The organism is Archangium sp. Cb G35 (assembly GCF_001896145.1).
Lineage (GTDB): Bacteria > Myxococcota > Myxococcia > Myxococcales > Myxococcaceae > Archangium > Archangium violaceum.
The window spans coordinates 287964-343294 of the sequence record NZ_MPOI01000002.1 but is presented as its reverse complement, the minus strand read 5'-3'; the positions used below and the strand labels follow the sequence as shown (position 1 = coordinate 343294).

Here is a 55331-nt window from a genome sequence, read left to right as displayed (position 1 = left end):
TGGGAGAAGGACAAGGGCGGCCGGGCGGTGGTGCTGGGCTCGGGGCCGGTGGGCCTGCTGGGCGCCATGGCGCTGATGCGCGCGGGCTTCCAGACGACGATGTACTCGCGCTCACCCAAGCCCAACCCGAAGGCGGAAGTGTCCGAGTCGCTGGGAGTGCCCTACGTGTCCTCCAAGCAGCACCGGGTGGAGGAATTGGTGAAGCAGCGGGGGCAGGCGGACATGGTGTACGAGGCGGCGGGCGTGGCCAGCGCGGGCTTCGAGCTGATGGATGCCCTGGCTCCCAACGGCGTGTATGTCTTCACCGGTGTGCCCGGCAGCGAGGAGGGCGAGCTGGACCAGGGCGAGCTGATGAAGCAATGGGTGATGAACAACCAGGTGGTGCTCGGCACGGTGAACGCGGCGCCGGAGGACTTCGAGGCGGCGGTGGCGGACCTCGGGCGCTTCCGGACGAAGTGGCCCGGAGGCCTGGAGCGCCTCATCACCGCCCGGCACCCTCCCGAGGACTACGCCGAGGTGGTGGCGGGTCGTAAGGCAAGCCACATCAAGGACATCATCGTCTTTTCCCGGGGGTGAGAAACGGGTGACACTGCGTGGGTCCCCTCTCCCCCTGGGAGAGGGTTAGGGTGAGGGTCTTTCAACCCCAGAGGACACCGGAGTCCCAAGGAGGAGAAGCACATGGAGGGAGCCTGGCTGGACATCTCGGTGCCATTCGGTGAGGAGCCATCGCAGGAGGGCGCGGCCGAGGCCTCGAGGGTGGCGCTTCCGGAGAGCTCGGCGGAGCAGGCCGAGTGGCTCAAGCGCGCGGCGTGGATGGGGACGTACGTGACGGCGCCGCCGAGCCTGGAGCTGGACCTGGAGGACACGGAGCGTTTGCCGCTGACGGCCACGGTGGGCAAGGCGCGGGTGCTGCTGCTGGACGACGTGGACTGCATCCGCGCCGACTCGCTGGCGGAGTACGAGCCGAGGGCGGGGGAGCGGTTGCTGTTGCGCACGCGCAACTCGCAGCGCGAGTGGTGGAAGCGGCCGCACGGGGAAGACTTCGTGCGCCTGTCGGAGGCGGCGGCGCGGCTGCTCATCGAGCGTCAGGTGGCGTGCGTGGGCGTGGATTACGTGTCGCGCTCGGGCTTCCACTCGGACGGCGTGGCCGTGCACCAGACGTTGCGCGATGCCGGGGTGTGGATCATCGAGGGGCTGGATTTGAGCGACGTGAAGGTGGGGGTGCACGAGCTGGTGTGCCTGCCGCTCAACGTGAAGGCGGAGTGGGGCTCGCCCGCCCGGGCGCTGCTGCGCGCCCTGCGTGACCCGGCCGCCGGGTAGCCGGGCGGGCGGGGAGCGGCCTCCCCTCGGGCCTTCCGGACGCATACATCTCCTGGACGCCGTGAGGCCACGGGAGGTGGAGACGCCGGGGCCCGGACACAGGGGAGGTGCCGGCCATGAATGGGCAGCACAAGACGTCGCGCGCTCCAGCCATCGAGGACCACGGCGTCATCGGGGACCTGCGCACGGTTGCCCTGGTGGCGACGGACGGGACGATGGACTGGTTGTGTTTCCCCCACTTCGACAGCCCGAGCGTCTTCGCCGCGCTGTTGGACCCGGAGAAGGGGGGGCACTTCCGGATCGCCCCGGAGTTGGACGGCGAGCGGGTGGTGCACAAGCAGTTCTACTGGCCGGACAGCAACGTGCTGGTGACGCGCTTCTACTCGCCGGACGGGGTGGGCGAGCTGGTGGACTTCATGCCCATGGGCCGGGGAGGCCACGCGGGCCGGGTGCGCGAGGTGGTGCGGCGCATCCGCGTGGTGCGCGGTGAGCTGGCCTTCCGCATGGAGTGTCTGCCCTCGTTCAACTACGGGCGGGATGAGCACCAGGTGCGGATGCTGCACGGCGGGGCGAGTTTCCTGTCGGAGTCGTTGAAGCTGACGCTGGTGACGTCGGTGCCGCTGGAGACGGACGGGCAGCGTGTCACCGGGCGTTTCACGCTGCACGAGGGCCAGTCCGCGGTGTTCGGCCTGCGCGAGGGAGCTCCGGACTCGTGCAAGGACACGGTGATGGGGCACGAGGCCTCGGAGGCGCTGTTCCGCGGCACGGTGGATTACTGGCGGCACTGGGTGGCGGGGTGCAGCTACACGGGGCGGTGGCGCGAGGTGGTGCAGCGCTCGGCGCTGGCGCTCAAGTTGATGACGTTCGAGCCCTCGGGAGCCATCGTCGCGGCGCCCACGTGCAGCCTGCCGGAGGAACCGGGAGGCGTGCGCAACTGGGACTACCGCTACGTGTGGATTCGCGACGCGGCCTTCACGGTGTACGCGCTGTTGCGCATCGGCTTCAAGAAGGAGGCGGGAGCCTTCATGCGCTGGCTGGAGGCCCGTATCGCCGAGCTGCCCGAGGGAGAGCCCCTGCCTCTCATGTATGCGTTGGACGGCGGCGAGGTGCCGAAGGAGCAGGAGTTGTGGCACCTGTCTGGCTATGGCGGCGCGAGGCCGGTGCGCATCGGCAACGGGGCGTCACATCAGCTCCAGTTGGACATCTACGGGGAGTTGATGGACTCGGTGTACCTGTACAACAAACACGGGGCTCCCATCTCGTATGACTTCTGGAGGCACCTGCGGCAGTTGGTGGACTGGGTGTGTGACCACTGGCAGCTGCGGGACGAGAGCATCTGGGAGGTGAGGGCGGGGAAGCAGAACTTCGTGTACTCGAAGATGATGTGCTGGGTGGCGGTGGACAGGGGCATCCGGCTGGCGGACAAGCGCAGCTTCCCGGCGGACCGGGCGCGGTGGCTGCGGACGCGTGACACCATCTTCGAGGAGATCATGCAGAAGGGCTGGAGCGGGAAGCGGGGCGCGTTCATCCAGTCATACGAGACGATGGCGTTGGACGCGGCGAACCTGCTGATGCCGCTGGTGTTCTTCCTGTCGCCGGTGGACCCGAGGATGCTGTCGATGCTGGACATCCTCCGCCAGCCGCCGGCGAGGGGCGGACTGACGTCGGACGGGCTGGTGTTCCGCTACGACGCGGAGGCGACGTCGGACGGGGTATCGAGGGGGAGGGAGGGCACGTTCAACCTGTGCACCTTCTGGCTGGTGGAGGCGATGACGCGGGCGAGCGTGACGCGGCCGGACCTGCTGCACGAGGCGCGGCTGACGTTCGAGCGGATGCTGGGCTACGCGAACCACGTGGGGCTGTACGCGGAGCAGACGGGGCCCTCGGGCGAGGCGCTGGGCAACTTCCCGCAGGCGCTCACACACCTGTCGCTCATCAGCGCGGCGTACAACCTGGATCGGGCCCTGGGCCACCGGGACTGAGCCGCCCGCCGGGCGCGCTCGTCACCAACTTGTCCAACAGTTGGACAAGTTCGCGAACATCGTCACCGGAAGGCTCCGCGCCTCCCCGTCAATTTCCCCTCTCCCCTCGGGAGAGGGACAGGGTGAGGGTATGTGAGGTCCCGGCTTGCCCCTGTGTGAGGCTCCCTGGTTCCCGTGAGACACTCCGGGCCGGGTGTCACCGCTCCGCCCCTGGCCAGTCACGGAGTTGTCACAGGAGGAGCCGTTACCTCCGGCGTGTTCTTCCTGCAAGGGAAGGCGAAACCCGAGAAGGGCGAAGGCCCGGAGGAGGGAAGCCATGAACCCGTTGGACTGGAGTGGTGAGCAGTTCCTGAGCGTGTACATCCCGTTCCTGGTGCTGCTGTTGCTCGCGGCGAAGGTCTGGCAGTCCACGTTGAACCAGCCCTCGGAGGAGCCGCGCCCCGGAGAGTTGGAGTTGGATCCGTACCAGGTGGCGGTGCTCGAGCGGCGGGAGGGAGGGGTGAGGGCGGCGGTGGCGGCGCTGGTGCATGCCGGGGCGCTGAAGCTGGAGGACGGAGTGCTGAAGGCGGTGGCCGGGCCGCCCGCGCGCATGCTGCCCTTCGAGCGGGCGGTGTACGAGGCGGTGGCCGGTTCGACGGGGGATGTCTCGGAGCTGGAGAAGAAGCTGGGCCGGGAGCTGGACGGAATGGAGGAGGGGCTGCGCCGCCGGGGCCTGCTGATGAAGCCGGAGGTGGCCGAGGGGTACACGCGTTACCCGAAGTGGCTCTTCTTCGGACCGGCGCTGGGTCTGGGATTGGCGAAGATGATGGTGGGGATCTCTCGCGACAGGCCGGTGGGGTTCCTGGTGGTGTTGCTCATCTTCGCCTCGGTGGTGGGCTTCGGGGTGCTGGGGGGCTCACCCCGGCGTACGAGGCGGGGTGACAAGGCATTGGCGAAGCTGCGGTGGGACAACGAGGCGTTGCGGACGACGGCGAAGGCGGACGGGGCGTGGGGGACGATGAACAGCGGGAGCGTGGCGATGGCGGTGGCGCTCTTCGGCACGGGGCTGCTGGTGAGCTCGGGGATGGGGGATCTGCGCTCCTACCTGGTGCCTCCGGGGAGTGCGGGAGGGGGCGGGGACGTCAGCTCCGGTGACAGTGGCGGGGGTGACAGCGGTGGAGACGGGGGAGGCGGCTGCGGCGGAGGCTGCGGCGGTTGTGGGGGTGGAGGCGGGGATTGAAGCCGCCAGCGGGGGTGGGGCTGGGGTGGAGGAGGCAGTTGGCGCACTACCTCGACGAAGCGGAGGGGGTGGACTTCGTGGAGGTGCTGGCCGAGCACCTGGATCCTCGGGGCCCGCTGCCGGAGCCGCTGAAGCGGCTGAAGGAGCGGGGAGTGCCGGTGGTGCTGCACGGGGTGTCGCTGGGGCTGGGGAGCGCGGAGCCGCCGGAGCGGAAGCGGTTGGACATGCTGGCGCGGCTGGCCGAGCGGCTGGGCGCGGTATGCGTGAGCGAGCACCTGGCCTTCGTGAGAGCGGGAGGAGTGGAGAGCGGGCACCTGCTGCCGCTGCCGCGCACGGGGGAGATGTTGGAGGTGCTGGCGGAGAACGTGCGGCGGGCCGAGGAGGCGCTGCCGGTGCCGCTGGCACTGGAGAACGTGGCGAGCCTCTTCGAGTGGCCGGGCGAGGGGATGACGGAGGCCCGGTGGCTGGCGGGGGTGCTGGAGCGAACGGGAGTGGGGGTGCTGCTGGACGTGGCGAACCTGTACGCGAACACGCTCAACCACGGGACGGACGCGAGGGAGGTGCTGGAGGCGGTGCCTCGAGAGCGGCTGGCCTACGTGCACGTGGCGGGAGGGGTGAAGCGCGGAGGGCTGTACCACGACACGCACGCGCACGGGGTGCCCGAGGGGCCGCTGGTCCTGCTGGAGGAATTGGTGGAGCGGGTGGGGCCGGTGCCGGCGCTGCTCGAGTGGGATGACCACTTCCCACCGCCGGAGGTGCTCGGCGCGGAGCTGGAGGCGATGAGGGCGGCGCAGGCGCGAGGGGTGGCGCGGTGGAAGGGCGGGGGTGCATGAGCGCGCGCGAGCGATTGGCGAAGGCGCAGGCGGAGCTGGCGCGAGCGTTGGGAATGGGAGAGCCGGTGCCGGAGGGCTTCGACGCGGAGCGGGTGGGAGCGGCGGCCGAGGCGTTGGGGATGAAGCGCCGGAGGCTGGTGCAGCGGACGTGGCCGATGGTGGCGGCGGCGTTGGGAGCGGACTTCGCCAGGCGATTCGAGACGTGGGCGCGGGAGAACCCGTTGCTGGGAGTGGAGCCGAATCCGCTGGCGGATGGACGGCGCTTCGCCGGGAGCCTGCGAGCGGCGGGAATCTTCCCGGCGGAGGCGGAGGAGGAGTGGCTCCAGTTCGAGCTGCGCTGGAGGCTGACGGACGAGGGAGGACTGGAGGCGAGGCGGGGCGTGGTGCTGAAGACGGCCCGGGTGGGCAGAACGAAGCGAAGGCTACTGGCGGTGCGTCTACCCGGAGGCCGGATCCTCTGGTGGAGCGTCAATATCCCCTCGCCCTCCGGGAGAGGGACGGGGTGAGGGTATCGAGGACCATGAGTTGCCCCCGTGTCAGCTCCCTGAGGCCTCAGCGCGCCCTGACGGCATACAGGAAACGCGCGTAACCGAGCTCCGAGGCGTTCTTCGTGAGCTCGACATTGGCCCAGGCGATGACGTCCCCGAAGGGACGGTCCGGGAAGGGCCAGCGGGTCCGCTGTACCGAGCGCACCTCGTCTTCGGTGAGCTGCTCGAGCTTCGCCCGCCACTGGGCCTGGAGCCGGCCGATCCACTCGCGGACACCGTCGGCGGTCCCGGGCCACAGTACCTCCTCGCGGGTCAGCTTCCCCTCGCCGAAGGAGTGGTCGAGCACCATGGACCACCAGAAGCCGATGTGCCACGTCACCCACGCGATGCTCGGAGGACCGAGGTCATACCCCTCGTGTTCCGGCCACTCGGCGCGCCACCGTCCATCCGGGTCCTGCCGCACATGGAGTCCCACCTGCGCGGGGCGCCACAGGAACTCCTCGGTGGAGACTCCCTCCAGGTGGTACCAGGTGAGCGCCCACGCCGTGTCGAACTGCCGGAGCAAGTAGTCTCGCGCTTCGTTGGCCATGGGGCGGAGCGTACCCGCATCCCCACCCACCGCCGAGCCCGCTCGCCCGCTTCCCGGGCAACACGGGTGAAGCCCCTGCCCGAGGCCCCCGGCTGCTAAGCTGCGCCCGTGCGGAACGAGCCCCTCGCGGCCAACCCCAATACCTCCGATGCCCGGCCCTACCGGGGCCTGCTGGCCTTCGAGCCCGAGCACCGCCGCTTCTTCTTCGGACGCGGCGAGCTGGAGCGCGAGCTGGTGCTGCGCGTCCGCGCGTCCATGGGCGGCTGGGGCTCGCGCTTCCAGGTGGTGGTGGGGGCCTCGGGCAGCGGCAAGTCCTCGTTGGTGCTGGCCGGGCTGGTGCCCCGTCTCCACGAGGACGCGCGCGAGCCCTGGGACACCGTCGTGCTGCGGCCCGGTGAGGTGGGCGCTCCCCGGATGCTCGAGGTGGAGGAGGGCCCGGGCCGCTTCAGCTCGCTCGGCAGACTGCGCGCGCTGCTCTCCGGACTGCACCGCCAGGACAGCGCGCCCACGGACCAGGGGGCCACCGTCGCCGAGGTCCTCCGCGAGGCCCGGGGGCTGCGCGAGGCCGGGCCGGAGCGGTGGCTGCTGGTGGTGGTGGATCAGCTCGAGGAGCTCTTCACCCAGGTGGCCACGGTGGAGGAGCGCGAGGCCCTCATGCGGGCGCTGTGGAGGCTGGCGCACACCCCGGAGGCGCGGGTGGTGGTGGTGGCCACGCTGCGGGTGGACGCGCTCGGGCGCTGCGAGCACGTGCGGGTGGACCACGAGGGCCCGCAGCTGGAGTCGGTGGTGTACTCGGCGGCGCACCGGCTCTTCGTGGGCCCACCGCGGGCCGAGCAGCTCACGGACATCATCCAGGGCCCGGCGCGGGTGGTGGGGTTGCATCTGGAGCCGGGGCTGGTGGAGGCGCTGCGGCGGGACGTGGAGCAGGAGCCCGGAGCGCTTCCGTTGCTGGAGCACGCGTTGGACCAGCTCTGGGAGCGCCGTGCGGGGAGCCGGCTGACGCGGGCGGCGTACGAGGAGCTCGGCGGGGTGGTGGGGGCGATGGCGCGCACGGGAGACAGGCTCTACGAGTCGCTGCCGGAGGCCGAGCGGCACCAGGCGCGGCGGCTGCTGGCGAGGCTGGTGGACCTGCGCGAGGAGATGAGCCCGCACGCGCGGCGAGAGGGATTGAAGCAGCTGCGCCCGGAGCGGGAGGACGAGGCGGCGGCCTTCGACGCGGTGGTGGAGAAGCTGGTGCGGCACCGGCTGGTGGTGCGGGGCGAGGACGGGGGGCGGCCGCCGGAGCCGTGGCTGAGGCTGGCGCACGAGGCGATGATCCGCCGGTGGGGCCGGCTGGTGGAGTGGGTGCGGGAGGCGCGCGGGCAGAAGCCGCGGGTGAGCGAGGCGGAGGCGCGGGAGCGCGAGCGCACCCGGTACGCGAGGGACGTGGCGCGGGTGCTCCAGGCGAGGCGGTTGCTCGAGTGGGACCTGGCGCTGGCGGTGCTGGTGTTGCGCGAGGTGGCGGAGCCGGAGCGGACACCGGAGTGGCACCCGACCGTGCTCGAGGCGCTGCACCGGGGCGCGATGCAGCCCCTGGTGCTCGCGGGCCATGAGGGACGGGTGGAGCTCGCGGCCTTCAGCGCGGACGGCGAGCGGGTGCTGACGGGCTCGGCGGATGGGACGGCGCGGCTGTGGAAGGCGGACGGGACGGAAGCGCCGGTGGTGCTCGCGGGACATGAAGGAGGGGTGTGGTCGGCGGAGCTGAGCGCGGACGGCGAGCGGGTGCTCACCACGTCGCAGGAGGGGCGGGTGCGGGTGTGGAGGGCGGACGGGGCGGGCGAGCCGGTGGTGCTCGCGGCGTACGAGGAGCGGGTGTGGCCCGCGGAATTCAGCCCGGACGGGCAGCGGGTGCTCAGCGTGTCGGAGGACGGCACGGTGCGGGTGGGGCTGGCGGATGGCACGGGCGAGCCCGTCATGCTGCGAGGCCACGGAGGCCGGGTGCTGAGCGCGGAGTTCAGCGCGGACGGGCAGCTCGTGGTGACGGCATCGGAGGACGGGACGGCGCGGGTGTGGAGGGCGGACGGCGCGGGCAGGCCCGTGGTGCTCGCGGGCCATTCAGGCACGGTGCGCTCGGCGGAGTTCAGCGCGGACGGGCAGTGGGTGGTGACGGCGTCGGAGGACGGGACGGCGCGGGTGTGGCGAGCGGATGGCACGGGAATGCCCGTGTTGCTCCGGGGCCACGCGGGCGCGGTGCTGAGCGTGGAGTTCAGCGCGGACGGGCAGCAGGTGGTGACGGCCTCCGCGGACGCAACGGCGCGGGTGTGGCGAGCGGATGGCACGGGCGAGCCGGTGGTGCTCGCGGGCCACGCGGCGGGTGTGTCGAGCGCGGAGTTCAGCGCGGATGGGCAGCGCGTGGTGACGGCGTCGGAGGACGGGACGGCGCGGGTGTGGCGAGCGGATGGCACGGGAACGCCCGTGTTGCTCCGGGGCCACGTGGCCGAGGTTCGCTCGGCGGCCTTCAGCCCGGACGGGCAGCGGGTGCTGACGGCGTCGGAGGACGGGACGGCGCGGGTGTGGAATGGCCTCGGGGAGCCGGTGGTGCTCGCGGGCCACGAGGGCGCGGTGACGTGCGCGGAGTTCAGCGCGGACGGGCACCGGGTGCTCACGGCCTCCGAGGACGGGGCGGTGCGGGTATGGAGGGCGGACGGCACGGAAGCGCCGGTGATGCTCGCGGGTCCGGAGGGAGAGGTGGGAGCCGGGGCCTTCAGTCCGGACGGGGAGCGGGTGGTGACGGCCTCGAGGGCGGGGACGGTGCGGGTGTGGAGGGCGGATGGCGCCGGAGAGCCGGTGGTGCTCCAGGGCTACCTGGCGATGCTGTGGCCCGCGAAGCTGAGCGCGGACGGCGAGCGGGTGCTCACCAAGTCGCAAGAAGGGGCGGTGCGGGTGTGGAGGGTGGACGGCACGAGCGGGCCCGTGGTGCTGCGAGGCCATGAGGAAGAGGTGTGGTCCGCGGAGTTCAGCGCGGACGGGCAGCGGGTGCTCACCCGCTCGCAGGATGGGACGGTGCGGGTGTGGAGCGCGGAGGGCACGGGCGAGCCGCGCGTGCTCGCGGGCCACGTGGGAGGGGTGAGGGCCGCGGAGCTCGGCGCGGACGGGCAGCGGGTGCTCTCCGTGGCCGAGGACGGGACGGTGCGGGTGTGGAAGGCGGACGGCACGGGCGAGCCGCGCGTGCTCGCGGGCCCGGAAGCGGAGGTGGAGCTCGCGGCCTTCAGCGCGGACGCCTGGCGGGTGCTCACGGCCTCACGGGACGGGACGGTGCGGGTGTGGAAGGCGGACGGCACGGGCGAGCCCGTGGTGCTCCGAGGCCATGAAGGGCGGGTGGAGCGCGCGGCCTTCAGCGCGGATGGCGAGCGGGTGCTCACGGCCTCCGAGGACGGGACGGCGCGGGTATGGAGGGCGGATGGGACGGGTGAGCCGCTCGTGCTCGGTGGACCCGAGGGAAGAATGGAGCGCGCGGCGTTCAGCGTGGACGGCGCCCGGGTGCTCTCGGTGGTGGAGGACGGGACGGTGCGCCTCTGGACGGTGGGCACGGCCCGGCTCCAGGCCCTGCTGAGCGAGGCCGTCTCGGGAAGCCTGACGCCGGAGCAGCGCCAGCGCTACCTGCTCGAGACGCCGGAAGAAGCCCGGGCCCGCTGAGCTCAGCGGCCCTTCTTCCCACCACCCGCCTCGGGCGCCACCCCGCGCCAGAAGGTGTCCACCATGCGATCCACCCAGGGGTCCTCGGCCTCCGTGGGGACGCGCTCGTTCGTCACGTGGGCCAGGAAGTGACGGTACTGCAGGCCCGCCAGGTAGAGGCTGGCCATCACGGCGGGGTCTCCCTCGCGCATCCGGCCCTGCTCCTGCGCCCGGCGGAACCAGCCCGCCATCGTCAGGAAGGCGCGCGCGGGGGCGGACCCGTGCTTGTCATCGCCCCGCAGCTCCTCGGGCGTGAGGCCCGCCTCGCGCAGCACCGCGAAGGCCGGCACCATCTTCCGGAAGAAGGTGTCGATGGCCTGGGCGATCTCCCGCAGCTGCACCGTCAGCTCGCGCTTGTCCGGCCCTTCCTCCACCAGGGGCAGCCACGGCGGCGCGTGCCCGATGGAGAACGCCGCCTTGAGCAGCTCCCGCTTGCTGCCGAACCGCTTGAGCAGCGCCGGCCCCGACACCCCCAGACGCGCGGCGATCGTCTCCGTGCTCACCGAGGCACCGTGCTCGATGAAACACGCCCGTGCCGCTTCCAGAATCTCCTCGTCCAGGACCTGTCGGGGACGCCCCATGACTCCACTCGTTGATTGGTTAGCTAGTGCTAACTAACTAACTCCCCGAGGGGGGTGGAATCAAGTGGGCGGGGAAGGCAACCCAGCAGGATGGGTACCCAGGGTCGAGTCGAGGAACCGGCCGATGCGGACGGCCATTTCCTCGGGGAGCTCCAGCAGGGGGAAGTGGCTGCGGGCGGGGAGCTTCTGCACCTGGAACCAGGGGTGCGAGGAGGCGAAGGAGCGCTGGGCCTCCAGCCAGGCGTTGTCCTCGGGCTGAGCGTAGAGGTGGAGCGTGGGGACGGGGGGCGAGAGGGTGGCGAGCGCCTCCAGGGGGCTGCCGTACCGCGTGTACACCTTCTCTATCTCCCGCCCGCCGCGCTTCCACATGTCCTCGCCGAAGGAGCCCATGTCGTCGCGGACGAAGCGCACGACGTCCGGCGAGCCCACGCCCTGCAGCCACAGGGAGAAGAGCCCATCACGGGCCTGCCTCCACTGGGAGGACTGGAGGGCCTGGACGGCCTGGAGGAAGGGCGGGGGCGGCTCCAGCACGAGCCAGTCCAGGAGCACCAGGGCGGGGATGCGCGAGCCGAGCTGGCGCCGCAGCTCGAGGGCCCACCAGCCGCCGTGAGACAGGGCCACGGGCACCACCTGGCGCGCGCCGCTGGCGTCGATGACGGCGCGCAGGGTGTCCACCACGGTGGTGTTGTCGAAGTCGGGGCCGGGCTGCTGGGACTCGCCGTGGCCGGGCAGATCCACCACCAGCGCGCGGTGGAGCATGGAGCTCCACGGGACGAGCTTGCGGAACACCTCGCGGCTGGTGCACCAGCCGGGGATGAAGAGCAGGGCGGGCCCTCCCTGCCCCACGTCGTCATAACGGATGCGAGCCCCACCCACGCGTGTCTCGGCCATGTGTCTCCCCCCGGCGGCCCCGGCATGCCCCGGCCGCCATGGGGGCGAGTCATGCTCCAGGCGGGCCCCTGGAGGACAGGGGACGGCGGTGCGGTGGGGCTGTCGGCTGGCGGTCAAATACCCGGGTTGCGCATGCGCCCTCTCCCTCTGGGAGAGGGCGGAGGGTGAGGGCCGTTCAGGCGGCCTGGCGCGAGTCGAGCTCGGGCACGCCGAACACCTCGAGCTGCTGGACCCGGCCCTTCACGACATGGGCGCCGAGCGGCTCGAGGGCCACTTCCCCGCCAATGGCCTCGCGGCACTCGCGGGTGAGGAGCAGGGAGCGGCCCAGGGCCTTGGTGAGATCCTGCACACGCGAGGCGGTATTCACCGTGTCGCCGATGACGGTGTACTCCTGGCGCTGGGCACCGCCCACGTTGCCCACGACGGCCTCGCCGCGGTGCAGGCCCACGCCGATGCGCAGACCGGGGAACTCCCCCTGCTCGCGCATGCGGGCGGCCTCGGCGAGCATCTCGCGCGAGGCGGCCAGGGCGCGGCGCGCGTCGTCCGGCTGGTGCGTGGGCGCGCCGAAGACGATGAGCATCCCATCCCCGAGGAACTTGTTCACCAGCCCGCCGTGGGCCGCGACGATTTCACACATGCGCCCGAAGTAGAGGTTGAGCAGACGCAGCGTCTCCTCGGGGGGCTGGGACTCGGCGAGCCGGGTGAAGCCGCGGATGTCGGTGAAGCAGACGGTGACGGCGCGGCGCTCGCCGCCCTCGGGGATGCTGCCGGAGAGCAGGTGCTCCATGACCTGCTCGCTCACGTGCATGCCCAGCAGGCCGCGCACGCGCTCGCGCTCCACGGCGCTCTCGGTGAGGCGCATGAGGAGTGAGCGCATGGAGCCGCTGGCCACCATGCCGAGCGCGCCCGTGGTGACGAGGAAGATGGCCTTGGCGAGGGTGACGTAGAAGTCATACGCGCCGGTGGCGAGCATCTCCGCGGAGGCAGCGGGGCGCAGGATGAAGTGGATGACGCCGATGAGCTGGGCGGCGGCGGCCAGGCCCGCGAAGAGGCAGAGGCGGGGCTGGAGGCGGGGGATGGCGGCGGCGATGCCCACGAAGTAGAGGGCGGGCCCGCCGGCGGACAGGGCGAAGGCGGGGCCGTTGACGCCCAGGTCCAGCAGGGCGACGACGGTGCCCATGGACACGTCGACGAGCGAGGAGGCGTAACGCATCCACGGGCGGAAGCGGCCGGTGCGCAGCAGCAGCGAGACACAGGAGTACCAGAGGAGATACCCCACGGTGGCGCAGAGGATGATGGCGGGAATCTGCGAGCCGGCGACGCGGGCGACGAGCACCAGCACGGTGGCGATGACACCGGCGGTAGTGGAGACGTGGGTCACGCGCTCCTCCATGTGCCGGACGGCCTCCCCGAGCACGGCGTCGAAGCCGTCGGGGGCGGGGCTGGAGCGGGGGGAGGCGCGCATGCGGAGGGCAGGATAGCGCCTGGAGGGGGAACGCGGCAGGCCGTCAGCGTTTGGGGGTGGAGCCCACGGCCGCATCCAGCTCGGCCTGGAAGGCGCGGTGGCGGCGGAATCCCTCTCGGAAGCCGGCGAGCAGCAGGTTGCCGCGTGCCTGCTCGCCGAGCAGCCAGAGGACCTCGGCCGCGGCGGCGAGCAACTGAGCGGCCTTGCCGTAGCTGCGCCGGTGCTGGCGGCTGACGATGGTGCTCGAGCGCTTGCGGGCGAGCTCCAGACACCACTCGAGCAGCCGCTCCCGCTCGGCGGGCTCGAGGGAGATGGCGGGGAGGGCGTCGGCGTAGGCGCGGGCGAGCCACTCGCCGAGGGCCTCGTCGTGGCGCGCACCGCCCGAGTACCAGGCGCCGGCGCGGGTGCCGGACTCGAGTGCCTGACGCCAGAGCGCGTCCACGTTGCGGGGCAGCCGTGAGAGGGATTGGCCAGACAGGAGCACGAGGAAGGCGGGCACCACGAGCCCCTGGGGGTTGTCGCCAAACGTCCACCCGAGCGCGTTCTCCTTCGAGGCGAGCACGTGAGCGGCCTCCCAGTCATGGGCGAGCAACCAGGCATGGGCGAGCAGCCGGCGATCGACATGAGCGGGGACGTCGAGAGGGTCCTCGGGGTCGGGGAGCGCGGCCATGGAGCCGGAGGGGACGCGGGGTTGCTGGAGGGCGGATTCGAGGTGGCGGGCGGCCCGGCGCAGGAGGGGCTCGCGTTCGGACTCGGAGGGGAAGGTGTCGCGGAGCTCGAGGAGCCGGGAGAGGGTGGGTTGGGAGACGAAGGCCTCCCAGCGGGCGGAGCGGACGGTGCCGGGCTGGCCGAGGCGATCGGCGGCGGAGGCGAGGAAGGTGGCGACGGTGGCGCGCAGGGGGAGGGAGGAGGGGAGGACGGCGAGGGCCTCCCGTGCGGTGGTGAGCACGGCGAGCGGCGGGCCCTCGCGCTCGAGGGCGGAGAGGAGATCCACGAAGGCGCGGGGGTGGCGGGAGGGCTCGGAGAAGGCGAGCTCGCGCAGGCCGCGGGTGCCCTGGGAGAGGCGGATGGCCTCGCGCAGCCAGGCATCGGCATCGGGGCCCTCCTGCTGACGGAGGAGGGAGCTCCAGTCACGCAGGAAGAGGTCGAAGCCGGGGAGGGGCTCGGAGGAGATGTCGAGCCACTCCTGGACGAGGGGCCGGTGAGCGCGGGAGAGGAGCTGGCGCAGGGAGCACAGCTCCTTGAGGAGGACGGGGGCGCGCTGTTCGGGGGGAGCGGTGAAGTAGACGGCGCGGAGGTAGCGGGCGCGGGCCTCGGGGAAGTCGACGTGGGAGAGGTGCTCGGGGCGAGGGCCGCGGCCCTGGTCATCCGTGTATTCGAGGAGGGAGAAGAGGGCGCGATAGGCCTCGCGGGCGAGGGGATGCTGCCCGCGCTCGGAGGCCTCCTGGGCGCGCTGGAAGAGGGAGGTGAGGGGCTCGAGGAACTCGGCGTAGGGGCCAAGGGAGTCGTTCTCGGGCCAGATGTCTTCCCATTCCTTGGCCTTGTCTGGGAGGGAACGGGCCAGCTCGGAGATGTCCTCGAGCAGCGCATGAGAATGGAGCGCCGCGTGGGCGCTGGAGTCGAGGGGAGCGTGGAGGAAGTGGAGGAAGGAGAGCCGCTCGGAGGAAGGGACGCGGCTGGCGAGGAGGCGGAGGAGGGCGCGCAGCTCCTCGGGGGAGCGGTCCGCGAGCCGCGCGTCGACGGCCTCACGGAAGTCCTTGAGGGGCAACTTCTCCACGGGAGGATGGGACAGGTCGACTCCAGCCATAGGTAAGCAGAAGATGACCTCGGCGGTCACGTTCTGCCACCCCGGGGTTGCTCGGCTGGCTCCTGGCCGGCCCATGATGGAGGCTCGGGCGGAGTCGATGATGGAGAAGAAACTGCTCTGAGCAGTTCCCCGACCTGTTGGCGAAATGAGGTGACACCATGACACATCCGCGCTTGGAAGAGCTGGAGGCGAAACTCCAGGAGGCCCGAGCCATCGGAGGGGCCAATCAGGCCAGCCCGGAGCAGTTGAGCCTGCTGCGCGCAGTGGCCAGGGACTGTCCCACGTTCACTCCCAATCTTCTGGAGCTCGCCCGGCTGTTGTTGCTGAACGAGGAAGCTGGGGTGAACGCGGATGCGGCCTTCGCGGAAATCCAGCGGCTCCTGGAGCAGGCGGTCCGCGGCTCGAAGCGCAACCCCGTCGCGGTTCTGGAGCTTGCGCACTTCCTGGATACCTTCCGCAATGCTCCTCGAGAGGCGGAGAAGCTCTATGAAGAAGGGGCGGCGGGGGCATTGAAGCTGGTCGAGGAGTCGTGGACGGCACTGCTCGACCTCTGGACGGGAGAGAACACCCGGGAATCGTTGGTGAAGGCCCTGGAACTCGCCGAGTTGGCGGAGAAGGTCTTTCCCGAATCTGGAGACATCATGCTCGCCGTGGTGACCGCGAGGAACTACGCCGCCCGAGCCGGCCTGATGGCGGCAGGAGATGAATGAGCCTCGTTCCCGAAGAACGCCTGCTAGTGTGGCCGCCTTCTAGCTTCGAGCACGTACTCCTGCCTCATGCGAATCAGCAGATTCCACAAAATCGTGGCGGCACTTCTCAGTGGATTGATCGCGTCCTGTAGCGTCACCCGGCACTCCGCCCCCACCAACGTCGAGGAACTCACCCGTCTCGTGCTTGTCATCGAAGAGGCGCCCGATGGTCGGGTCAGCCATTCCTGGCAGCCTGCCGGGGATTTCGACCTGGAACGTCACCGGGATGGGTCGTCAGGCGCCGAAGGGTTGGTCGGGCGTGTCGTGCTGGCCTCGAGCCAGCAGTCCGACTGCTACGCTCGATACCTCGAGTGCTATCGAGAGTGCCGCCAGATTCCCGTTCCCTCGGACTTCAGCCATTACATCGAGGACTTCGGAACACGTGCCGGACACGACCGATATTGCTCCGAGCAATGCATGCGGCAATACACGAGGTGCTTGAAGGCAGAGGAGCGCCGTGCTCAGGAGTTCACGACGACTGACAGCGCCGTCGATTGGTTGAAGCGCAACCACAGGGCAGTGGAGCTAGGAAGCGTGGTTGTCATCGCGGGAATCATGTTCTTCGCGGTCTCCACCGGGGCGGGCATTCTTGTCCTGGCACCGGCAGTGCTCATGACATCATCGGGCTCTTCGCTGGCTCCTCACCTCGCGGCGGTGTCGCCATGACCATCGACGAGCTCATCCTTGAAGTGCAGGGTCTTCTCGGGCGGACCATGCAGCGTGCTCGGTCCTCCGAGGAAAAGGAACTCTTCAGGGTCGCCGCTGCGGCGCTCATGTTCATCTCGGAGAGCGGCACTGTCCACTCGTTCGAGGACTACCTCCAGTTCCGCAAGGGGGCTCCACCCTACGCGGTGGCGGCTTTCAAGACCCGCGAGGAAGCGGATGTCTGGCTGCGGCATCACCCCGCGCCTCCTCACGGCACTTTCGTTCTGATCGCGGACGAGTACCACATCGTCATGCATGTCCGAGAAGTCGATGACCGGCAGCTCTTTCCTCATCCCATCCTCGAGGGCTACCTCGAGCAGCTTCAGCAGGCGGTTCTTCCCGGCACCCTTCCTTCCTTCGAGACGCGCGGGGAGGCGGAGGCCTGGTTGAAGGGGCAGCCCGAGCCGCTCCAGAGTGCCTTCATGGTGATCGCGGGCAGGCGCCATGTGGCGTTGTATCACCGCCATCTCGACCATTACTCCATCCACCTGCTCCCCGAGCCAGGGACCGGCCTCTCGGGTTGAGGGCGGGGAACGCCGTTGGGCGCTTTATGGCCGAGCGTCTATCCAGGAGCTGTGCGAGTTTCCGGGCCATGACCTTTGACCATTTGAAGTTCATCGAAGCCGAGCTCCAGATGCCGCTCATGAAGCTTCCGGTGCGCACGAGCCTCATCGAGCTCGAGCGGGCACGGGTGCTCTGGTCCCCGGCCTCCACACTCACCGAGGCGCAGCTGCGTGACGCGGGAGAGGTCACCGACATCATCGCGCCCAACCTCCTGCATGGAGGTGGAATGAAGGCCGCCGCGGCGGCCCACCCGCGTGCACGCCTCTGGGGCCCGGTGGGCATCAAGGAGAAGTTCCCCGAGCTCTCGTGGCACGGAATCCTCGGAGCCGATCCCTGGCCGTACGATGACGAGCTTCGTCACGTGGCCGTTGGAGGAATGCCTGACTTCAACGAGAGCGTGTTCCTGCACCACCGTTCGAGGGTGCTGCTCGTGAGCGATCTGGTCTTCAACATCGACGAATCACAGTCACGCGGCATTGGCCCCTGGCTGATACTGCATCTGTTCGGCACGTATCGCCGATTGGGCGTCAGCCGCCTGTTCCTGAAGCACGTGAAGGATCGAGCCGCGTTTCAGGAGTCCATCGAGCGGATCGCCGCGCTCGATTTCTCGCACGTCGCACCCGCGCATGGTCGCGTGGTGTCGGAAGAGGGAAAGCAGAAGCTGCTCGCCGCGCTGCGCGAGCGGGGCTACACGGCCTGAGAAGCGGTCCCGGATCACCGTGAGCTCAACGAAACCCTTCCGGGTTGACCTCTGAACCCATGTCAATTTCAGCGGAATACCTGCTTTCTGTTGCTCGGAACTACTGGCGTTCGGACCATGAGTTCGATGGCAAGCTGGAGAGGAGCCCCGAGCTGGAGAGATTCCAGGGGTTGTGGGAAGAGAAGCTCGAGAAGATCGATGAGTGGTGGGTGCTCCATGACAAACTCCGGGCGGTGTTGCCCCACCTGAATATCGGGGATGCCACAGCCACCGTTGATGCCTGCTTCCGCTGTCTCGTCTATGCGGATCCGCAGCTCGTGTCTGAAGACCCGGAGGATGAGCTTCGGTCTCGCTGCTGGGCCGTTGTCGGCTGCGTCAGCATTCTGGCGCCTGTCTATACGGTTTATGGCGTACAGTATGATTACAGAGGTCGGGAATGGATCGCCCGGAGGGTCTTTTTCGATCCATTGCCACCTGAGATGCGGGCTCCCTCGGAGATCGTCGCCAGGAAGCTCGAGGAGCTGTTCGGGGTAGAGGCCCTCCCTCGCGAAATCGCCGAGACCCGAATCCCGTTGATCGTGCAGCGACGGGAGCCGCCTGATACCACGCTCTTTCATGCGCTCTTCACGAGCCGTCCCGAGAGCGTGCCTCTCTAGCGGACGGCTGAAGGAAGACGCCTGCGATCCGCGCGCCGCCCGGAGTGCCAGGCCCGTGCACAGTCGAAGATGGAAGGAACGCCCTGGGAGGTGGATCGGAGGTGATGGCGCGAGTCACGTGAGCCGGGGTGACCGGGAAGGTCGAGCAGTCCTTGCCCGGACATGCGGGCTCCTCTACCCTGCGGTCCTCCCCATGGAGTCCGCGTGCGCCCACGTCCCTGGTCCGTCCTGCTCTGGGTCCTCCTCCTGTCCACGGCGGCCATGGCGCGGGAGACGCGGCAGGGGACCGTGCTCGTCGCGGGATACCCAGGAGAAGCGCCGCCCGTGCTCTACGTGGCCGCGCGGGTGTCCACGCTGGTGGACTTCGAGGGCCTGCTCGAACCGCGCGTGGCCCTGACGCCGGAGCTGGGCGAGCGCCTCGCGGTGCTTCCCGTGGGAGCGCGCTCGCTGGTGGTGGTGCCCGTGCGCGACCTGGCGCGTGGAGAGCGCGTGCTGCTGCCGGTGACGGGGCGGACGGAGGCCGGCGAGCCCCGGGCGCTGACGCTGGCGCTCGTCACCCGGGAAGACGAGGTGGACGTGCAGGTCCAGGTGTCACTCGGGGGGGCCGGGCCCCGGGTGCTGGAGGCCGCGGCGGAGGGTGGAGCGGGCACGGTGGCGGGGATGTTGCTCGCGAGCCATGAGCCGGGGGCGGGCCCGGGGCCGTCGCTCGTCATGCCCGGCGAGGGCCTGTGGCTCATGGGGGCTGACGGGGTTGAGGGTCGGCTTGAATCAGTTCTCCGGGTGGACCGTGGGCGTCTCTTCGTCACCGTGGCTGTCAGGTTCAAGACGCGACCCCCCCGTCCATGGCGCCTTGGCCGGGCCCGGGTGGAGGCGGGATGCTGGAAGGAGCGCACGAGGGCGAATGTGGCGCTCCCCGTCGTCGTCACCTCCGCCATCTCCGGAGCACGAGTGCAACGCCACACCTTGGCTACCTGGCTGCCGGAAGGGGCCGGGTGTCTGTCGTTGACCTTGGAGGAGGACGGTCCCCGGACACTGCACATCCATGACTGGAGGTTTCCTCCATGACGAATCCCTTCCATCCGGATCTGATTCAACCCGGAGATATGGTGCGGCACTACCGGGTGGTGAGCCGCCTCGGTAGCGGTGGCTTCGCGAACGTCTTCCTGGTGGAGCACGGAGGGGGGCTCTACACACTGAAGATCGCGTCCCGCCCACCGGGGGATGAGGACGAGGCTCGGGAAGACGAGCGGGCCTTCCGCGAGGCGATCTCCCTGGGGCACTTCCGGCACCCCAACCTGTTGACCGTCCGCGAGCTGGGCCGCTGGCCGGAATTGGAAGGGGGTCACTTCTTCTTCGTCACCGACTACGTCCCCGGCTCCACCCTCAACACGTGGCGTTGGGAGACGCGGGCCCCGCTGAGACGATTCATCCGGGTGCTGGTCGAGCTGCTCCTGGTGGTGGCGGAGCTGCACGAGCGCGGCGTGTGCCACCGCGACATCAAGCCCGACAACGTCCTGGTGAGGGAGGGCGATGACAAGCCGTTCCTCATCGACTTCGGCGCGGTGTTCCTGCCCGGGGCGTACACGCTGACGCGCGAGCTCCCGCCGGTGACGTTCCACAACATGCCGCCCGAGGTCGCCGCCTTCCTGCGAGGGGGAACGTGGGAAGAGGGCGCGCACTTCCCCGCGAGTCCCGCGGCGGATCTCTACGCCTTCGGCGCCCTGCTCTACGAGGCGCTCACGGATTGCCACCCCTTCAACCCGCGCCTGCCGTTGGACAAGCTCCTGCTCGCCATCGAGTTCGTCCCACCGGTGGAGCCCGGCCAGTTGGATCCCCGTGTACCGCCGGGCCTGAGCAGCCTGGTGATGAGGCTCCTGGCCAAGGACCCGGCGCAACGGCCCCCGAGCGCCCGGGCCGTGCACGAGGAGTTGATGCGGTTGTTGGAGGGCGAAGGGGACACGGAGGCCTGGACGGAGCCGTATGCCTTCGCCACGGAGGAGGGAGCAGCGGCTCCACCCGGGGAGTCCCGGTCCGAGGAGGAGGCGGTGGGCACGCGGGAGGTTTCCGAGTCACCCCCAGTGTCCGAGAGCGCCGCTCCGGCGGCCTCTGAATCTGTTGGGGCAGGCAGCGCGGAGCGGGGTGCCGAGCGGACTCCCAGCGGGTGGAGGAGGGGACTCGCGGTGTTCGCCTTCGTGTTGCTCCTGATCGGGATAGCGTGGGGCTTCGGCCGCACGGTGTTCGCGTCCGCCCAGGAGGCGGTGTGTCCCGGCGCGGCATCCACCGCGTTGGTTCCGCCAGCGCCTTCCGAGAAGGGATGCGAAGCCTTGCTCTTCACTCCACCGAAGTCCTTCCTCGACACCCGCGCACTGCTCTGTGCCGCCTCGGTGCACTTCCTGGCCTGCTCGGGGGCACCCGTTCGCCCCGATGCTGGAGGTTTCCTCGAGCAGTGCCCTCCCGAAGCCCGTCAGACGGCCGTGCGGATGGGCCTCGAGGTGTCCTTCACGGATGTCGAGCTGGTGACCGGTGTGGAAGTTGGCACCGAGTCGAATACGGGCTTCTTCAACGTCAGGAGCGGACCCATGGAGGGATGGATGTTCCTACCCGGTGATGAGAGAAGCTACCGGGTGACGGGTGAGGCGAAGGTGTTCCAGAATCGGTTCTACGTGCAGTTCGACCGGATCTACCTCGACGCGCTCTATCCGACGCCCGGCCGCGTACCGTCCCCCATCTGCGCCGTGGTCGTGAGCGAAAGGGAGCCGACGAAGAAGTTCGGGGTGCTGACGTACGAGAGCGAGCATCCCCTCGGGGCCGAGATCGATCCCGCCAAGGTGGTGTATCGCGGCGCCGACTCCACCATTCTCAACGCTCATATGGCGGACGTATACGTCCAGCTCCCCGGCCGCCAATATCCGAGGTAGGGCCTCGATCCGAAGCAGGGCCCCTCTGGCCGCGAGGTGTACCGGCTGGTCCGATGGTTGGACCCGTCGCGGAAGGTCACAGGGGGGAAGGAGACCCACGGGAGGGTCTCCCGTACCGCTGGGGACCCGAGGGGTCGTAGGAGGGCTTGAGTGAATCGCGGCGCGAGCTAACCTGGTCGAATGGCCGCAGCTGTCGAGCACTCGATTCTGAATCTTCCCGGTGAGCCCCGCATGCTCGATGCCGTGCGCGCGGGCCTCGCGAGCGCGGAAGAGGTCCTGCTCGCCGTCTCATTCACCCGCTGCAGTGGGTTGCAGCTCCTCGTCGAGCCACTCCAGGAGGTCGCGAAGCGAGGCCGCGTCAGGGTTCTCACGTCCACCTACCAGCAGGTGACTCAGCCCGAGGCGTTGGAGGCCCTCCTGGAAATGGAGGGTGTCGAATGCCGGGTCCAAGGAGGCTCGACCGGCTTCCACTCGAAGTTCTGGTGGTTTCGCGGAAAGAGTGGCGCCGAATGTTGGGCGGGATCCTCCAATCTCACGAGAGGTGGGCTCGCCACCAACCTCGAGTGGAACATCCGTTCCCTGGAGGAGGCGCGTATCGAGCAGACCCGGCGGCAGTTCGATGCCCTCTGGGGCCGCTCCGATGTGCAGCCTCTCTCACGCGAGCTGATCCACCGCTACCGCTTGCACCGGCGGCCCGAGCGCCCGGCACCCACTCCTCTCTTCCTGGCCGCCGATGAGCCGCGGCGGGCACCCCAACCCAACCCGGCACAGCAGGAGGCCCTGAAGAAGCTGGCCGAGCTCCGTGAACGGGGGGAGCGGCGTGCCGCTGTCATCGCGGCCACCGGCCTGGGCAAGACATACCTGGCGGCGTTCGATGTCGCTGCCAGCGGGGCCAGACGGGTTCTGTATGTCTCGCATCGTCTCGAGCATCTCACGCAGGCCATGCGGGCCTTTGGCCTGGTGCTCGGGAAGAAGCACCTCGGGCTCGTGGGTGGGGGTCAGGTGGCGGCGGACGCGGACATCGTCTTCGCGACGGTGCAGAGCCTTCGCGGCAATGCCACGCTGCTCGGACGCCGCTGGGACTACGTCATCATCGATGAGTTCCACCACGCGGAGGCCTCTGGCTATCAGCCGCTGCGCAAACTCATCGAGCATGCGTTCTTCCTGGGGATGACGGCGACTCCCGAGCGCCAGGACGGGCACGATGTGCTCGAGTGGTGCAACTGGAACATCGCGTACGAGATCCGCCTTCCCGAGGCGATCGATCGGGGCTGGCTGCTCCCGTTCCACTACTTTGGCATCGCGGACGAGACCGTCGACTTCGCGAGCATTCCCTGGCGCAACGGGAAGATTCCCATTGAGGACCTGGAGCGGGAGCTCTCGATCGACGCGCGCGCCGAGCTGGTGCTCGAACAGGCTTTGCTCCACGGCTTCGATGGCCCGAAACGAGCGACCGTCGGCTTCTGCGCCAGCATCCGGCACGCGGAGTTCATGGCGAAGGCCTTCAACGCGCGGAATCAAAACGCCGTGGCGGTCTCGGGAAACCAATCCGTCGAGGAGCGCGAGCTCATCTACCGCCGGCTGGCGGACGTGACGGATCCGCTCGAGTGGCTATTCGTCGCCGACGTGCTGAACGAGGGCGTGGACATCCCGGCCATCAATTCGCTGCTGTTCCTCCGGCCAACGGATTCGGCGGGACTGTTCCTCCAGCAGCTTGGACGAGGGCTGCGCCTCTTTCCCGAGACGGAGGTCCTGACCGTTCTCGACTTCGTTGGCCATCACCGGAGCAGCTGGATCACCTTGCAGGCGCTCCACGACCCGAAGGGGACGGGGACGCGAGTGGACGTCGTCGAGGGGTTTACCCTCAAGCCGCCGCGAGGCTGCGAGGTGGTGCTCCAGAGACGTACGCGGGAAATCCTCGCGAAGATTCGCCGGCTCACGACGCGGCAGCGCTGTGACGAGGCCTACCGCCTGCTTCGGGACGAGCTGGGACGCCCTCCGCTTCCCGTCGATCTCTGGCTCCGCGAGGAACTGCCGGAGCTGAAGGACTTCCGTGGGGCCTATGGCTCATGGCTGAAGTGCCAGGAGGACCAAGGGGACTCTCCCGCCTGGGCGAAGGGGCTGCCGGAGGACCATCCCGTCCACCAGCTTCTCTCGGCGGCAGAGACCGACTGGCAGGCCCAACGGGTTGGACCCTATGCGCTTTTGTGGGGGCTGGCCGCGCAGCCTGACGATCCACGGGCGGGTTATGAGGAATTCTTCCGCCGGTACCCCCAATGGGAGGGAGAGCATAAGCCGTTGGACAGTTCCAAGGCATGGTTGACGCTGAGCAAGAAGGTACCGGCGGCGGTTTTCAATGGGGAGCGGTTGGCGAGTTCCATCACCACCACGCTCGGCTCGGAACTGTTCGAACAAGTGGAAGGGCGTCTGCTGTACGCCGTGAACAAGGATCATCAGGAGCGTCACGGAGGCGTACTCCGGACTCCTTCGGATCTGGCCCGGTACGGGCAGTACACACGGCCGGAGATCGTCCGCCATTTTGGAGCTCAGTACGACCCCGCGCGCCACAACATGGGCATCCTCTGGTTCGAGCAGCGTGGCGTCATCATCACCAAGCTCGATACGAGCGGCGCGAAGGAGGGTCAGCGCTACCTCAACCGTTTCATCACGAACCGGCGTTTCTCGTGGAGTAGCCAGCCCAAGATGACCCGGACGAACGAGATGGGCCGGAAGGTGCTCGAACACGAAGGGCGCGGCTTGACGCTGTACCTGTTCGTCCAAGGGCGCTCGCATGAACCCGCCCTGTACATGGGTGAGGCAAGGTTCGTTGCGGCCGAGGGGAACGAACCCATGGCTATCACCCTGGCGTTGGATCGGCCCGTTCCGGACGACGTGCAGCGCGAGCTCAGGGTGGAACTCCCGGACGAGGAAGAGCCCATCTGAGCGGTGGGTGTCCCTTTACTGATGTTTTTGGAACTTCGCCTGCAACTCGACCGCGAATAGACCTGGGTCGAGCTGTAGGCTGTCCGCCGTGACCCTGTCCGGCAGGGCATTGAGTGTTTCGATGAGTTGCCGGGCAATCGCGTGGATGTCAGTGAGCATGCGGAGCTTTGGTGTCGCGCTCTCGATATCGTACAGGCGCGCGATACGACAGTTCTCCCTTTTTGCCGCGAAGAGCAACTCGGAGAGATTCATGTGAATTGGCCGCTCGAAAGATGCGCGCGTCGCCCTCACATGGACGAAGACAGGTGGTGCACCTTCGATCCATTTGGCTGCGTGTACTTCGTAGTCGTATGCCGAGCGTGGGCGTGCTTGCGAAACCCACTGGAAGTCGTCATCGATATGGCCAGTGGCAGTGAGCCATGCTCCGAAAAACTCCTTGCCTCGCTGACGAGTTTCCTCGGCGGCGAGAATGCGCCGGTGCCAGTCCTCGGGTGAGAGGATACCCGTCCGGCTGGGAGTGTGTGCATTGGTAGAGGCGAGAGCGCCGGTGTCGAAGAGAATATCTTCGATCGTGTCGCCAGAGATGAATGCATCGAGCGGGTGCTCCCTATCGCGGTAAATACCCATGGTGCTGGTGCGCAGATGGGCCATGGCTATCTCTGAGACCTCAATCATGAGGTGCTTGGCAGGAAGTTCGAAGCGCTCGGCGATGGCTGCGTGCAACTCGGCATCTTCAGCGGCTGATACAAGGGTAAGCGTCACGGCTCGTGGTCGCTCGTTGCCTTCGAAGGCCATGATGGCGAAATCATTATCTGCGAGTTTGCCATAGCGACCCGGCTCCTCCGCCGGTTCATGGATGGACTCACCTTTGATGTGCCAGTTCCTTGAACCCAGTGCGCGCATGGTTATTCGCGTTAGCCGGTGCGCTGGCCTCACTCCGGGGCCAACGATGAGCAAGGGGAAGAGCACTTGGTCATGAGAGCGCTGGAGCCCAGGGTAGAATCTCTCGATGAAGATCTCGTGATTGAGACTGATCGATCGCTGGTTGGAGCGCATCGAGTGCACCTTGAAAAACGACAGATCTGGCCAAGTCAGCACTTTGATGGCGATCTTGGTTTCGCTCATGGTGCAGGGTACACCACGCCAGCCGTCGTTTTGTCCAGAGTGACTTAATAAGTGGGATAGCTTCTGGTGGACCTGCAACAAAGCCGGGAATTGCTAACCTCTCGACTTCGCACCCGTCGGCAAGGCGAAGTTCCTCCATGAAAGCGCCGAGTCAGACCTACGAGGCCCTCACGCAACCGCTTCCCATCGACGCCGTCGGGCCCGACGGCAAGAAGCGGCCGATTCAGCTCTTTCCAAAGGTCGGGGCCCTCAAGGACCCCGGCCTGGAGGCGTTCAAGGTCTACTTCCCGCACTTCCTCGGGAATCGGCGCGGCGGCGATCTCCTGACTCCAGAGCTGGGCACGTCCCTTCACGCGCTTCTGGAAACAGAGGATGAGCAGCAGCGCGCTGGAATCGTCCGCCGCGTGGCGCGGGAAGAAATCCCGGAGACCTTTGGCAGGTACCTCGAGGTCATCCGGTCCTTCGACGTCACCGTGCACCCCGAGGCTCGCACGATGCAGGTGTCCCTGGAGCTGAAGCCGCACGGGGCCGGGTGGGTGTCGTGGAGCTTCGAGGTGCACGTTGCTCCGCGAGAGGAGGGCAGGGGAGAGGTGGAGGCCAGGCCTCGTCCGAGTCCCGATGCGATGAAGGACCTCCGGGCCGCGGAGCTCATCCGCGTTGCGCGGCACTACTACCCGGCGGGGTATCCCGTGTGGGAGGACGACGATGAGGCGCCCGAACCCGCCTATCGGCGGACGCCCGAGTACCAGCGGTGGCGCACGCTCCGGGAGAAGAGCCGGGACGATTGGAAGCAATGGAATGATTTCTTGAGGGGGGCGCGGTCCTCCTTCCCGGGCCACCATGTCTGTGATGTGACGCATCCCTGGGCGGATGCCTGCTCCCGTTGTTGCGTGTACCTGAAGAGCCCTCGGCCAGACGGCGGTCATGCCGTGACCCGGGTAGTGGGGGCCGTGAGCATCCTCGCGCCGCTGTACCTGGTCTACGTGACCACTGATACGGTGCGGCCCGGCGACACCGCCTTCCTCCAGCCGCAACTCGACTTCGCTCCCACTGGCGAGGCGAAGTCCTCCGCGGACACGCTGGCCCGGCTCATCGAGCAGGTGTTCGGCTACCAGCCCTTCCCGATGGAACTGGCGGATGTCCCCCTGCCGGAACTCCGGGTCGAGTCTCTGCACGAGTCCGCCACGCTCCTCGGAGCCCTCTTCGCGGACCGGGGCACGCTGGCCAACCTGCCCTGAGCGCGGTGGGCGCGGGCAGAACGTCCACCCGGTCAGGGGCGGGCCTGGGCGAGCCGCCCCATCCGCTTCTTGAGCCAGAAGATCGGAACCTGGCAGTACTCGCCGAGCCTGCCGGAGCCGTCCGGCCGCATCAGCTCCTCGAGCTCGCGCGCCATGGCGGCTTCCGTCCAGGTGGTGCCGGGGTACTTCCGTTTCATCGCCTCCAGGAAGCCATCCAGGGTGGCTTGCCGGTTGTTCTTCAAGAGGGCATGGTTCAGGTTCAGCGTCTGGTTGAGGTCGCCATCGATGGCGGAATCCTGGGACGCGATGGTTCCATCCGCGAGGAAGCGCACGAGCCTCTCGCAACCCTCGTCCGTGGGGTTTACCTGAATGGGGCTGTCCCCCTTCCGGGTGTCACAATGTTGCTGCCGCTGCGGGCTGCCCTCTCCTCCCTTGCACGCGCCGAGGAGGTTCTTCCAATCGAGCTGGCGATGGCGGGTTGCGGGAGCGCTCTGCGAAGCCCAGTGCTCGATCTTCATCCCCTCCGGTTCGGGCTTGATGCGCTGCATGCAGTAACAGCACAGGAAGCCCTGCTCCCGGGCGAGGCGTTCGCGCAGCTCATCCTTCACTTTCTGCGGAAGCCCTTCGTAGGTGGCATGGGGCGTGAGCCGGTACTCCAAGAGGCTCTTGGGCTCCTGACCCTTGCGGATGTAGCGCATCTCAGGCGTCCAGGAACCCGATGAGGGCGCGGAGACGGACTACTTCCGAGTCCTGTTCTCCGAGCTGCCGCGCCAGCTCCTCCAGGGCTCGGCGGGCCTCGGGCAACTCCTCCCGGTCGATCATCCTGGCAATCTCCTGGATGCGTTGGGCCGTGGCCTCTGGCCGTTCGGGAACTCCCATGACCTCGGTGAGAATCGAATTGCTGTCCCTGCCGAGCGTACCGGCGGAGGGCTCCGCACGCTGGAACCTGTCGAGCAGGACGACGGATTCGGCGGGAACCTGGCTCAGCACCTGGGGGGAGTGTGTCGTCAGGATGAACTGGCAGTTGGGAAACGTCTTCCGGAGCCGTTCCACGACCAGTCGCTGCCAGCCGGGGTGGAGGTGCAATTCGATCTCATCGATCATGACCACGGCCTCTCCCAGGAGCGGGTTCTCGAGCGAGGGATTGGCCATGGCCAGCCGTCGCCCGAGGTCCCCCGCCATGGCCAGCAGGGTCTTCTCTCCATCCGAGAGTTGGTTGACCTCGAGCCGGGCATCGGGGGCATCGTCCTTCAGGATCACCATGCGTTGAGGGGCTCGCTCCACCTGGATGCCCCACATGCCCGGCACGAGTCCGGCGATGGCGCCGCGCACCGCTTCGAGCTGACCATCCCGGTACCCGTAGTCCTCCAGCCTGCGGCTCTGCTGGTTCTCCAGGTCCTCTCGTTCCCGGAACCACTCGAAGAAGAGACGGAAGTTCCTGCCTCCGCCTTCCAGCGCTTGATCGAACGCGGAGAGAGGCCCGAACTCATGCTGCTCCCGGATCCGGGAGGGAACGTCCGGTGCGCGGTTGACCGGGTAGTAGATCGCCAGCGGGAGTTGATACCGCCCGAGGGCATTCTCCTCCTGCACGTGGGTGATGATCTCCTTCAATCCGGTGAGGTTGCTCGACACGTTTCGGGGCATTCCCTTGCGCACGAGCGCGAGGGACCACTTGATGAGTTTTTCCCCGAACGCCGCCTCGACCGAGTTGAGGGTGTGGGGTTGCCCATACTGGATGTCCGATTCGTAGAACCGGCGGCCATGCCCCGTGCCGGACATGATGCCCGAGGAGACCTGTGAGAGCAGTACCGCGAGGCAATCGAGGATCGAGGTCTTGCCAGCCCCGTTGGTTCCGACGAGCACGGTCATCGGCCCGTTGAACTCCAAGGTGAGCTCGCGGAAGCCGCGGAAGGAGGTCATTTCGAGACGGCGGACCTTCATTCGGAGAACCGACTCCCAGTCAGGGGTGCGCGACGCTACAACCGTGTCGCCCCGAGTGCGAGAAAAGCATCGCCTGCCCCGCCCGGACACGCGGCCACCAATGACGTAGCCTGCGTCCCATGCCTCCGCTCGCTCTCCGGAAGGGGCCTGGTGCCTTCCGCAAATGGCTCTTCGTGGGCCTCGGTGTCTCCACCTTCGGCCTCTATGGCGTGGCCTTCGTGGTGGACCGCTTCGGCCAGCACGAGCGCGCCGTCCCCTCCGATGTCCTCGTGGTGCTCGGCGCTCGCGTCCTTCCCGGCGGCCAGCCCTCTCCCGCACTCCGCGCTCGCATCGAGAAGGCCGTCGAGCTCTACCACCAGGGACTCGCCCCCCGGCTCCTCTTCTCCGGCGGCGTGGGCGTCAACCCTCCCGCCGAGGCCCGCGTCATGCGCGACCTCGCCGTCAGCCTCGGCGTCCCTCCAGACGCCTGTCTCCTCGAGGATCAGAGCCACTCCACCGAGCAGAACGCCCGCTTCTCCTCCGAGTTGCTGCGCTCGCTCGGCGCCCGGCGCGTCATGGTCGTCTCCGACCCCTACCACCTCCTGCGCGCCCGCCAGTACTTCCGCCTCCACGGCTTCGAGGTGGCCACCAGCCCCGCCTTCCTCACCGAGCGCAACCTGCGTTTCGTCGATCGCGTCTACTGGACCGTCCGCGAGGCCGCCGCCCTCCTCCTCCATCCCCGCGTGCTCCTCGCTCGCAAGCCTTCCTGAGTCCCACTCCCGGGACTGTCTTCCCCCCTCCGGGTCTACCGGGGGGGTGGGTTGTGTCCGCCCGTCCCGGACGGCTATACCGCGCCGCCATCTCCCCGCTGTCGCCTGAAGAGAGGCCGAGCGATGCGCATCGCCTGGAGTTGGACTGTCGCCGCCGTGCTGGTTCCCCTGCTGGTGTGGGCCGCCCCCAATCCCTCACAGGACTTCGAGGCCGCGGCCCAGGAGGAGTCCGGGCCCTCCTTCAACTGGCAGCCCGGTCCCCGCAAGGTGGAGCTCGGCCATGAGCTGACGTTGGACCTGCCCGAGGAGCACCTCTTCCTCGAGAAGGCCGAGGCCGCGACGCTGCTCGAGATGAACGGCTCCTTCTACAATGACAACCTGCTCGGCGTGGTGACGTCCAAGGACGAGTCCTCGTCGTGGATCGTCATCGTCCGCTACGAGGACGAGGGCTACATCAAGGACGACGAGAAGATCGACGCCCAGGAGCTTCTCACCGCCATCAAGGAGGGCACCGAGGAGGCCAACAAGGAGCGCGTGGAGCGCGGCTTCAAGCCCCTGCACGTGAAGGACTGGTCCGAGGCCCCCCACTACGACAAGGCCCGCCATCACCTCATCTGGGCGTTGGATGCCTTCTCGGACAATGGCACCTCGGTGAACTACAGCACGCGCGTGCTGGGCCGCCGCGGCTATGTGTCCATGAACCTCGTGGTGGACCCCGTGGGCCTCGCCGACAGCAAGCCCCACATGGCGAAGCTGCTCGAGAGCACCCGCTTCAACCCGGGCGCGCGCTACGAGGACTTCCAGGAGGGCACCGACAAGGTCGCCGAGTTCGGCCTCGCGGGCCTGGTGCTCGGTGGCGCCGGCGTGGGCGCCGCCAAGCTGGCCAAGGTGGGTGTCCTCGCCAAGTTCGGCAAGTTCTTCGTGGCCCTCCTCGTCGCCGGCAAGAAGGCCATCATCCCCCTGGTGCTGGTCATCGGCGCCCTCGTCTCCAAGCTCTTCGGTGGGAAGAAGACGGAAGCGGCCCCTCCCCCCGCCAATCCGGGCGAGTAGTCCCGCGAGCCGCTGGTACACTCCGGCGGCCATGTCCCGGAAGCCTCCACATCCCCTCGTCAAGCTCGCCTTCCACGTCGAGCACAACGTCGAATCCTGGGGCTGGCGCGTCCGGCGCAAGCTGGGGCTGGCGCGTCCGCCGCGCATCCTGCCGTACCGCGGCTACGGCTCCTCCCGCCAGTGCGTCATCAAGGCCCGCGTGCTGGAGAACCGGCACGTGCGTCCGCCCTGGAAGCGCCACACGCTGCTGGGCAGCGCCATCGCCTCGTGGAAGCGCTACAACACCGTGGAGATTCCCCGCGCCCGCGTGCTGGCCCGCTGGGGCGAGCACCGCTGGGAGGGCACCACCGACGAGGAGGGCTTCCTCGAGCTGTGGGTGGAGCCTCCCCCCGAGGCGAAGGCCGGCTGGAATGACGTGGAGCTGGAGCTGCTCTCGCCCTCGCCCGAGGGGGTGGCGCGGGTGCGCGCCCCCGTGCTCCTCGCCGGCCCCGAGGCCCAGTTCGGCGTCATCAGCGACATCGACGACACCGTCATCGTCACCAACGTCACCAACTTCCTCAAGCGCGCCTGGACGCTCTTCCTCACCGAGCACCGCACCCGGCTGCCCTTCGAGGGCGTGGATGCCTTCTACGAGGCCCTCCACCAGGGCAGCACCGGCGCGGCCCTCAATCCCATCTTCTATGTCTCCTCCAGCCCGTGGAACCTCTACGAGCACCTGGACGAGTTCCTCGGGCTGCACCGGATTCCCTCCGGGCCGCTGCTGTTGCGCGACTGGGGCCTGAGCCGCACCGGCTTCGCGCCCGGCGGCGGGCACGGGCACAAGCTGGAGAAGATCCGCGGGCTGATGAGCACGCTCGAGTCACTGCCCTTCATCCTCATTGGCGACAGCGGGCAGGAGGACGCCGAGCACTACCGCACCATCGTCCGCGAGTTCCCCGGCCGCATCCGCTGCGTCTACATCCGCAACGTGTGGCACCGCACGGGGCGCGAGAAGGAGCTGGCCTTCATCGCCGCGGACATCCGCGCCGCCGGCAGCGAGATGCTCACCGTGGATGACACCGTGACGGCCGCCCGCCACGCCGCGAGCCAGGGATGGATTCGCTGGCAGGAGGTCGCCGAGGTCCAGGCCCACCAGGCCGAGGACGTCCAGGCGCGCACCCTGCTCGACAAGCTGGACCGCGAGCACGGCTGAGCCTCGCGCCCTCCTCGGGTGGGGGCTCTCAGCACATGGTCGATGCATCCAGTACCATGGCGTTTCTCCCATGTTGCTTGAATTCCGCGAATGCCCATGCCACACCCCGGCTCCCCCCAACCCCGAGGTGGATGATGATGGGTCGCAAGTTGATGGAGAAGCTGCTCGTGCTGCCGGTGGCGATGCTGGCCGCCTGTGGTGGTGACGTGGCCGGGACGGAGCAGGCCGTGGAGCTGGGCGAGAACACCCAGGGCGTGCTGTACGCGCCGCCCGCGCCGGCCAGCGGCAACATCCTGGACGCCACCACGAACCTGGGTCCGGTGACCCTGGGCGGCGCGGTGCAGACGTACTTCACCACCAATCCCCAGTACTACTCGTTCAAGCTGCAGGTGCCGGCCAACTCGGTGGTGGGCCTCGAGGTGACGCACCTGGGCAGCTCCATGTACCTGGACACGGGCCTCTTCGTGTACGGGCCGAAGAACGCGGCCGGCAGCTATGGCACCACGGTGCGCGCGCAGGACGATGACGCGGGTTATGGGCAGCTGAGCAAGCTGGGCGCGGTGGCGCTGGCGCAGGGCGGCGAGTACCTCGTGGTGGTGAGCTCCAGCAACGGCTCGGGCAAGCAGTTCCGCCTGCAGACGTCCTGCGCGGCTGGCTCGTGCACGTCGCTCACGCTGCCTCCGGCTCCCGCGGGCTACCAGCTCACGCTGTCGGAGCAGTCCATCACCTCGCAGCTCCAGTCGACGCTGGCCACGGGTGAGACCGCGTACACGTATACGTCGGGCTCGCTGCGCCGGTTCGATTTCGCGTGGCCGTACTCGGGCGAGCCCACCCTGGCCCAGGCGGACGCGGCGGTGCTCGGCATCCAGGACTATGACTATTCCTACGGTCACACGACGGGCACCGTGCTCACCTATGCCCAGCTCCACGGCTACCTGTATTCGGAGTTCCAGCCGCTGCACGCGCAGATCCTCTCCACGTATGGCAATGGCGTGGAGAACGTGCAGGTGATGACGCACTACTACGATCGCCTGGTGGCCGCCGGTTCGACGGGCTGGTTCCGGCTCAACGTCATCCTCTTCCCGCAGTCGAAGAAGATCATCGTCTTCGAGCAGACGGCCTACGAGACCTGAGTCGCGCGGGCTCCCTCTCCCCCTGGGAGAGGGCGGGGGGGTCGTTCCCAGGTGGCCAACACGCTTGTTGGCCAACAGCCCTGTTGTCCATGGAGCGGGCGAGGGCCTCAGCGGCAGTCGGAGTCCGAGTCGTCCGCGCGGCCGTCCGCGTCGTCATCCGCGCCGTTGGCGCAGCGGCCGGTCTCTCGGGGCACGTACTCGTTGATGTGCAGCGTGTAGCGGATGGGCGAGGCCGTCTCCGTGCTGTTCATCCCGTCCACCACCACCAGCACCCGCTGCCCCTTCTCCAGCATCAGTTTCACCACCGGCGCGCCCGTCTTCCCCGCCGTCCGGCTCGCCGAGCAACCCAGCTCCAGCCCCCGGCACCCCGTCAGCACGTACAGCGCGTTGCCGTAGCCCCCGCCCACCGTGTCGAAGACGAAGGTGCCCGCCTTCGGCGCCGTCCACAGGTGCGCCCGGTCATGCTGCAGCAGTGCGCCGCACGTCCCCTGGAAGCCGTCTCCCGCCTGCGCCGTGTCCCCGGAGTACGTCACCGGCAGCGCGCTTCCCAGGTCCGTGTCCGCGCATCCGCGCCCGTCACAGAAGGGCTCGCCCTGGCAGTCCGTGTCCGCGCAGTCCACCCACCGGTCCCCGTCGTTGTCCGCTCCGTCGAAGCAGTTCCCCGCCTCGGTGGCCGCCAGCTCGTGGATGTGCAGCTCGAAGTCCCCCTTGCCGAAGCTCCCCGCGGTGGCGCCGTCCACCACCACCAGCACCCGCTGGCCCGCTTCCAGCGCCGCCGACACCCGCGCCCCTCCGCCGTAGCTGATGCCTTCCGTGGCGCACGCGAGCTCCTCGCCCCAGCAGTCCTCCCGCTTCAAACACAGCAGCGTGTCCATCGCCGAGCGCGCCGTGTCGAAGGTGAAGGTGCCGCTCCTCGGCGCCGTCCACATCAGGCTCCGGTCCGGTGTGCCCCCGCCTCCACACGAGCCCTGGTGGTCAGCGGTGGCCCACTGCGTGCTGCCCTTCAGCCTCACCGGCAGCGCGTTGCCCAGGTCCCGGTCCATGCACACCGGCGGGGGGCGATAGCACACGTTGGACACGCCTCCGACGCCACACATCTCCCCGGCCGCGCAGGTGCCGCAGTCCAGCATCCCGCCGCACCCGTCCGGCACCGTGCCACAGTCCTTCCCCAGGAAGGCGCAGGTGAAGGGCCAGCAGCCAGGCTCGGCGCAGACGTTGGGCACGCCGCCGCCACCGCACACCTTGCCCGCCGTGCAGGTGCCGCAGTCCAGCATCCCGCCGCACCCGTCCGGTACTCCGCCGCATCCCTTGCCCAGCTCGGCGCACGTGGCCGGCACACAGCGCGCGCTGCCGCACACGTTGGCCACCCCGCCTCCGCCACACGTCTGCCCCGAGAAGCACTCGCCGCAGTCGAGCAGTCCTCCGCAGCCGTTGGAGATGGTGCCGCAGTTCTTCCCCTGCGCCGCGCACGTGGTGGGAATGCACGAGGCCGGGCCACACACGTTGGGGCCGCCGCCGCCTCCGCACGTCTCGTCCTGCGGGCAGGTGCCGCACTCCAGCACGCCCCCGCACCCGTCCGGAATGAAGCCGCAGTTCTTCCCCAGTCCCGAGCAGCTCAAGGGTGTGCACGCCGGAACGCCGCAGACGTTGGGCACGCCGTCGCCGCCGCACGCCGTGCCATCCGGGCAGGTGCCGCACTCCAGCACGCCGCCACACCCGTCCGACAACGTGCCGCAGTTCTTCCCGAGCTCCGCGCAGGTGAAGGGCCGGCAGGTGGCCCGGCCACACTGGTTGGGGGCGCCGCCACCGCCGCACGTCTCCCCCTGGGGACAGGTGCCACAGTCGAGCGTCCCCCCGCACCCGTCCTGCACGCCGCCGCAGTTCTTCCCCAGGCTGGCGCAGGTGGCTGGAACGCAGGTGGCCTGGCCGCAGACGTTGGGTACGCCGCCACCGCCGCACGTCTCACCGCCCGCGCAGGTGCCGCATGCGAGCATGCCTCCGCACCCGTCCGGCATGAGGCCGCAGTTCTTCCGCGCGGACGCGCAGGTGGCCGGGGTGCAGGGCGCCGGGCCGCAGACGTTGGGCACGCCACCGCCGCCGCACACCTCGCCCTCGGGGCAGGTGCCACAGCGCAGCACGCCGCCGCAGCCGTCGATGGCCGTGCCACATTCCAGGCCCAGCTCCTCGCACGTCCGGGCCTGACACCCGTTGCGCGCGAGGGTGCCGGGGAAGGAATCCGTCTCCGTCCCACCGCACGCCAGCCACCCGCACGCCAGCCCTGCCAGGGCCAGGGTCACCCACCCCGGCCCGCTCCCTCGCCCACCCATGCCCCGCCCTCCACCCGGCCTCCGAGTGGCCCTGGGGGCACAACCTGGGGTGGCGCCCCTGGGGACGGAAGGGGCCCCGGGGCGCGAGCCGCCCGGTGTTGAACGCATGGGGCTGTCCCCGGGGACAGGGGAGGTGCCCGGTTTCCGACGTCACGTTGCCCGGAAGCCGGGATTCCCACACATGCACGTGTGCCCACTTTGTAGTGGCTGGCCCAGAGGGGGTGGGGGAGGAGCTTGAGGCGTCCCTGGACTTTCACGAGACGCATCGCCGTGGGGTTCTCCGCCTCGCTGGCGGTTGCCCTGGCCATCGCCGCCATCACCGCGCTCGCCCTTGGCTCGGTGTTGACCGTCGACGAGCACGTCTCCGAGCAGGGCCTCCGGCACCGCCTGGCGGTGGAGCAGTTGCGCCGGGCCTACAGCGACAAGCTCGCCAGCCAGCATGCCCATGAGGCCACGGGTGAACCGTACCACCTGGAGGAGGCGCGGCAGGCCCGGCTCCAATTCCAGGCGCTGTTGCTGCTGCTGCGCTCGCAGGAGGACCGCCAGCAGGAGCGGGGTCTGCTGGACGGGCTGGAGCAGGCCGAGCGGGCGCACGAGGAGGCCACCCGGGCGATGGGGGAGGCGTGGAGCCGGGGCCTCTCGGAGCAGGAGCTGGCGGTGCTGCGCGGCGGGCGGGAGGCGGCCCGCCACCAGACGTACGAGGCGTTGGACTGGCTGGCCTGGTACACCGAGGCCACCTTCAACCAGCAGGCCATCCGGGCGGACCAGGCGGAGCGGCGCGCCTTCTGGCTCATCATCCTGGTGGCCACGCTGGGGCTGCTGGTGGCCATGGGCCTGGCCTGGGTGCTCACCCGCGCGCTGTGGCCGCTGCACCACGAGGCCCGGGCCAGCGAGGCGCGCTTCCGGCTGCTGGTGGAGGGGGTGAAGGACTATGCCCTCTACATGTTGGACCCGAAGGGCCGGGTGGTGAGCTGGAATCCCGGCGCCGAGCGCATCCATGGCTGGCGGGCCGAGGAAGTCATCGGCCGCACGGGGGACGTCTTCTACACGCCGGAGGCGCGCGCCGCGGGCCAGCCGCGCGGGGACATGGAGCGGGCGGCGCGCGAGGGGCGGCTGGAGTGGGAGGCCCCGGGGTTGCGCAAGGACGGCTCGCGCTTCTGGGCCGAGTCGCTCCTCACCGCGCTGCGGAGCGCGGACGGACGGCTCGAGGGTTTCGCGGTGCTCACGCGCGACAGCTCCGAGCGCAAGCGGTTGGAGCGCGCCCAGCACCTCTTCGTCGAGGCCGAGCGGCTCTTCGTCACCGAGAAGGATCCGGACCAGGCGGTGGCGGAGCTGGCGCGGCTGCTGGTGCCGGAGGTGGCGGATGGGTGCCTGCTCTTCCTGCTCTCCCCCGAGGGCGAGCTGGTGCCGCGCGCCGTCACCCACGTGTCTCCGGAGAAGGAGCACCTCCTCTGGGAGCTCATCCGCCTGAGCGGGGGGCCGCAGCGGGGCCGGCCGCACGGGGCGTGGCAGACGCTGTGCTCGGGAAGGACGGAGCGCGTCCCGGAGATGAAGCTGGAGTTCATGAGGGAAGCGACGGACGACCCGGTGTACCTGGAGCGCATGCGGGGGCTGGAGGGGGCCTCGTTGCTGTTGGTGCCGCTGCGCGCGATGGGGCACTCGGTGGGGGTGTTGATGCTGGTGTCGCACCGGCCGGAGCGGCGCTTCACGGAGACGGACCAGGTGTTCGTCGAGGAGCTGGCGGGCCGGACGGCGCTGTCGCTGGAGAACGCGCGGCTGTTGCGCGAGGCGCGGGCGGCGTTGGAGTTGATTGGCGTGGCGGCGCATGACCTGGGCAATCCGTTGCAGGCGTTGCAGTTGATGCTGGGCAAGCTGCGGCGGCAGCCGCCGTCGGAGCCGGAGAAGCTGCGCGAGGTGCTCACCGCGGCGGTGCGGCACACGCAGCGGCTGGGGCGGCTGCTGCACAACCTGTTGGACCTGTCGCGGCTGTCCTCGGGGAGCATGGAGCTGGAGGTGGGGGAGGTGGACCTGGCGGAGCTGGCGCGGGAGGCGGTGGAGCGGCACGCCGAGCAGGCGGCGGAGGCGGGCAGCCGGGTGGTGCTGGACGTGGAGCCGGGGGTGGTGGGGCGGTGGGACCGGCTGCGGCTGGAGCGGGTGCTGACGAACCTGCTGTCCAACGCCTTCAAGCACGGCAAGGGCCAGCCCATCGAGCTGCGCGTGGAGCGCACGGACGGCCACGGGCGGCTGATCGTGAGGGACCACGGGCCGGGGATTCCCGAGGCGCAGCAACGCACCATCTTCGAGCGCTTCAAGAAGGCGCCGGCGAAGGGGGAGAAGAAGGAGGGCTTCGGGCTGGGCCTCTACATCGTCCGGCAGTTGGTGGAGGCGCACGGGGGCAGCGTCCTCGTGGAGAGCCGGGAGGGCGAGGGCGCAACGTTCACCGTCGAACTTCCGCTGGTCTCGGCGGGCCGGGAAGTGGACGCCAGCGCACAGCCTCCGGGGATGGTGCATTAATCGGATTGAGCGGGGTAAGGGGCTGGTTCACCGTGGGGACGTTCACGAGGTGAGTCCAATGGTGAAGCTGGCCCTGCTGGGAGAGTCCTATCCGGCGCAGCTGCGGGAGAATCCGCAGGCGCTGAGGGACGTGGAAGTGGTTTGGTCCGGGAGCTCGGTGGAGGCCTTCCGGGAGGCGGTTCCGCGGGCGCGGCCGGACGTGCTGGCGTTGGACTTCATGGAGCTGAACGGGGTGCAGACGGGGGTGGTGCCAGCGCTGCTGGAGGACAGTGGGGCGAGGCATGCCATCGTCACGTACCGCTTCGCGCGGCGCGGGGTGCTGCAACAGTACCCGGCGGGCAAGGTGCGGCTGTTGCAGGGCCCCATCTCGCTGTCGTTGCTGCGCGCGCACGTGCACCTGGCGGTGCTGGACGACATGCTGCAGCCCCAGCCGGTGAAGCCGATGGCGCCCGCGGCGGCTCCGGCGGCTCCCACGGCCTCGGCTTCGGCTCCGGCGCTGCAACTGGGCGCGCCGGGCGCGGTGTCCACGGTGACGGTGCCGGCCACGCCGAAGGCTCCGCTCTATTCACCGGAGCAGCTGGGCGTGCTGCTGGAGGTCTCCAGCGCCGTGCAGTGCGAGTGCCCCAACCACCTGTCCCAGATTGTCAGCAGCCTGCAGGCCTTCGAGGAGTACTCGAAGCACTGCGAGAACCGGAACGAGGCGGACCGGCAGGTGCACTCGCTGCTCTACCGGTACACGGCGGCGGCGCGCGCGGTGATGGAGGAGGCGCTCACCGCGCTGGTGAAGCACGAGAACATCAAGCTGTAACCCCCGCGGCTCACACCGTGGGGATGTTCGGCAGCGGCGGCTCGGGGAGCAGCACCTTCGGCTCCTCCACCTGTGGTGCCGGGGCGCGCGACTCCTCTTCCAGACGCTCGAACTCCACCGCGTCGTGCGCGCAGAAGACGCGCACGTCCCGGCTGTGCAGGCGCACCAGCTCGCGCAGCCGCTCCTGGTTGAGCTTCCGCAGCCGTCCGTCCTTCTGCATCAGCTCCTGGTAGGCCAGCAGGCCCGGCGTGCACCGGGGGTGGTGCGGGTCCATCTCCTCGTGGAAGAAGTACGCGTCCCCCGCGTGCAGCAGCCACCCGCCGGACTGCCGCACCGCCACGCCCGTGTGTCCCAGCGTGTGCCCCACCAGCGGCACCATGAGGATTTCCGGCGGCAGGCCCGACAGCTCACGCACGCACTCGAAGCCGAACCAGCGCTCGCCCCCGAAGGGCATGGGGTACGTCACCCAGTGCGGCTGCGTGCTCCACTGCCTCGGCCGGAAACGCCGGCGATCCAGCCACGTTGCCTGCGCCACCGCCGCCTCGGCCTCGGCCGCCATCACGTGCACCCGCGCCGCCGGGAAGTCGTCCAGCCCTCCCGCATGGTCGAAGTCCAGGTGCGTCAGCACGATGTGCCGCACGTCCCCGGCGTTGAAGCCCAGGCGCTCGATTTGACGGATCGCCGTCATCTCCTCGTTGAAGCTCGGGCGGTTGAGCGTGAGGAAGAAGGGGCTCAGCCGGGGCCTCGGGTTGCGCACGTCCTCCAGCCCGAAGCCCGTGTCCACCAGCACCAGCCCCTGCTCCGTCTCCACCAGCAGGGTGTGGCACACCAGTGCCGCCGGGATGCCCTGGGGCCTCCGGCGCCCATCCATCAGGCGTCCGCCCGGTGGGCACATGGTGATGCAATTCAGATGGTGGACGCGCATTCCCCGGCTCCCCCTTCGGCGTGGTTCGCCGCAAAGGTGGGGTGTGTTCTGGAGGCGGACCAGCGGCCCCAGGGGCGCGCTTGCTCGCACGGCCGTCCTGGAAGAATGACCCTCACCCCGGGGGGCGTGCCCCCCCTTTGAACGACGGGGGGATTCTCTCCCAGAGGGAGAGGGAGTCCATGCATGGCCGCCTGCTCTCCGGACGGGCGTGTTCACTTGCATGGCGGGTGGGGGGAGCCGCCCTTATTGGCACACGCCAACATGGACTCACCGTTTCTCGAACGGGCGTTGATGCTCATTCCGCTCGTGCTTTCACTCACCGTGCACGAGTTCGCCCACGCCTGGAGCGCTCGCCTCCTCGGAGACGACACCGCCGAGCGCATGGGCCGCTTCACCCTCAACCCGCTCGCGCACATCGATGTCTTCGGCACGCTGCTGCTGCCGCTGCTGGGCATCCCGTTCGGCTGGGCCCGCCCCGTCCCCGTGGACCCCTCGCGCTTCCGCCGCGATGTCTCCATGCGCACCGGCTGGATGCTCACCGCCGCCGCCGGGCCCCTGTCCAACCTCGTCCTGGCCGCCGCGAGCGCGCTCGTCTTCGGCCTCACGTGGCGTCTGGCTCCGGGCTATCTCCCCGCCAACCCCGGGATCGAGTACTTCCTGAAGATCATGATGGTGGCCAACGTGGGCCTGGCCCTCTTCAACCTGCTGCCCGTGCCTCCGCTCGATGGCAGCCGAGTCGTCGAGGGCCTCCTGCCCCAGAAGCTCCTCGGCTCCTGGCAGCGGGTGCTCGCGCTCGGGCCGCTGCTGCTGATCGCCGTCGTCTTCTTCGGCGCCCGGCTCATCTCCGGGCCCACGCACTACGTCATCGGGCTGCTGGAGCGGCTCATCCTCGGCGTGGCGCTCATCGGGACGTAGCCTCTCCGGGGCGCGCGCGGTAGGGTCCGCGCATGCGTCCCTGGTTGCTCCTCTCCGCCGCGCTCCTCCCGGGTGTCGCGGCGGCCGGACACGATGTGTCTCTCGGCGTCACCGCCGTCACCCTCACCAACGGCGGTGTCTACAACGTCACCACTCCCCGGTTCGGCCTCGACGCCTCCTATGCGTACGAGCTCGACAACTGGCGCTTCGGCGGCGGGTTGCGCTGGGCTCCCTCGGGCCAGGGCAACCTCCCGGTCGAGGTGTATGCCCGCGCCCTGCTCACCACGCGGTTGGGCCGCTGGCGGCCCGCCGTGGGCCCCGAGCTGGGGGTGAGCGGTCTGCCCATCATCATTCCTCCCCAGGGTGGCTTCCCCGATGACCTCTCGCGCAAGCAGGCCATGCAACTCGGGCCCGCGTACGTGGCCGTGCATGCCGCGCCCCTGCGCTTCGTCTTCCAACACTTCACCGCGAGCGCCCTGGAGGTGCAGTGGGGCACCACGCTCAACCAGCCCGGCGCCACGCTGCGGCTGCAAGTCGGCCTCGTTCACCTGGGGGTGATGTTGTGAGGACCCTGTCCGCGCTGCTGCTGCTCGCCGTGAGCTCCTGTGCCTCGCGGCCCTCCATCGAGGACACCGATGTCTCGCGCGCCGGGGACTTCTCCGCGGGCGTGCTGAAGTCCAACCTGGTGTCGGACGTGGCGGCGCTCGTCGAGGCGCATGACAGCGATACGCCGCTCGACTGCGCCCTCTTCGATACGTCGGTGATCGACACGGATCGCCGGCCGGTGTGCCACGTCACCCGCGAGAAGGCCCGCCAGCTCGTGAAGGCGCGTTTCGAGGCGCTCGGCTACACCGTCACCACGCACGAGACGGAGGATGAGCGCTTCCCCACCATCAACGTCATCGCCGAGATTCCGGGTGTCGAGCACCCGGACGAGGTGGTGGTGGTGGGTGCGCACTACGACGCGTACTACTCGGGCGCGGATGACAACAGCTCGGGGGTGTCGGCCATGCTGGAGATGGCGCGGCTGGCCGCGGGCAAGCGCTTCGCGCGCACGGTGCGCTTCGTGGGGTTCGACCTGGAGGAGCTGGGGCTGGTGGGCAGCACGCGGTATGTGGAGAACCGTCCGGGAGAGGAGATCGTCGCGTCGATCATCTTCGACTGCATCGGCTACCGGGATGCGACTCCCGGAGCGCAGCAGGGCCTGCCCGGGCTGCCCCTGCCGAGCACGGGGGACTTCCTGGCCGGAGTGGCCAACGAGCAGTCCCGTCCCCGGTTGGAGGAGCTGTATGCGCTCTCCTCGCGGCTGGGCTACGACGGCTTCATGAAGGGCGTGGTGGCGCCGAAGGACGGCTCCGGGCCCGCCTCGGGCAACCTGATGCGCAGCGACCACGCGCCCTTCTGGATGGCCGGGCAGAGCGCGCTCTTCCTCACCGACACCGCCAACTTCCGCAATCCGAACTACCACAAGGCGAGCGATGTGCCGTCCACGCTCGACTACGACTTCCTTTCCGATGTCACCCGGCTGTCCGCCGCCGGTCTCTCCTTCTGGGCCGAGGGTCCCCTTCCATGAGCATCTCCGCGCTTGTCATCCTGTCCGCCCTGGCCACCTCTCCCGCCGCACCCGAGGTGTCCGAGTCCCCGCGTCATCAGTTCTCGCTGTATGGACGCTCGGGGGCGAGCATCTACCTGTCATCGGCGCGCACCCAGGGTGGTGTGGGCGGTGGCTTCGGTGTGCGGGACACGGTGGATGGGCGGTGGTTGTTGCAGGCGGACGTGAATGCGCTGACGGGCCTGGGCTCGGCGTTCGCGGTGCGGGTGGGGGCGGGCGTGCAGCGCCAGGGGTGGTGGACTCCCGCAGCGCTGGTGACGCTGACGGGCCTGTTCGGAGACAGGCTGGACTTCCTGACGCCCGAGCACCCCGTGCCCGTGGCGGGGCCCTCGTTGGGGCTGGGGCTGACGGTGGCGCCCGCGCGCTTCACGTTGGGGAAGGCGCAGGTGTCTGTGTTGGAGCTGGGCGTGGGCGTGGGCACGGACAATCCCGGGCTCGGCCTGGTGTATGGGCTCACCCTGCTCGAGGTGGGCGTGGCGTTGTGGTGAGCCTGTCTACGGAACAAAGTTCTTTCAGGGGGACTGTCCGCGCTGTCTACGCAAGTCACTCCCTCGAGTTCAGCCCGCCTCCCGGGCGCGCTCTTCACGAACTTGTCCAACTGTTGGACAAGTTTGGCGAGACCGTGCCCGGAGGGGTCCCTCCTGCTCGGACGTTCTTCCAGTGGCTTAGTTGAACATCCCGAAGAAGCCTCCTTTGCGGAGGACACTTTCCTTCGGGCCCCGGCCCCAACCGAACGGCTTCCCCCGCTTCGTCAGCTTCATCTTCTCGAGGAGCGAGGGAGTTCCGTTCTCGATGGCATGCTGGAGCTCATCCTCGGTGACGGGCACGACGTGAAGCAACGCGGCCTCGAGGGTGAGCGTTTCCATGGGCGGTGCCAGCACGAAGCGCTCGTGGATGAGCCCGAGTTCCTCCAGCGTCACGGTGTCGTGGACCTTGTACGGAGCATCCTCCTCCTCCCCCGCGAGAATCGTCATCGCCAGCGCGATGAGCACATCGGCGATGCGCTGATTCTCGGAGGGTGAATAGGCAATCAGCTCGAGCCGGGGCTGTGGACCGCCGGGGAGCTGGGACCAGAGGCTCAGCCCCGCCGTGACGTAGGTGTAGTAGGGGCGCTCTCGCGTCGGGCGGTGCTCTACCACCATGAACCCGGGACGGTTCCCGGGTAGCGTCGTGGGCCAGTATTCCTGGATGTCTTCACCGAACACCGAGCGGTAATGCTCCACGATGCGAGCACGCGCACCGGATTCTTCGTCGCGCTGCTCTTCCGTGAGCGTTCCTTCCGCCAAGCCCCGCCGGATGGCGTACAGAACCGCGTCGATGAGCTCGGGGATGTTCTGCCCCGTGGTGGGATTGATCACGAGGCCCGGTGACGGCATGGGCAATCCCAGCCTGGCGAGGACCTGCTCCGGTGCATCCGCGTTCTCGAAGTCACTCTTGGTGACGCAGGTGACGAGCGGCAGCCGGGTGATGTCCTTCTTCTGCTCCGCGAGATGTTGGGCAAGTGCCTCCGCCCAGAAGGCATTGACCTCCTGCCGCTCGCGCTGGGCATCGGCCAGGAAGACGACGGCGTCGGCGTTCTTCAGGATCAGCCGGCTCGAGTCCTCGTATTCGATGTCACCATGAAGCGAGGACAGGAGGAGGCGGACCTTCTTCCCGTCCAGCTCGCCGAAGCCGGGCCGCTGGATCTCGAAGAACACGGTGACTTCGGTCGACATGTCGATCGACGTCAGCTCGCTCTTCTGCGCGTCGGGAGTGTGGTCGTGGATCCACCGCAGGGCCGTCATCTTTCCGGCCCACGAGGGGCCGTAGAAGACCACCCGGAAGTTCACTTCGCCCGTGCTCTCGTCCTTGAACATGAGGCGTGCCGCATAGCACAGGCCGTCTTCGCCCTGGACGCCGTCAGCAAGGCCCCTCACGCCGCATGGACTGCTGAAGCAGGTGCCGGGCGCGGGCGGCCAGCTCCTCGCGCAAGGCGTCTGGCCGGCGGATCTCGAAGGCGAAGGGCAACCGCGCCAGCTCCCGCGCGAACCAGCCGAGGTCATCCGTCTGGCCGCGCAGCAGCACGCCTCCGGCCACCTCCTCGAGCACGCCGAACGAGGGAAACACCTGGCGCCGCGCGGCCTCGAGGCCGGTCTCGAGCAGCACCTCGACGGTGAACTCGCGAGGCAGCGTCGCGACCGAGCGCGTCAGGTGGGCGAGCGCGTCGAACCCCTCCGGGCGGGAGAAGGCCACGTCCAGCGGCTGCACGGCCCGCACGCGGTCCAGCCGGAACGAGCGCAATCCATTGCGCAGGTGGCACATCCCCACGACGTACCAGCGCCCGCCGCGCCAGACGAGGCCGTAGGGATCGAAGTCACGCTCGGAGTCCTCGTGCTCCGCCGCGCGGTAGTGCAGGTGCACGCGCCGCTGGCTCTGGGACGCGATGCTCAGCGCGGCCAGGGCGGCGTTGTCCCGGGGCGCGGTGGGGCGGGAGAGGTCGAGCGTCACCGTCTCGTCCACCGCGCGCACGCGCCGCTTCACGGTGGCGGGCATCACCCGCTCGAGCTTGGCCTGGGCGCTGGCAACCGCGGGAGCTGCCTCCGCCAGCCCCAGCCCCCGCGCCGCGAGCAGTCCGAGGGACAAGGCCAGGGCCTCGTCGTCGGTGAACATCAGCGGTGGCAGCTTGAAGCCGGCCACCAGCATGTACGCACCATCGCGTCCGCGCTCGGCGGTGATGGGGATGCCCAGCTCCTCCAGCATGGCGATGTAGCGGCGCACCGTGCGGCGATCGACCTGGAGCCGCTGGGCCAGTTGCGAGCCGCTCATCCGGCCGTGCGTCTGCAACAGCTCGAGCACGGTGAGCACGCGCGTCGTGGGGCGGGACATGCGGAGCTGCCTGTTTCGAATGAGGGCCGGTTCCGCCCTATATTCCTCCTAGAGAGGAGCGGTTCTCCAGCCCTTTCGCTTCACGGGAGTCCTCGTCATGGAGCAGACCGCTCATCTCTGGCTCTTCTTCGTCCTGGTGTTCGGAGTCATCGTCCTTCCGGGGCTCGACATGGCCTTCGTGCTCGCCAGTTCCCTGACGGGCGGGCGCAAGGCGGGCCTGTCCGCGGTGGCCGGAATCATCGCGGGCGGGGTCTGTCACGTGGCGGCCGGTGCCACGGGAGTCGCCGTCCTGCTGAAGGTCGTTCCGTCCGCGTTCAATGCGTTGCTGTGGATGGGCGCCCTGTACGTGGCGTGGATGGGCATTTCCATCTTCCGGAGCGGGGCCGCGTTCTCGGCGGCGCCCCTTGGGGACAGGCTGACGCCCGCGGCCACCTTCCGCCGGGGGGTGCTGACGTGTCTGCTCAATCCGAAGGCCTATGTCTTCATGCTGGCCGTGTTCCCGCAGTTCGTGCGGCCGGAGTATGGGCCCCTCTGGATTCAGGCCCTGGTGCTCGGCGCCATCATCGCGGTCACCCAGGGCGCGGTATATGGCGCCATCGCGCTGGCCGCCGGCCGGGCGCGCGGCTGGCTCGAGTCGAATCCCGCCGCCAACGTGGCGGCCGCGCGGGTCGTCGGCGGGCTCATGGCGCTCGCCGCGGTGGTAACGGCCGTCGAGGGGTGGCGGAGCGTGTGAGGCTCAGTCCGGGAAGAACAGCGGCTCGCGCGTGGCCACGAAGTCCGAGATGACCGACGTCACCTCGGGCGGCAGATAGGAGAACTTCACGCCCAGCCCCGGCATCAGCTCGGGCGTCTTGTCGTTCACCTCGCGCGTCCAGTGCACCACCCCCGTCACCGTCATGGACCGCGTCCCCGGCAGCAGCACGTCCAGGTCCACCGTCGTCCCGCGCGGCACGGACTGCACCGTCGCCAGGAAGATGCCGCCCTCGCTGATGTTCGTGTTGAAGCCCGTGAAGAAGTTCGAGTCGCTGCGCTGGTCGATCGCCGCCACCATCCTCGGCCGCGCCCGCGCCCCCTGGGGATGGGGCTCCAACTGGGTCGTGTTCCCCTGCGCCTTCGCCGGGCGCGCCGCCGGCCGCATCGGAGCAGCCTCGCGCTCCCGCTGCGCCCGTGCCGCCGCCTCGCGCTCCCGCTGTGCCCGGGCCTCCGCCTCCGCCGAGCGCTTCAGCCCCGCTTCCGCCTCGGCCAGCTCCTGCTGCGCCCGGGTGTTGAGCTGCTGCAGCGAATTCAGCGTCCGCTGGGAGTCCTCCACCGACCGGCGCCGGGCCTCCAGGGCCTCGTTGCGTGACGCCAGGGCCTGCTCCCGCGACTCCTCGGTGATGCCGGTGTGCACCGACGCCGATTCCAGCCGCGAGCCCGCGGTGCGCACGTGCTCGTCCCCGGGGCGCTCGGCCGTCAGCCGCTCCACCTGCTGTCTCAGCTCCAGCAGCCGGCGCGAGAGGCTCTCGGCTTCCGCCGCGGCCCGCGTCAGTTGCTCTCCGAGCCGCGCCTCCTGGCTGGCCAGCTCGGACTCGGCGCGCGCGAGCTCGGTCTCACGCGAGGGCGGATGGGTGGGGGAGGGGGACGGCGCGTTCATCTCGGCCTTCCATCCTAGCGCTCCTCCCGGGGGGCCGACGAGCCCTCCGCTCATCCGGGGCGTGCGAGCCCTCTCGTACCCGGAGCATGGGCCCCCTCCAGGCCTCGCCGGGCGTAGGCCAGCAGCTCGTCGCCCATCGCGTGGAACAGGGCGAAGGTCCGATCGGCCAGGCCGCGCGCCCGCTCCACCTGCTCCGGTGTCAGCTCCAGCCCGGCGAGTGTCTCCTCGATGTTCCCGTTCCCCGTGAGGTGTCCCGTCTCGAGCCGCTCGTGTGCCTCTCCGAAGTAGAACAGCCGCTTGCCCGTCCGTGCCTCGAGCTCGCGGGCCGCCTGGGTGAAGCGGCTGGAGCCCACGCTCCCGGCGGCCTCGATGCACTCCACGATGACCAGCCGCATCACCGGGCGCTCCGCCGAGATGAGGGCCACCAAGCCGTAGATGAGCTGGCGCGCCTTCTTGTTGTGCTCTCCCCACAGGTGCTCGATGGCCCCGGTGAGCTCCAGGGGGGCATTGAGCTCCAGCGTGCGCAGGTCCCTCAGGAACATGCCCCAGTGGTGGTCATCCTCCCGGGTATGGGTGTTGATGAGCTTCTGGAGCGGATCCTCCGAGGACTCGTCCCGCAGGACGTACTTGTTGAGGTCCGCGAACCCCATGACGAACGGCGCCATGCACGGGGCGAAGCCGAAGCGCAGCCGGGGCTCGACGCTCGTGTCCCCGAGGAAGGAGAGGAAGGGGGACTTCGCCAGCTCCGCCTGGTGCTGCTCGATGTACCGCAGGACCCGTTTCATGGGTGCGCTCCGCTGTAGGCCTCGGTGGCCAGGTAGAAGGTGGCTCGCCGCCCGCCGCCCTGCCGCCGCAGGGAGACCCACTGGATGAGCCCCACGCCGTCTTCCAGCGGCCGGCGGGCGAGCGCCGCCACCGCCCGCTCCAGCAGGCCGCGCGACGCCGTGTCCAGCAGGGGGCGGATGCGCCGCAGCGCGTCGGCGTCGTGGGCCGCGTGGCAGCGGATGGGGAAGTGCAGCGTGACGCTGGAGGGCCTCCCGGGCTCATCGGAGGTGAAGGCCAGGCAGGTGAGCGTGGACCGGGCCCCGGTGAAGGAGCCCGGGGTGCCCTGCAACTGTTGGCAGAAGTCGCGCGCCTCGCCCGGGACGTACTCGCGGCCGAGCGCCATGACGTCCTCGAGCTCCTCCGCCAGGGCCTCGGGATGGGAGAGGTAGACCTTGATACGGGCGGCGCGGTGCGAGGAGAGGTCCAACGAGAAGTAGACGGGGGTGTCCCCGCATCCCCGGCGCATGGCCCGGGTGGACAGGACGTGCCACGTCTCGGCGCAGCCGAGCCGCTCGAGCGCCTCCCGCACCAGGGCCCGTGCGCCCTCGGGGCCCCGGGCGAACGGGTTGAGGTACACCTTGAACGTGGGGGCGCCGCCTGGCACGACACAGACGGCATGCCACAGCCCGAAGCGGGCCCGGGCATCCACCGGCTCGAAGAGGGCCCTCACCCGCTCGAAGCGCTCCAGGGACACGCCGAGCTCGCGCCGCAGCCGCTCGTTGAGCGCCAGGCCCGCCTCCCAGCTGGAGCGCAGGGTGGTGGGCTGTCCCTGGGCCTCCAGCAGGAAGCGCACCTCGGGCTGGCCCTCCTCCATGGCCAGGGACAGCTCGAAGGGCGTGTGGTCATCGGTGATGTCCGAGCGCCAGGCCGGCTTTTCTCCCAGGGGCCTGTGTCCCCAGGAGTCACTCATGCGCTCGAAGGTGCGCCGCACCGTCCGGGTATCTCCCGCGCCGAAACCCACCGCCTGGCACAGCGCGTCGAGCCGCTCGCTCCCGAAAGACTGGAGGGATTTCCAGGGGATGGCTGCTCTCACCGCAGGGGCCCGCTCGTTCCATACCCGCATGAGGATGTCCGATCTCTCGCAACGGAAGGACAGCTCTGTCCATTGTAACAAGAAATGCGGGGTTGTGCGGTCTGTCGGGAGCTTCTCGGGGTCTCCAGTGAACGACGGGTCCGGTTTCGCGCAAATGCGTGTCTGGCGGGACCTTCGGACTGCAATTTTCGACAAGGGATTGAAAAAGAGACAAGAAAACCAGGGGAACCCTACTTCTGGTTCTCGTGGCCGTGTCTGTTTTGCAGCATGGGCGGGGATGGCGGCAATCCCTTACGTCTGCCTCGAGGAGGAAACCCACATTTCGAGCGCCAGGGATATGGCTTTTCTCGTGAATCCTTTATCATGCGTTTGAATGGCGAGACGACGGGGGGCGTCTCATACATACGCAAGACGTGGGCAGTTCACTCCACCCAGGGAGGAAAAATGGACGCTCGACAGATCACGGCGGGGATGATGAGGCTGACCAACGAGGCCCAGGCGGTGCGAGCGGGCCGGATGCGTGGTGAGCGCCGCCTCAGGGTCCGTCAGGCCCACCAGCGTCTGGCTTCCTCCTATGCGAGCATCGCCGAGCGCAATGCCGCGCTCGCCGCCGCATGTGGTGCGTGCACCTGTTTCGGAGAGCCCCACTGCCTCGACTGCGGCGGAGAGGGCAAGCCCGGCTGGCAGCGGCCGGATGAGAGCCTGTTCCGCCAGTACGTGGCCCCCGTCCTCGCGCGGCTCGGCGTCCATGTGGATGACGAGACCCCCCACCACGACTCCCTGCGCGCCCTGTCGTGGGCCGATGCCTCCGCCCAGGGCGCCAGCTTGTAACTCAGTCCGCTCCCTTGATGCAGGCGATGGGCTTGAGACGCTTGTCCACCTTCGCCAGCCCCGCCATCTCCACCGTGTCCAGCACGTCGTCCAGGTTCTTGTAGCAGGGCCCGGACTCGTCCAGCGGCGTCGTGCGCGTGTTCAGCAGGATGCCCGCCTCCGCCATGCGCCGGTCCGTCTCGGACTGGTTCAGCACCCGCCGCGCCTCGCCTCGCGACATCCTCCGCCCCGAGCCGTGGTTCACCGAGTAGATGGACTGCTCCGCCCCCTCCTCCGCGAAGAGGATGGCGCTGCCCGTCTCCATCGAGCCCGGAATCAGGATGGGGTGCCCCGTCTTCTCCCACTGCGTCTTGCGCAGCGCCGGGTGCCCGCCCGGGAACGCCCGCGTCGCGCCCTTGCGCGCCACGAACTTCCCCGCCTCCTTCTGGATGAGGTTGTGCGAAATCTCGTAATAGATGTCCGCCGTCCCGCCGAACACCTCCTCGAGCGCCGCGCACACCGCCTCGCCGATGATGAGCCGGTTGGCCACCGCGAAGTTGGCCGCCATGTTGTGCAGGTTCCAGTACTCCCGCCCCAGTCGGCTCTCCGCGTCCAGCCAGATGAAGTCCTCGCTGCGCTTGCTCAGCCCCAGCGCCGCCGCGCCCTCCACGAAGTAGTGCTTCGCGATGTTCCACCCGAAGCCCCGGCTCCCCGTGTGCAACATCACCCACACGCGGCCGTCCTCGTCCACCTGCATCTCCGTGAAGTGGTTGCCTCCACCGAGGCTCCCCAACTGGTCCCTCTTGTCGTAGGCCCGCTCGGGGATGTCCACCCGGTCATCCTCCACCGGGATGAAGTCGCGCTCCGTCGTGGACGCACTGCGGCCCAGCGCCTTGGCCCCATGGCGCACCACCTCGGCGAACGTGCGCGCGCTGACGCTCCGCTGCTTCTGCACCCGCGACGCGCCCACGCCCACGGCGATGCGCTTCGTCACCTCGTCGATCCACTGGCGGCGCTTCGCCTTGTCGGCCACGTCCTCGGCCGTCAGCGTCGTCTTGAGCTGCACCATGCCGCAGCCGATGTCATAGCCCGCGGCCGTGGGCAGCAGGATGCCGTCCGTCTCCACCACCGTGCCGATGGGCACCCCGTAGCCCAGGTGACAGTCCGGCGTCACCGCTACCCGCGTCACACCCGGGAAGGACGCCGCGTTCACCACCTGATCGAATACACCCTCCTCCAACCCCGGCAACTCGGGGCCCTCGCCCCACAGCAGCTTGTCCGAGAGGAACAGGTGCGCGTCCACCCGCATCGTCTTCGTCTTGGGCAGGACGAAGTGGCCCTCGGCGACCTTCTCCAACCTTTGTGTCCAGCTCATGGCCTTTTCCCCCTGGATGGGTTCAACCGCTGGCAGCGACGGAAGCGTCCTCTGGAAGCTGACGAACAGAGCGAGCGGCCAAGCTTACGACCGGTCAACGGCTGGCGGTTCGCGGATGTCATCCATAGTGTGCCCGCAGTTGCCCCTTCACTGAAGAATTCCCATTCCTATTCCCGGAGCTTCAAGGGGGTAGGGAGATGGGGATTCTCGGTGCGTTGCTGGTGGCGGTGACGGTGAACGCGGGGCCGGTGGAGGTGAAGACGGCGCCAGTGTTCAATCCGGCGGTGTGCAGCAAGAAGCGCGTGGACGCGTGTGGATGCCACCACGTCTACGGCGTGCGCCACTGCCACCCCAAGCGCAAGAGCGAGCACTGCGAGGCCATGGTGCAGGCCTCCGAGCCCTCCACGCCCACCTGGGAGGAGCTCCTCTCCCATGAGCCGGAGCCCGCCACCGAGCAGGAGACCGCGGACTCCGCCACCCTCTAAGCCAGCCGAAGTAAGTCCGTTCAGGGGTCTGTCCTCAGCTCCAAAGCAGGAGGGACCCCTCCGGGCCCGGTCTCGCCAGACTTGTCCAACTGTTGGACAAGTTCGTGAAGAGCGCGCCCGGAAGGCGGACTCACCCACTCCTGAAAGGACTTTGTTCCGATGGCTTGGCGGAGCGTCCACGAAGTCTTTGGACAAACTCCGAGAGCCCGTGGATGTCCCCTCTCCCCCTGGGAGAGGGCGCATGCGCAACACGACCAGGTCCACGAACTTCGTGGACACTCCACTCGCTGGCCCTTCATTCAGTCTCGCGGGTGAGGCGGGTAGAGTCCCGCTCCATGCGCGTCCTACGGATCGCTCTTTCCCCGGCTGGCTGGAGTCGTCCACCACGGCGGCGCGGGCACCACCGCCGCGTCCACCCGCGCCGGTGTCCCCCAGTTCGTCGTTCCCCACCTGTTGGACCGGTTCATGAACGCGCACGACGCGCGCACCGCTGGCATCGGCCTGTCGCTGTCCCGCAGCCGTCTCGGCGTGGAGCGGCTGACGCGTGCCCTCGTCCGGCTCCGTGAGGATTCCGCCCTGCGCACGCGCGCCGCCCACGTCGGCGAGCAGGTGCGTGCGAGGGATTCGCTGGCCGCGGCCGTGGCGCTGCTCGAGCAGGCCGCCGCGGAGGGGCTCACTCCTCGGCCGTCACCGTGACTTCCAGCGTGAACTCCCGCGACATCACCCGCTCGAGGTCATCCACCTCGTAGGCCGTCAGCGGCGTGCGCGAGGAGATGACCACCCAGCGCGTCCCCGGCGCCGCCCTCATGGCGATGGTATTGCCCGACAGCCTGCGCACTTCGGCCGGAGAGGGCAGGGGCTCGGCGGGCGCGGCCGGTGCGGGTGGCAGGGCCAGACGGCCCGGGACGTTCGCCTGCCGCGTGTGCAGCTCCACCATGTCCCGCTTGTGCTCGGGGATGCGCGAGGGCGGCGGCACCGGGGGCGGCACGTGCACCGCCTGGCGCGGCGCGTTCGTGGTGCACAGCCGCTCCAGCGCCCGGGCCACCTCGTTGTCCCTCGGGTCCAGCTCCAGCGCCACCTTCAACGCGGCCCGCGCCCTCGCCTCGCACCCCAACTGCAACAACAGCTCCGCCGCCGTCCGGTACGAGCTGATCGCCTTCTGCTTGTCTCCCGCCCGCCTCCACGCCTCGGCGTGGCGCACGTACAGGTGCGGATCCCTCGGGTCCAACTCCAGCAGCTTCCCGTAGGTGCGCGCGCACTCGGCGAACTTCCGCCGCGAGTACAGGTCCAACGCTTGTTCCTTCAACTCCCGCACACCCATCACCCCACCCCCACCACCGCCCCGAGTCCCAACCCCGACACCGATCTGCTTCCCAGGTACAAGCATGGGCCATGCCGGGAGGGCACGGTGCTCCACACGGGGGGAATTCCAACGCCTCCGGGTTCGATCCGCCTTCCCAGTCCCTGTAAGAAAGGAGGAGAGCCCCGTTCCACCCTGTAAATCCCGGCCGCTTCCTTCAGCCCCCATGTCCCACGCTTCGCCGCTCGCCCGCCTGCTCGTTCCCCACCTGCGCCCCGAGGCCCGGGGGTACGCCGAAGTGCCCGCGCTGGAGACGGTGCTCGCGGAGCTGCTCGCCTCCGCTCGCGCGGCGTGGCCCCGGGTGCGGATCGAGGACGCCGTCTTCCTCCGCTACCTCGCCGAGCGACTCGCTGCCTCGTCCGAGCCCGAGCGCACCCTGCGGGCCTTCCCCGCCACGGACCTCTTCCTCGCCTGTGCCTGTGTGCACCGGGACGCCGCCGCCCAAGCGGCCCTGGACGCGCACTTCCTGCCCAAGGTGGCCGCCGCCGTCGCCCGCGTGCACCCGGGCGCGGATGCCGTCTCCGAGGTGTGCCAGGTGTTGCGCGAGAAGCTCCTCACCTCCGAGGCGGGCCAGCCGCCGCGCCTCGCCAGCTACCTGGGGCAGGGGCCGCTCGCCGCGTGGCTGCGCGCCGCCGCCGTCCGCACCGCCCTCAACCTGCGCCGCACCGCCCAACGTCAGGCCCGCGCCGAGGAGGAGGCCCTCGCCGATGCCACGCTCCCCGGTGGCACCCACCCCGAGCTGGAGCACCTGCGCCAGCGCCACCGGGCCGACTTCCAGGCCGCGCTCGCCGAGGCCCTCACGGCCCTGCCGTCACGAGAGCGCACCGTGCTGCGCCTTCACCTCGTCGAGGGGCTGAGCCTGGAGCGCATCGGCACCGTGTACCGCACGCACAAGTCCACCGTGTCCCGGTGGCTCGCCCACGCCCGCGAGGAGGTGCTCGAGGGCACCCGCTCCCGGCTCGCCGAGCGCCTGCGCCTGTCCTCGGGCGAGCTGCACAGCCTCCTGCGCGACGTGCCCGCGCAGCTCGACCAGAGCCTCTCCTCGCTGCTCGCCAGCTCCGTGCGGGACGAGGGGCCGTGATTTCGCAGGTCTGGGGCCTACGGCTCTTCCTCTTCGGGAAGAGCGAGCTCGAAGTCCCAGTAGGGCGGTTGATTGCGTTGGGTGAAGCGCAGGCGCTCGAGTGATTCGTGCTGGCCTACCAGCACGGCTCCCTGGCCCACCAGCGTACTGACGCACACAGCCGTTGTTCTCAGCAGCAACCCGAGTGTGGGTTCCTGCGCCGGGCTTTGAAGGAAGGCGATATCCATGGCTGTCATCCAGCCGGAGCTCTCCTGCCCACTCCCTATCCCCTGGATTGCCACGGGTTGCTCCTCGGGAGGCTCAACCCACCCGAGTTTGTGCGCGACGTCCGGAGAGATGATGGTCAACGGAGAACCCGTATCCACCACGGCCCGGATGGCACGGCTCCACCGACCGTTGTACCCGATGCGAACGAGCACCTTCGGTGCTTTGACTTCATGCTCCTGGAGCAGGAAGTCGGTCTGGAGTGACAGGTGGAGTCGATTCACTTCACTGAGAACGTCGGAGGGATGAACTCAATGACGACATGGGTGTCGGGTACGCCTCGGCGTTCGAGCTCGTCTTCGAGACTGGCGTAGCTATCCGCGGAGGCCACGATGCCCTCGGTGGGGTGGACGGCGATGTGCCTGCCACGATGTTCCGCGACCTCGGCCCTGTGCTCCATCATCCAGCGTTGGAATGCATCCGGCGTCGCTGGTGCCTGGAGCGAGGGCTGTTCCTGTAGTCGCCGCTTGAGCTCGTCGATCTCCTTCTGCTGGGTTTCGAGCCGTTGCCGCTGGGTTCGTAGCTCCTGGGCGATGGCACTCCACAGCTGCCACACGGCGCTGGGGAGTGACTCCGCTTCTTGCTGCGCCTGGAAGAGGAATTGGACGTCGGCACGCTGCTCCAACACGTCCAATCGTTCCTCGGGAAGCGAGGAAGCGCTGGACCACCTGTGGATGCGGGCGTCTCCCTCTCTCCGGTGACGGCGCTCGGTGTGCCGGGCGGGCCCTACCCAGCCACTCCGGTCTTGGGGCGTCTTCGCGGAGGAGCCTTCAGGAAACCACGGACCAGTTGCCATAGCGTGACCTCCACACGGGAGAGCATCTCCGGCTCGAGTTCCAGCGTGTCCTGCCCGGAACAACTGAGGGCGAACAATCCCCGACCCTCATCCACGTACCCCAGGTCATTGACCTTCCTCAGCGGTCCCGGGGAATCGAACTCCCAGGAGTAGTTCTCGAACGAGAGCACGGCTCGATGCCCATTCGAGGAGACAGGTTTGAGCGCCATCCGCTGCTTGGGGGCAAAGGGTGAGCGCCACTTCTTCTCATCGAGGATGAAGGAAACCTTGGACCGCACCTCGATTCGTCGTTCCGCCGGCCATCCGTCCGATATGCGCTCGAGGATGCCTGGATACCCTCCGAGCTGGCGGCTCATGTCGATGAGCTCTTGGGGGGGGGTGGGACTGGGCACGGGCTGCAGCTTCAACACCCAATGGGTTTCCTCGGGACTGGGGAGGAGGGGATGGACTTCTCCCGTCAGGAAGCGATCGCCCTTCTTGAGGATTTCCGGTAGGGCGACGAGTTCTGTTTCCCAATGAAGCGGGGTGGCCTTTGGCTCGAGCCTGCAGCCAAGGGCTACCATGAACTCTCGCCATCGTTGAGGGGTGGATTGGGCAAAGAAGGATACTTCCACGGAGCTCACGACAACTCCGGGCTCGGCTACTCCTTGCTTTTTCTCCTCCTTCACACCCATCAGTCTCTCTTGGTTACCCGTTCCATGCATGAAAGCCCCTCGGGCCATCATGAGGTGAGTCGATGATAACCATGGAGGAGCAGGCCGACCAGGAAGTTGTGGAGCAGATACAAACCGCACGCGGAGGACCCGTGAGTTTTTTTCGCGCCGCCGTGCAACGCCGTGCGGTCACCGGTGTCATCCGGGCAGAACGCAGGACAATCCCGGAGGACACCATGAAGAACGTGAAGAAGATGATGGGCGTGCTGGCGGTGACGGCGGTGGCGGTGCTCGGCACGGCGGCGGGCGCGGAGCAGGTGGCTCCCGCGGCGGCCCATGACACCCCCGCGGCCCCCGCCGAGACGATCAGCCTCAAGAAGGGCGAGGTGCACTCGCTGGAAGTGAAGAACCTCGTGCGCATCGCCTTGGGGGACTCGTCGATGGCCAATGTCTCCGTGGATGGCCCCACCACCCTCCGCATCACCGGGAGCAAGGCGG

52 protein-coding genes and 1 pseudogene (2 of these 53 cut by a window edge) are annotated in these 55331 nt (G+C 68.9%); 31 read left to right on the top strand and 22 right to left on the bottom strand.

What is annotated here, in order from left to right:
• The 6 genes from BO221_RS07785 to BO221_RS07760 all read left to right on the top strand — a co-directional run.
• Positions 1-576 carry the 3' portion of a glucose 1-dehydrogenase gene (locus BO221_RS07785; protein WP_073559761.1) on the top strand. Its footprint begins 519 nt before the window's first position, so only the last 576 of its 1095 coding nucleotides appear in the window; its start codon lies beyond the left edge, outside the window; its stop codon occupies positions 574-576.
• 102 nt (positions 577-678) lie between these two features.
• A complete protein-coding gene (locus tag BO221_RS07780; protein ID WP_073559760.1) occupies positions 679-1320 on the top strand; it encodes a cyclase family protein in 642 nt (213 codons plus the stop codon).
• A 116-nt stretch (positions 1321-1436) separates the two neighbouring features.
• A complete protein-coding gene (locus tag BO221_RS07775) occupies positions 1437-3302 on the top strand; it encodes a glycoside hydrolase family 15 protein (RefSeq protein ID WP_073559759.1) in 1866 nt (621 codons plus the stop codon).
• A 316-nt stretch (positions 3303-3618) separates the two neighbouring features.
• Positions 3619-4521 (top strand): TIGR04222 domain-containing membrane protein, encoded by a 903-nt coding sequence (locus BO221_RS07770; RefSeq protein WP_073559758.1) that lies wholly within the window; start codon positions 3619-3621, stop codon positions 4519-4521.
• Positions 4518-5354 carry a DUF692 family multinuclear iron-containing protein gene (locus BO221_RS07765; RefSeq protein ID WP_073559757.1) on the top strand — a complete coding sequence of 279 codons (837 nt, stop codon included), beginning with the start codon at positions 4518-4520 and terminating at the stop codon, positions 5352-5354. Before BO221_RS07770 ends, BO221_RS07765 begins: the two co-directional genes overlap by 4 nt.
• Entirely contained in the window at positions 5351-5860 is a 510-nt protein-coding gene (locus BO221_RS07760; RefSeq protein WP_073559756.1) for a hypothetical protein, read from the top strand. Before BO221_RS07765 ends, BO221_RS07760 begins: the two co-directional genes overlap by 4 nt.
• Positions 5861-5906: 46 nt before the next feature.
• On the opposite strand, the gene BO221_RS07755 is transcribed toward BO221_RS07760, so the two are convergent.
• Entirely contained in the window at positions 5907-6431 is a 525-nt protein-coding gene (locus BO221_RS07755; RefSeq protein ID WP_073560257.1) for a DinB family protein, read from the bottom strand.
• A gap of 108 nt (positions 6432-6539) precedes the next feature.
• On the opposite strand from BO221_RS07755, the gene BO221_RS57035 reads away from it, so the two are divergent.
• Complete coding sequence (locus BO221_RS57035) at positions 6540-10106, top strand: WD40 repeat domain-containing protein (protein WP_073559755.1); 3567 nt, start codon at positions 6540-6542, stop codon at positions 10104-10106.
• A 2-nt stretch (positions 10107-10108) separates the two neighbouring features.
• Here BO221_RS57035 and BO221_RS07745 read toward each other — a convergent pair whose 3' ends face one another.
• From BO221_RS07745 to BO221_RS54790, 4 genes are all read right to left on the bottom strand, one after another.
• Positions 10109-10726, bottom strand: a complete 618-nt coding sequence (locus BO221_RS07745; RefSeq protein WP_073559754.1) for a TetR/AcrR family transcriptional regulator — start codon at positions 10724-10726, stop codon at positions 10109-10111.
• 60 nt (positions 10727-10786) lie between these two features.
• On the bottom strand, positions 10787-11617 hold the full coding sequence (locus tag BO221_RS07740) for an alpha/beta fold hydrolase (protein ID WP_073559753.1): 831 nt from the start codon (positions 11615-11617) through the stop codon (positions 10787-10789).
• Positions 11618-11792: 175 nt separating this feature from the next.
• Positions 11793-13082, bottom strand: a complete 1290-nt coding sequence (locus BO221_RS52390) for an adenylate/guanylate cyclase domain-containing protein (protein WP_073559752.1) — start codon at positions 13080-13082, stop codon at positions 11793-11795.
• Between the two features lie 43 nt (positions 13083-13125).
• The gene (locus BO221_RS54790; protein WP_073559751.1) at positions 13126-14889 is read right to left on the bottom strand and encodes a hypothetical protein; all 1764 of its coding nucleotides are present in this window, start codon (positions 14887-14889) and stop codon (positions 13126-13128) included.
• Positions 14890-15047: 158 nt separating this feature from the next.
• On the opposite strand from BO221_RS54790, the gene BO221_RS07725 reads away from it, so the two are divergent.
• The 4 genes from BO221_RS07725 (at position 15048) to BO221_RS07710 (ending at position 17607) form a co-directional block, all read left to right on the top strand.
• Positions 15048-15599 carry a hypothetical protein gene (locus BO221_RS07725; protein ID WP_073559750.1) on the top strand — a complete coding sequence of 184 codons (552 nt, stop codon included), beginning with the start codon at positions 15048-15050 and terminating at the stop codon, positions 15597-15599.
• A 66-nt stretch (positions 15600-15665) separates the two neighbouring features.
• The gene (locus tag BO221_RS55960; protein ID WP_073559749.1) at positions 15666-16304 is read left to right on the top strand and encodes a hypothetical protein; all 639 of its coding nucleotides are present in this window, start codon (positions 15666-15668) and stop codon (positions 16302-16304) included.
• The gene (locus BO221_RS07715) at positions 16301-16867 is read left to right on the top strand and encodes a hypothetical protein (protein WP_073559748.1); all 567 of its coding nucleotides are present in this window, start codon (positions 16301-16303) and stop codon (positions 16865-16867) included. Before BO221_RS55960 ends, BO221_RS07715 begins: the two co-directional genes overlap by 4 nt.
• A 68-nt stretch (positions 16868-16935) precedes the next feature.
• Positions 16936-17607, top strand: a complete 672-nt coding sequence (locus BO221_RS07710) for a hypothetical protein (protein WP_143195328.1) — start codon at positions 16936-16938, stop codon at positions 17605-17607.
• 68 nt (positions 17608-17675) lie between these two features.
• Here BO221_RS07710 and BO221_RS54785 read toward each other — a convergent pair whose 3' ends face one another.
• Complete coding sequence (locus BO221_RS54785) at positions 17676-18224, bottom strand: hypothetical protein (RefSeq protein WP_158079799.1); 549 nt, start codon at positions 18222-18224, stop codon at positions 17676-17678.
• A gap of 243 nt (positions 18225-18467) precedes the next feature.
• Between BO221_RS54785 and BO221_RS07700 the strand changes: the two genes are divergently transcribed.
• The 3 genes from BO221_RS07700 to BO221_RS07690 all read left to right on the top strand — a co-directional run bounded on the left by BO221_RS07700 (position 18468) and on the right by BO221_RS07690 (position 24124).
• Positions 18468-19328, top strand: a complete 861-nt coding sequence (locus BO221_RS07700; protein ID WP_073559745.1) for a DUF2381 family protein — start codon at positions 18468-18470, stop codon at positions 19326-19328.
• Positions 19325-21181 carry a serine/threonine-protein kinase gene (locus tag BO221_RS07695; protein ID WP_073559744.1) on the top strand — a complete coding sequence of 619 codons (1857 nt, stop codon included), beginning with the start codon at positions 19325-19327 and terminating at the stop codon, positions 21179-21181. Before BO221_RS07700 ends, BO221_RS07695 begins: the two co-directional genes overlap by 4 nt.
• A 231-nt stretch (positions 21182-21412) precedes the next feature.
• Entirely contained in the window at positions 21413-24124 is a 2712-nt protein-coding gene (locus BO221_RS07690; RefSeq protein WP_073559743.1) for a DUF3427 domain-containing protein, read from the top strand.
• Positions 24125-24139: 15 nt separating this feature from the next.
• Here BO221_RS07690 and BO221_RS07685 read toward each other — a convergent pair whose 3' ends face one another.
• Positions 24140-25249, bottom strand: a complete 1110-nt coding sequence (locus tag BO221_RS07685) for a hypothetical protein (RefSeq protein WP_073559742.1) — start codon at positions 25247-25249, stop codon at positions 24140-24142.
• 137 nt (positions 25250-25386) lie between these two features.
• On the opposite strand from BO221_RS07685, the gene BO221_RS07680 reads away from it, so the two are divergent.
• Entirely contained in the window at positions 25387-26487 is a 1101-nt protein-coding gene (locus tag BO221_RS07680) for a hypothetical protein (protein WP_073559741.1), read from the top strand.
• Between the two features lie 32 nt (positions 26488-26519).
• Here the strand turns inward: BO221_RS07680 and BO221_RS07675 are convergent, their stop codons facing one another.
• Positions 26520-27185 carry a retron system putative HNH endonuclease gene (locus BO221_RS07675; protein ID WP_073559740.1) on the bottom strand — a complete coding sequence of 222 codons (666 nt, stop codon included), beginning with the start codon at positions 27183-27185 and terminating at the stop codon, positions 26520-26522.
• 1 nt (position 27186) lies between these two features.
• A complete protein-coding gene (locus BO221_RS07670; protein ID WP_073559739.1) occupies positions 27187-28428 on the bottom strand; it encodes an AAA family ATPase in 1242 nt (413 codons plus the stop codon).
• Positions 28429-28547: 119 nt separating this feature from the next.
• On the opposite strand from BO221_RS07670, the gene BO221_RS07665 reads away from it, so the two are divergent.
• From BO221_RS07665 to BO221_RS07650, 4 genes are all read left to right on the top strand, one after another.
• A complete protein-coding gene (locus BO221_RS07665; RefSeq protein WP_073559738.1) occupies positions 28548-29177 on the top strand; it encodes a YdcF family protein in 630 nt (209 codons plus the stop codon).
• Between the two features lie 123 nt (positions 29178-29300).
• The gene (locus BO221_RS07660; RefSeq protein ID WP_083680834.1) at positions 29301-30227 is read left to right on the top strand and encodes a DUF2167 domain-containing protein; all 927 of its coding nucleotides are present in this window, start codon (positions 29301-29303) and stop codon (positions 30225-30227) included.
• Between the two features lie 31 nt (positions 30228-30258).
• Positions 30259-31419, top strand: coding sequence for an App1 family protein (locus BO221_RS07655; protein ID WP_073559737.1), 1161 nt, complete (start codon positions 30259-30261; stop codon positions 31417-31419).
• A 131-nt stretch (positions 31420-31550) separates the two neighbouring features.
• Positions 31551-32552, top strand: a complete 1002-nt coding sequence (locus tag BO221_RS07650) for a hypothetical protein (RefSeq protein WP_143195327.1) — start codon at positions 31551-31553, stop codon at positions 32550-32552.
• Between the two features lie 107 nt (positions 32553-32659).
• On the opposite strand, the gene BO221_RS07645 is transcribed toward BO221_RS07650, so the two are convergent.
• Entirely contained in the window at positions 32660-34879 is a 2220-nt protein-coding gene (locus BO221_RS07645) for a tryptophan synthase alpha chain (RefSeq protein ID WP_073559736.1), read from the bottom strand.
• 270 nt (positions 34880-35149) lie between these two features.
• On the opposite strand from BO221_RS07645, the gene BO221_RS07640 reads away from it, so the two are divergent.
• Positions 35150-37393 carry an ATP-binding protein gene (locus BO221_RS07640; RefSeq protein WP_233165777.1) on the top strand — a complete coding sequence of 748 codons (2244 nt, stop codon included), beginning with the start codon at positions 35150-35152 and terminating at the stop codon, positions 37391-37393.
• Positions 37394-37451: 58 nt separating this feature from the next.
• Complete coding sequence (locus tag BO221_RS07635) at positions 37452-38201, top strand: hypothetical protein (RefSeq protein ID WP_073559734.1); 750 nt, start codon at positions 37452-37454, stop codon at positions 38199-38201.
• A gap of 10 nt (positions 38202-38211) precedes the next feature.
• On the opposite strand, the gene BO221_RS07630 is transcribed toward BO221_RS07635, so the two are convergent.
• Positions 38212-39126, bottom strand: a complete 915-nt coding sequence (locus BO221_RS07630) for an MBL fold metallo-hydrolase (RefSeq protein WP_073559733.1) — start codon at positions 39124-39126, stop codon at positions 38212-38214.
• A gap of 261 nt (positions 39127-39387) precedes the next feature.
• On the opposite strand from BO221_RS07630, the gene BO221_RS07625 reads away from it, so the two are divergent.
• Genes BO221_RS07625 through BO221_RS07610 form a run of 4 tightly spaced genes read left to right on the top strand, consistent with a single transcriptional unit; the run spans position 39388 to position 42141 of the window.
• Positions 39388-40041: a site-2 protease family protein gene (locus BO221_RS07625; RefSeq protein WP_073559732.1), complete on the top strand. Its 654-nt coding sequence runs from the start codon at positions 39388-39390 to the stop codon at positions 40039-40041.
• Between the two features lie 32 nt (positions 40042-40073).
• Positions 40074-40607 (top strand): hypothetical protein, encoded by a 534-nt coding sequence (locus BO221_RS07620; RefSeq protein ID WP_073559731.1) that lies wholly within the window; start codon positions 40074-40076, stop codon positions 40605-40607.
• The gene (locus BO221_RS07615) at positions 40604-41614 is read left to right on the top strand and encodes a M28 family peptidase (protein ID WP_073559730.1); all 1011 of its coding nucleotides are present in this window, start codon (positions 40604-40606) and stop codon (positions 41612-41614) included. The genes BO221_RS07620 and BO221_RS07615 overlap by 4 nt, the downstream gene beginning before the upstream one ends.
• A complete protein-coding gene (locus tag BO221_RS07610) occupies positions 41611-42141 on the top strand; it encodes a hypothetical protein (RefSeq protein WP_073559729.1) in 531 nt (176 codons plus the stop codon). Before BO221_RS07615 ends, BO221_RS07610 begins: the two co-directional genes overlap by 4 nt.
• A 177-nt stretch (positions 42142-42318) precedes the next feature.
• On the opposite strand, the gene BO221_RS07605 is transcribed toward BO221_RS07610, so the two are convergent.
• Both BO221_RS07605 and BO221_RS07600 read right to left on the bottom strand, forming a co-directional pair.
• A complete protein-coding gene (locus BO221_RS07605; RefSeq protein WP_158079798.1) occupies positions 42319-43569 on the bottom strand; it encodes a suppressor of fused domain protein in 1251 nt (416 codons plus the stop codon).
• Entirely contained in the window at positions 43553-44518 is a 966-nt protein-coding gene (locus BO221_RS07600) for a YafY family protein (RefSeq protein ID WP_073559726.1), read from the bottom strand. The genes BO221_RS07605 and BO221_RS07600 overlap by 17 nt, the downstream gene beginning before the upstream one ends.
• Before the next feature lie 97 nt (positions 44519-44615).
• Here BO221_RS07600 and BO221_RS07595 point away from each other — a divergent pair, with 97 nt between their 5' ends.
• Positions 44616-45251, top strand: a complete 636-nt coding sequence (locus tag BO221_RS07595; RefSeq protein WP_073559725.1) for a LysE family translocator — start codon at positions 44616-44618, stop codon at positions 45249-45251.
• A gap of 3 nt (positions 45252-45254) precedes the next feature.
• On the opposite strand, the gene BO221_RS07590 is transcribed toward BO221_RS07595, so the two are convergent.
• Genes BO221_RS07590 through BO221_RS07580 form a run of 3 tightly spaced genes read right to left on the bottom strand, consistent with a single transcriptional unit; the run spans position 45255 to position 48009 of the window.
• On the bottom strand, positions 45255-46151 hold the full coding sequence (locus BO221_RS07590) for a TIGR02266 family protein (protein WP_073559724.1): 897 nt from the start codon (positions 46149-46151) through the stop codon (positions 45255-45257).
• Between the two features lie 50 nt (positions 46152-46201).
• Positions 46202-46936 carry a hypothetical protein gene (locus BO221_RS07585; RefSeq protein ID WP_073559723.1) on the bottom strand — a complete coding sequence of 245 codons (735 nt, stop codon included), beginning with the start codon at positions 46934-46936 and terminating at the stop codon, positions 46202-46204.
• Positions 46933-48009 carry a tryptophan dimethylallyltransferase family protein gene (locus BO221_RS07580; protein ID WP_073559721.1) on the bottom strand — a complete coding sequence of 359 codons (1077 nt, stop codon included), beginning with the start codon at positions 48007-48009 and terminating at the stop codon, positions 46933-46935. The genes BO221_RS07585 and BO221_RS07580 overlap by 4 nt, the downstream gene beginning before the upstream one ends.
• A 444-nt stretch (positions 48010-48453) precedes the next feature.
• On the opposite strand from BO221_RS07580, the gene BO221_RS07575 reads away from it, so the two are divergent.
• Complete coding sequence (locus BO221_RS07575) at positions 48454-48840, top strand: hypothetical protein (protein WP_143195325.1); 387 nt, start codon at positions 48454-48456, stop codon at positions 48838-48840.
• 1 nt (position 48841) lies between these two features.
• On the opposite strand, the gene BO221_RS07570 is transcribed toward BO221_RS07575, so the two are convergent.
• Positions 48842-50194, bottom strand: coding sequence for an RtcB family protein (locus tag BO221_RS07570; RefSeq protein ID WP_073559719.1), 1353 nt, complete (start codon positions 50192-50194; stop codon positions 48842-48844).
• Between the two features lie 197 nt (positions 50195-50391).
• Between BO221_RS07570 and BO221_RS07565 the strand changes: the two genes are divergently transcribed.
• On the top strand, positions 50392-50679 hold the full coding sequence (locus BO221_RS07565; RefSeq protein WP_073559717.1) for a hypothetical protein: 288 nt from the start codon (positions 50392-50394) through the stop codon (positions 50677-50679).
• 366 nt (positions 50680-51045) lie between these two features.
• Positions 51046-51375, top strand: coding sequence for a glycosyltransferase (locus BO221_RS07560; protein WP_369864657.1), 330 nt, complete (start codon positions 51046-51048; stop codon positions 51373-51375).
• Here the strand turns inward: BO221_RS07560 and BO221_RS07555 are convergent.
• Positions 51353-52000, bottom strand: coding sequence for a lipopolysaccharide assembly protein LapB (locus BO221_RS07555; RefSeq protein WP_073559715.1), 648 nt, complete (start codon positions 51998-52000; stop codon positions 51353-51355). The two genes, BO221_RS07560 and BO221_RS07555, sit on opposite strands and share 23 nt — an antisense overlap.
• 205 nt (positions 52001-52205) lie before the next feature.
• Between BO221_RS07555 and BO221_RS07550 the strand changes: the two genes are divergently transcribed.
• Positions 52206-53120: a sigma-70 family RNA polymerase sigma factor gene (locus tag BO221_RS07550; RefSeq protein WP_073559714.1), complete on the top strand. Its 915-nt coding sequence runs from the start codon at positions 52206-52208 to the stop codon at positions 53118-53120.
• A gap of 17 nt (positions 53121-53137) precedes the next feature.
• Here BO221_RS07550 and BO221_RS55955 read toward each other — a convergent pair whose 3' ends face one another.
• From BO221_RS55955 to BO221_RS53505, 4 genes and pseudogenes are all read right to left on the bottom strand, one after another.
• The gene (locus BO221_RS55955; RefSeq protein WP_233165775.1) at positions 53138-53356 is read right to left on the bottom strand and encodes a hypothetical protein; all 219 of its coding nucleotides are present in this window, start codon (positions 53354-53356) and stop codon (positions 53138-53140) included.
• A gap of 6 nt (positions 53357-53362) precedes the next feature.
• Positions 53363-53539: pseudogene (locus tag BO221_RS57570) on the bottom strand (aspartyl protease family protein); the annotation flags it as partial.
• A 65-nt stretch (positions 53540-53604) separates the two neighbouring features.
• The gene (locus BO221_RS07540) at positions 53605-54012 is read right to left on the bottom strand and encodes a DUF5678 domain-containing protein (RefSeq protein ID WP_143195324.1); all 408 of its coding nucleotides are present in this window, start codon (positions 54010-54012) and stop codon (positions 53605-53607) included.
• A gap of 98 nt (positions 54013-54110) precedes the next feature.
• Positions 54111-54854 carry a hypothetical protein gene (locus tag BO221_RS53505; RefSeq protein WP_143195323.1) on the bottom strand — a complete coding sequence of 248 codons (744 nt, stop codon included), beginning with the start codon at positions 54852-54854 and terminating at the stop codon, positions 54111-54113.
• Positions 54855-55069: 215 nt separating this feature from the next.
• Here BO221_RS53505 and BO221_RS07530 point away from each other — a divergent pair, with 215 nt between their 5' ends.
• Positions 55070-55331, top strand: the 5' portion of a protein-coding gene (locus BO221_RS07530) for a pilus assembly protein N-terminal domain-containing protein (RefSeq protein ID WP_073559706.1). It continues 71 nt past the right edge of the window; only the first 262 of its 333 coding nucleotides appear in the window; its start codon is at positions 55070-55072; the stop codon falls past the right edge of the window.

Excerpts from the sequence above, each read along its gene's own strand:
- BO221_RS07680 (WP_073559741.1), top strand. The coding sequence starts at position 25,387 with ATGAAAGCGCCGAGTCAGACCTACGAGGCCCTCACGCAACCGCTTCCC.
- BO221_RS07645 (WP_073559736.1), bottom strand. The coding sequence starts at position 34,879 with ATGGGTGGGCGAGGGAGCGGGCCGGGGTGGGTGACCCTGGCCCTGGCA.
- BO221_RS07620 (WP_073559731.1), top strand. The coding sequence starts at position 40,074 with ATGCGTCCCTGGTTGCTCCTCTCCGCCGCGCTCCTCCCGGGTGTCGCG.
- BO221_RS07585 (WP_073559723.1), bottom strand. The coding sequence starts at position 46,936 with ATGAAACGGGTCCTGCGGTACATCGAGCAGCACCAGGCGGAGCTGGCG.
- BO221_RS07710 (WP_143195328.1), top strand. The coding sequence starts at position 16,936 with ATGACCTTTGACCATTTGAAGTTCATCGAAGCCGAGCTCCAGATGCCG.
- BO221_RS07695 (WP_073559744.1), top strand. The coding sequence starts at position 19,325 with ATGACGAATCCCTTCCATCCGGATCTGATTCAACCCGGAGATATGGTG.
- BO221_RS07740 (WP_073559753.1), bottom strand. The coding sequence starts at position 11,617 with ATGGCCGAGACACGCGTGGGTGGGGCTCGCATCCGTTATGACGACGTG.
- BO221_RS07670 (WP_073559739.1), bottom strand. The coding sequence starts at position 28,428 with ATGAAGGTCCGCCGTCTCGAAATGACCTCCTTCCGCGGCTTCCGCGAG.
- BO221_RS07685 (WP_073559742.1), bottom strand. The coding sequence starts at position 25,249 with ATGAGCGAAACCAAGATCGCCATCAAAGTGCTGACTTGGCCAGATCTG.
- BO221_RS07575 (WP_143195325.1), top strand. The coding sequence starts at position 48,454 with ATGGACGCTCGACAGATCACGGCGGGGATGATGAGGCTGACCAACGAG.
- BO221_RS07725 (WP_073559750.1), top strand. The coding sequence starts at position 15,048 with ATGACACATCCGCGCTTGGAAGAGCTGGAGGCGAAACTCCAGGAGGCC.
- BO221_RS07715 (WP_073559748.1), top strand. The coding sequence starts at position 16,301 with ATGACCATCGACGAGCTCATCCTTGAAGTGCAGGGTCTTCTCGGGCGG.
- BO221_RS07675 (WP_073559740.1), bottom strand. The coding sequence starts at position 27,185 with ATGCGCTACATCCGCAAGGGTCAGGAGCCCAAGAGCCTCTTGGAGTAC.
- BO221_RS07665 (WP_073559738.1), top strand. The coding sequence starts at position 28,548 with ATGCCTCCGCTCGCTCTCCGGAAGGGGCCTGGTGCCTTCCGCAAATGG.
- BO221_RS07690 (WP_073559743.1), top strand. The coding sequence starts at position 21,413 with ATGCTCGATGCCGTGCGCGCGGGCCTCGCGAGCGCGGAAGAGGTCCTG.
- BO221_RS07550 (WP_073559714.1), top strand. The coding sequence starts at position 52,206 with ATGTCCCACGCTTCGCCGCTCGCCCGCCTGCTCGTTCCCCACCTGCGC.
- BO221_RS07760 (WP_073559756.1), top strand. The coding sequence starts at position 5,351 with ATGAGCGCGCGCGAGCGATTGGCGAAGGCGCAGGCGGAGCTGGCGCGA.
- BO221_RS07555 (WP_073559715.1), bottom strand. The coding sequence starts at position 52,000 with ATGGGTGTGCGGGAGTTGAAGGAACAAGCGTTGGACCTGTACTCGCGG.
- BO221_RS07745 (WP_073559754.1), bottom strand. The coding sequence starts at position 10,726 with ATGGGGCGTCCCCGACAGGTCCTGGACGAGGAGATTCTGGAAGCGGCA.
- BO221_RS55960 (WP_073559749.1), top strand. The coding sequence starts at position 15,666 with ATGCGAATCAGCAGATTCCACAAAATCGTGGCGGCACTTCTCAGTGGA.
- BO221_RS07775 (WP_073559759.1), top strand. The coding sequence starts at position 1,437 with ATGAATGGGCAGCACAAGACGTCGCGCGCTCCAGCCATCGAGGACCAC.
- BO221_RS07630 (WP_073559733.1), bottom strand. The coding sequence starts at position 39,126 with ATGCGCGTCCACCATCTGAATTGCATCACCATGTGCCCACCGGGCGGA.
- BO221_RS53505 (WP_143195323.1), bottom strand. The coding sequence starts at position 54,854 with ATGGGTGTGAAGGAGGAGAAAAAGCAAGGAGTAGCCGAGCCCGGAGTT.
- BO221_RS54785 (WP_158079799.1), bottom strand. The coding sequence starts at position 18,224 with ATGAAAGAGCGTGGTATCAGGCGGCTCCCGTCGCTGCACGATCAACGG.
- BO221_RS07660 (WP_083680834.1), top strand. The coding sequence starts at position 29,301 with ATGCGCATCGCCTGGAGTTGGACTGTCGCCGCCGTGCTGGTTCCCCTG.
- BO221_RS54790 (WP_073559751.1), bottom strand. The coding sequence starts at position 14,889 with ATGGCTGGAGTCGACCTGTCCCATCCTCCCGTGGAGAAGTTGCCCCTC.
- BO221_RS07595 (WP_073559725.1), top strand. The coding sequence starts at position 44,616 with ATGGAGCAGACCGCTCATCTCTGGCTCTTCTTCGTCCTGGTGTTCGGA.
- BO221_RS07625 (WP_073559732.1), top strand. The coding sequence starts at position 39,388 with ATGGACTCACCGTTTCTCGAACGGGCGTTGATGCTCATTCCGCTCGTG.
- BO221_RS07770 (WP_073559758.1), top strand. The coding sequence starts at position 3,619 with ATGAACCCGTTGGACTGGAGTGGTGAGCAGTTCCTGAGCGTGTACATC.
- BO221_RS55955 (WP_233165775.1), bottom strand. The coding sequence starts at position 53,356 with ATGACAGCCATGGATATCGCCTTCCTTCAAAGCCCGGCGCAGGAACCC.
- BO221_RS07650 (WP_143195327.1), top strand. The coding sequence starts at position 31,551 with ATGATGATGGGTCGCAAGTTGATGGAGAAGCTGCTCGTGCTGCCGGTG.
- BO221_RS07600 (WP_073559726.1), bottom strand. The coding sequence starts at position 44,518 with ATGTCCCGCCCCACGACGCGCGTGCTCACCGTGCTCGAGCTGTTGCAG.
- BO221_RS07635 (WP_073559734.1), top strand. The coding sequence starts at position 37,452 with ATGGTGAAGCTGGCCCTGCTGGGAGAGTCCTATCCGGCGCAGCTGCGG.
- BO221_RS07590 (WP_073559724.1), bottom strand. The coding sequence starts at position 46,151 with ATGAACGCGCCGTCCCCCTCCCCCACCCATCCGCCCTCGCGTGAGACC.
- BO221_RS52390 (WP_073559752.1), bottom strand. The coding sequence starts at position 13,082 with ATGCGCGCCTCCCCCCGCTCCAGCCCCGCCCCCGACGGCTTCGACGCC.
- BO221_RS07565 (WP_073559717.1), top strand. The coding sequence starts at position 50,392 with ATGGGGATTCTCGGTGCGTTGCTGGTGGCGGTGACGGTGAACGCGGGG.
- BO221_RS07655 (WP_073559737.1), top strand. The coding sequence starts at position 30,259 with ATGTCCCGGAAGCCTCCACATCCCCTCGTCAAGCTCGCCTTCCACGTC.
- BO221_RS07570 (WP_073559719.1), bottom strand. The coding sequence starts at position 50,194 with ATGAGCTGGACACAAAGGTTGGAGAAGGTCGCCGAGGGCCACTTCGTC.
- BO221_RS07780 (WP_073559760.1), top strand. The coding sequence starts at position 679 with ATGGAGGGAGCCTGGCTGGACATCTCGGTGCCATTCGGTGAGGAGCCA.
- BO221_RS07755 (WP_073560257.1), bottom strand. The coding sequence starts at position 6,431 with ATGGCCAACGAAGCGCGAGACTACTTGCTCCGGCAGTTCGACACGGCG.
- BO221_RS07610 (WP_073559729.1), top strand. The coding sequence starts at position 41,611 with ATGAGCATCTCCGCGCTTGTCATCCTGTCCGCCCTGGCCACCTCTCCC.